The 57,671-nt window shown below is 39.9% G+C and carries 43 protein-coding genes, 8 tRNA genes and 2 pseudogenes; 6 read left to right on the top strand and 47 right to left on the bottom strand.

Going from position 1 to position 57,671, the window contains the following annotated elements; all coding sequences use genetic code 11:
- Positions 1-147 precede the first annotated feature (147 nt).
- Positions 148-798 carry a YczE/YyaS/YitT family protein gene (locus T501_RS08855; RefSeq protein ID WP_050008220.1) on the top strand — a complete coding sequence of 217 codons (651 nt, stop codon included), beginning with the start codon at positions 148-150 and terminating at the stop codon, positions 796-798.
- A 17-nt stretch (positions 799-815) separates the two neighbouring features.
- On the opposite strand, the gene T501_RS08850 is transcribed toward T501_RS08855, so the two are convergent.
- The 14 genes from T501_RS08850 to T501_RS08785 form a co-directional block, all read right to left on the bottom strand.
- Positions 816-2,327, bottom strand: coding sequence for an AAA family ATPase (locus T501_RS08850; protein ID WP_242845510.1), 1,512 nt, complete (start codon positions 2,325-2,327; stop codon positions 816-818).
- A 232-nt stretch (positions 2,328-2,559) separates the two neighbouring features.
- Positions 2,560-4,056 (bottom strand): GH25 family lysozyme, encoded by a 1,497-nt coding sequence (locus T501_RS20160; protein ID WP_050008219.1) that lies wholly within the window; start codon positions 4,054-4,056, stop codon positions 2,560-2,562.
- A gap of 160 nt (positions 4,057-4,216) precedes the next feature.
- A complete protein-coding gene (locus tag T501_RS20155; RefSeq protein WP_050008218.1) occupies positions 4,217-4,918 on the bottom strand; it encodes a class D sortase in 702 nt (233 codons plus the stop codon).
- Positions 4,915-9,291 carry a collagen binding domain-containing protein gene (locus T501_RS08835; protein ID WP_044914365.1) on the bottom strand — a complete coding sequence of 1,459 codons (4,377 nt, stop codon included), beginning with the start codon at positions 9,289-9,291 and terminating at the stop codon, positions 4,915-4,917. The genes T501_RS20155 and T501_RS08835 overlap by 4 nt, the downstream gene beginning before the upstream one ends.
- 1,297 nt (positions 9,292-10,588) lie before the next feature.
- The gene (locus tag T501_RS08830) at positions 10,589-11,608 is read right to left on the bottom strand and encodes a GGGtGRT protein (protein WP_026511197.1); all 1,020 of its coding nucleotides are present in this window, start codon (positions 11,606-11,608) and stop codon (positions 10,589-10,591) included.
- A gap of 22 nt (positions 11,609-11,630) precedes the next feature.
- On the bottom strand, positions 11,631-12,323 hold the full coding sequence (locus T501_RS08825) for an iron-sulfur cluster assembly scaffold protein (RefSeq protein ID WP_026511198.1): 693 nt from the start codon (positions 12,321-12,323) through the stop codon (positions 11,631-11,633).
- A 266-nt stretch (positions 12,324-12,589) separates the two neighbouring features.
- Positions 12,590-13,084: a dihydrofolate reductase gene (locus tag T501_RS08820; RefSeq protein WP_026511199.1), complete on the bottom strand. Its 495-nt coding sequence runs from the start codon at positions 13,082-13,084 to the stop codon at positions 12,590-12,592.
- A gap of 149 nt (positions 13,085-13,233) precedes the next feature.
- Positions 13,234-14,085: a thymidylate synthase gene (gene thyA, locus T501_RS08815; protein ID WP_026511200.1), complete on the bottom strand. Its 852-nt coding sequence runs from the start codon at positions 14,083-14,085 to the stop codon at positions 13,234-13,236.
- A gap of 21 nt (positions 14,086-14,106) precedes the next feature.
- Complete coding sequence (locus T501_RS08810; RefSeq protein WP_044914362.1) at positions 14,107-15,396, bottom strand: leucine-rich repeat protein; 1,290 nt, start codon at positions 15,394-15,396, stop codon at positions 14,107-14,109.
- Positions 15,397-15,758: 362 nt separating this feature from the next.
- Complete coding sequence (locus T501_RS08805; RefSeq protein ID WP_044914360.1) at positions 15,759-17,360, bottom strand: MBL fold metallo-hydrolase RNA specificity domain-containing protein; 1,602 nt, start codon at positions 17,358-17,360, stop codon at positions 15,759-15,761.
- A 250-nt stretch (positions 17,361-17,610) separates the two neighbouring features.
- On the bottom strand, positions 17,611-18,336 hold the full coding sequence (locus T501_RS08800; protein WP_026511203.1) for a spermidine synthase: 726 nt from the start codon (positions 18,334-18,336) through the stop codon (positions 17,611-17,613).
- A gap of 66 nt (positions 18,337-18,402) precedes the next feature.
- The gene (locus T501_RS20150) at positions 18,403-20,256 is read right to left on the bottom strand and encodes a sensor domain-containing diguanylate cyclase (protein WP_081843097.1); all 1,854 of its coding nucleotides are present in this window, start codon (positions 20,254-20,256) and stop codon (positions 18,403-18,405) included.
- A gap of 20 nt (positions 20,257-20,276) precedes the next feature.
- Entirely contained in the window at positions 20,277-21,662 is a 1,386-nt protein-coding gene (locus T501_RS08790; protein ID WP_044914358.1) for an ABC transporter substrate-binding protein, read from the bottom strand.
- Between the two features lie 315 nt (positions 21,663-21,977).
- Positions 21,978-23,243: a hypothetical protein gene (locus T501_RS08785; RefSeq protein WP_044914356.1), complete on the bottom strand. Its 1,266-nt coding sequence runs from the start codon at positions 23,241-23,243 to the stop codon at positions 21,978-21,980.
- Positions 23,244-23,634: 391 nt separating this feature from the next.
- Between T501_RS08785 and T501_RS22870 the strand changes: the two genes are divergently transcribed.
- A complete protein-coding gene (locus T501_RS22870) occupies positions 23,635-23,823 on the top strand; it encodes a tyrosine-type recombinase/integrase (protein WP_044914355.1) in 189 nt (62 codons plus the stop codon).
- 129 nt (positions 23,824-23,952) lie between these two features.
- Here the strand turns inward: T501_RS22870 and T501_RS08775 are convergent.
- From T501_RS08775 to T501_RS08745, 7 genes are all read right to left on the bottom strand, one after another.
- Positions 23,953-24,034: transfer RNA gene (locus T501_RS08775), tRNA-Leu, on the bottom strand.
- Between the two features lie 35 nt (positions 24,035-24,069).
- Entirely contained in the window at positions 24,070-25,617 is a 1,548-nt protein-coding gene (locus T501_RS08770; RefSeq protein WP_044914354.1) for an amidohydrolase, read from the bottom strand.
- Between the two features lie 16 nt (positions 25,618-25,633).
- Positions 25,634-26,410 carry an amino acid ABC transporter ATP-binding protein gene (locus T501_RS08765; RefSeq protein WP_026511210.1) on the bottom strand — a complete coding sequence of 259 codons (777 nt, stop codon included), beginning with the start codon at positions 26,408-26,410 and terminating at the stop codon, positions 25,634-25,636.
- Positions 26,394-27,182, bottom strand: coding sequence for an amino acid ABC transporter permease (locus T501_RS08760; RefSeq protein WP_026511211.1), 789 nt, complete (start codon positions 27,180-27,182; stop codon positions 26,394-26,396). The genes T501_RS08765 and T501_RS08760 overlap by 17 nt, the downstream gene beginning before the upstream one ends.
- Before the next feature lie 174 nt (positions 27,183-27,356).
- Positions 27,357-28,349 (bottom strand): transporter substrate-binding domain-containing protein, encoded by a 993-nt coding sequence (locus T501_RS08755; RefSeq protein ID WP_050008216.1) that lies wholly within the window; start codon positions 28,347-28,349, stop codon positions 27,357-27,359.
- 358 nt (positions 28,350-28,707) lie between these two features.
- Positions 28,708-29,520, bottom strand: a complete 813-nt coding sequence (locus tag T501_RS08750) for a LytR/AlgR family response regulator transcription factor (RefSeq protein WP_026511212.1) — start codon at positions 29,518-29,520, stop codon at positions 28,708-28,710.
- 51 nt (positions 29,521-29,571) lie between these two features.
- Positions 29,572-30,867 (bottom strand): sensor histidine kinase, encoded by a 1,296-nt coding sequence (locus T501_RS08745; RefSeq protein ID WP_044914352.1) that lies wholly within the window; start codon positions 30,865-30,867, stop codon positions 29,572-29,574.
- A gap of 207 nt (positions 30,868-31,074) precedes the next feature.
- Between T501_RS08745 and T501_RS08740 the strand changes: the two genes are divergently transcribed.
- From T501_RS08740 to T501_RS08730, 3 genes are all read left to right on the top strand, one after another.
- Positions 31,075-31,148 (top strand) — tRNA-Pro (locus tag T501_RS08740).
- Positions 31,149-31,172: 24 nt separating this feature from the next.
- Positions 31,173-31,243: transfer RNA gene (locus T501_RS08735), tRNA-Gly, on the top strand.
- 96 nt (positions 31,244-31,339) lie between these two features.
- A tRNA-Gly gene (locus tag T501_RS08730) sits at positions 31,340-31,410 on the top strand.
- A 327-nt stretch (positions 31,411-31,737) separates the two neighbouring features.
- On the opposite strand, the gene T501_RS08725 is transcribed toward T501_RS08730, so the two are convergent.
- The 16 genes and pseudogenes from T501_RS08725 to T501_RS22690 form a co-directional block, all read right to left on the bottom strand.
- Positions 31,738-32,319, bottom strand: coding sequence for a hypothetical protein (locus T501_RS08725; protein WP_242845509.1), 582 nt, complete (start codon positions 32,317-32,319; stop codon positions 31,738-31,740).
- A gap of 12 nt (positions 32,320-32,331) precedes the next feature.
- Positions 32,332-32,592, bottom strand: coding sequence for a hypothetical protein (locus tag T501_RS22110; RefSeq protein WP_242845508.1), 261 nt, complete (start codon positions 32,590-32,592; stop codon positions 32,332-32,334).
- 602 nt (positions 32,593-33,194) lie between these two features.
- Entirely contained in the window at positions 33,195-34,367 is a 1,173-nt protein-coding gene (locus T501_RS08720; protein WP_044914351.1) for a glycoside hydrolase family 130 protein, read from the bottom strand.
- A complete protein-coding gene (locus T501_RS08715; RefSeq protein WP_044914350.1) occupies positions 34,368-35,564 on the bottom strand; it encodes an AGE family epimerase/isomerase in 1,197 nt (398 codons plus the stop codon). It abuts the gene before it with no gap.
- 109 nt (positions 35,565-35,673) lie between these two features.
- Positions 35,674-37,518 carry a cellulase family glycosylhydrolase gene (locus tag T501_RS08710; RefSeq protein ID WP_155994823.1) on the bottom strand — a complete coding sequence of 615 codons (1,845 nt, stop codon included), beginning with the start codon at positions 37,516-37,518 and terminating at the stop codon, positions 35,674-35,676.
- Between the two features lie 30 nt (positions 37,519-37,548).
- Positions 37,549-38,415, bottom strand: a complete 867-nt coding sequence (locus T501_RS08705) for a carbohydrate ABC transporter permease (protein ID WP_155994822.1) — start codon at positions 38,413-38,415, stop codon at positions 37,549-37,551.
- Positions 38,408-39,283, bottom strand: coding sequence for a carbohydrate ABC transporter permease (locus T501_RS08700; RefSeq protein ID WP_026511219.1), 876 nt, complete (start codon positions 39,281-39,283; stop codon positions 38,408-38,410). Before T501_RS08700 ends, T501_RS08705 begins: the two co-directional genes overlap by 8 nt.
- Before the next feature lie 2 nt (positions 39,284-39,285).
- A complete protein-coding gene (locus T501_RS08695; protein WP_050008215.1) occupies positions 39,286-40,632 on the bottom strand; it encodes an ABC transporter substrate-binding protein in 1,347 nt (448 codons plus the stop codon).
- A 182-nt stretch (positions 40,633-40,814) separates the two neighbouring features.
- Positions 40,815-41,192, bottom strand: a complete 378-nt coding sequence (locus tag T501_RS08690) for a helix-turn-helix domain-containing protein (protein WP_026511220.1) — start codon at positions 41,190-41,192, stop codon at positions 40,815-40,817.
- 102 nt (positions 41,193-41,294) lie between these two features.
- The gene (locus tag T501_RS08685; RefSeq protein ID WP_026511221.1) at positions 41,295-42,212 is read right to left on the bottom strand and encodes an AEC family transporter; all 918 of its coding nucleotides are present in this window, start codon (positions 42,210-42,212) and stop codon (positions 41,295-41,297) included.
- A 41-nt stretch (positions 42,213-42,253) separates the two neighbouring features.
- Positions 42,254-42,928: an SGNH/GDSL hydrolase family protein gene (locus tag T501_RS08680; protein ID WP_026511222.1), complete on the bottom strand. Its 675-nt coding sequence runs from the start codon at positions 42,926-42,928 to the stop codon at positions 42,254-42,256.
- Positions 42,929-43,058: 130 nt separating this feature from the next.
- Positions 43,059-44,081, bottom strand: coding sequence for a LacI family DNA-binding transcriptional regulator (locus T501_RS08675; RefSeq protein ID WP_044914347.1), 1,023 nt, complete (start codon positions 44,079-44,081; stop codon positions 43,059-43,061).
- A gap of 427 nt (positions 44,082-44,508) precedes the next feature.
- Complete coding sequence (locus T501_RS20145) at positions 44,509-45,540, bottom strand: GGDEF domain-containing protein (RefSeq protein ID WP_197027941.1); 1,032 nt, start codon at positions 45,538-45,540, stop codon at positions 44,509-44,511.
- A gap of 345 nt (positions 45,541-45,885) precedes the next feature.
- Positions 45,886-47,844 carry a GBS Bsp-like repeat-containing protein gene (locus T501_RS20140; protein ID WP_050008213.1) on the bottom strand — a complete coding sequence of 653 codons (1,959 nt, stop codon included), beginning with the start codon at positions 47,842-47,844 and terminating at the stop codon, positions 45,886-45,888.
- 346 nt (positions 47,845-48,190) lie between these two features.
- Positions 48,191-48,595: pseudogene (locus T501_RS22695) on the bottom strand (flagellin); the annotation flags it as partial.
- 2,316 nt (positions 48,596-50,911) lie between these two features.
- Positions 50,912-51,316 (bottom strand): annotated as a pseudogene (locus tag T501_RS22690) (flagellin N-terminal helical domain-containing protein); the annotation flags it as partial.
- A 203-nt stretch (positions 51,317-51,519) separates the two neighbouring features.
- Here T501_RS22690 and T501_RS22095 point away from each other — a divergent pair.
- Positions 51,520-51,702: a helix-turn-helix domain-containing protein gene (locus tag T501_RS22095; RefSeq protein WP_242845507.1), complete on the top strand. Its 183-nt coding sequence runs from the start codon at positions 51,520-51,522 to the stop codon at positions 51,700-51,702.
- A gap of 373 nt (positions 51,703-52,075) precedes the next feature.
- Here T501_RS22095 and T501_RS08650 read toward each other — a convergent pair whose 3' ends face one another.
- The 10 genes from T501_RS08650 to T501_RS08605 form a co-directional block, all read right to left on the bottom strand.
- Positions 52,076-52,651 (bottom strand): pepsin/retropepsin-like aspartic protease family protein, encoded by a 576-nt coding sequence (locus T501_RS08650; protein ID WP_044914345.1) that lies wholly within the window; start codon positions 52,649-52,651, stop codon positions 52,076-52,078.
- A complete protein-coding gene (locus T501_RS08645; RefSeq protein ID WP_026511227.1) occupies positions 52,644-52,904 on the bottom strand; it encodes a hypothetical protein in 261 nt (86 codons plus the stop codon). Before T501_RS08645 ends, T501_RS08650 begins: the two co-directional genes overlap by 8 nt.
- Before the next feature lie 499 nt (positions 52,905-53,403).
- Positions 53,404-53,476: transfer RNA gene (locus T501_RS08640), tRNA-Lys, on the bottom strand.
- 35 nt (positions 53,477-53,511) lie between these two features.
- A tRNA-Gln gene (locus T501_RS08635) sits at positions 53,512-53,583 on the bottom strand.
- 77 nt (positions 53,584-53,660) lie between these two features.
- Positions 53,661-53,734, bottom strand: a tRNA-His gene (locus T501_RS08630).
- A gap of 39 nt (positions 53,735-53,773) precedes the next feature.
- Positions 53,774-53,847, bottom strand: a tRNA-Arg gene (locus T501_RS08625).
- 137 nt (positions 53,848-53,984) lie between these two features.
- Complete coding sequence (locus tag T501_RS08620; protein WP_026511228.1) at positions 53,985-54,476, bottom strand: metallophosphoesterase; 492 nt, start codon at positions 54,474-54,476, stop codon at positions 53,985-53,987.
- A complete protein-coding gene (gene rdgB, locus T501_RS08615; RefSeq protein ID WP_081675328.1) occupies positions 54,469-55,083 on the bottom strand; it encodes an RdgB/HAM1 family non-canonical purine NTP pyrophosphatase in 615 nt (204 codons plus the stop codon). The genes T501_RS08620 and rdgB overlap by 8 nt, the downstream gene beginning before the upstream one ends.
- A 26-nt stretch (positions 55,084-55,109) precedes the next feature.
- Positions 55,110-56,138 (bottom strand): N-acetylmuramoyl-L-alanine amidase, encoded by a 1,029-nt coding sequence (locus T501_RS08610; RefSeq protein ID WP_044914343.1) that lies wholly within the window; start codon positions 56,136-56,138, stop codon positions 55,110-55,112.
- Entirely contained in the window at positions 56,131-57,288 is a 1,158-nt protein-coding gene (locus T501_RS08605) for a THUMP domain-containing class I SAM-dependent RNA methyltransferase (RefSeq protein ID WP_044914342.1), read from the bottom strand. Before T501_RS08605 ends, T501_RS08610 begins: the two co-directional genes overlap by 8 nt.
- Between the last annotated feature and the right edge of the window lie 383 nt (positions 57,289-57,671).

Raw genomic sequence — 57,671 nt, 5'->3', positions numbered from 1 at the left:
CCATGATTTATCTAAGAACTATAATACAACGAATATAGCGGCAAAAGAGCGTTTTTATGTTTTTTTAAGAGTAACTACAGTATTACTTTACAAACTTAATAAAATAAATCAAAATAGGAAGGATTGCGAAAAAAGGAGGATTATGAAATGAATTTAGGAGATAAGATACGCAGGTATTTTAGTCGCCCCGGATTTGCAAAAAAGTTTTGGATCATGGCTATTGGAGTTTTCTTTATGGGATTTTTCCTCTCATTTCTGATTGAGGTTGATCTCGGAACCGATCCGTGTACCTTTATGAATATTACAATTTCAAGGCGCCTTAACATACTCTTTGGAACCTGGCAGCTGATAATGAACACTTTCCTGTTCATTATAGTAATACTGTTCGACAGGCATCAGATAGGCCCCGGTACTATAGCCAACATGGTCTGCATCGGATACACCGCGGATCTTTGCAGATGGATATGGAAAAGGACCATCCCTGAATATCTGTTCAAAGAATGGCCCTATAGAGCTGTTATATTTGTCGCAGCACTTATTCTGTTTGTTATCGCCGCATCCCTCTACATGAATGCGGACATGGGAGTTTCTCCCTATGATGCAATTCCGAATATCCTTAGCAACAGACTTTTTAAGAATATCTCTTTCAAGTTCGTAAGAATCGCTTTCGATGGAGCTGTCTTACTGATTGGCTTCCTTCTTGGCGGACGAGTTGAAATCTGCACAATTCTTATGGTCTTTCTGCTTGGTCCCACCATTACTGCAGTGGGCAAATTCTTAAACAAGTTTGAGTTTTAATCATAATAATTAAACTATCAGACTGCATCTTCAGTCGGCGTTTCTTCTTCAGAATCGCCGGCTGTATTTATTTGTTCTAAAGATTCAACTGCTGATTCATCTGTATCTTTATCCGCTTCTTCAACTGTCTCTTTATCTGCTTCTGAAAAGACATTAGCTTCGCTCTCGTCATTAAGCGAAGTATCAAAATTTTCGCTCTCTTCTGCCAGAGAGTTTTCAGCTTTTTCCTCATCTTTTGTCAGCGATGTTTCAGTCTTTTTATCATCTTCTACAGGAGATGTTTCTGCCTTTTTCTCATCTTTTGCCGAAGCTGTCTCAGCCTTTTTCTCATCTTCCAAGGATTTGTCCAAGAGATCCTCAGAAGTTATGATTCTGATCTGTTCAGCAGTGGGATTTTCAAGCTGGGCAATTCTTCTTGCCTGGTTGGTAACTATCTCCTCGAAGAGATTTCGTATTTCTCTTGCATTGGCAAAGTTCTCAAGTCTTGACAGCTTCCTCTGGCTTATCATTTCCCTTACGTGCTTTTTAGCATCTTCCTCAAGCTCGTACTCATATTTATTAAGATTCATATTGAAAATCTCTTCGAGCTCATCAACAGAATAATCCGGGAATTCAATGTACTTGTTGAAACGGGACTTAAGTCCAGGATTGGAGTTGATGAATTTCTCCATAGGTTTTGTATAACCCGCAACGATTACCACAAGATCATCTCTGTGATCCTCCATCGCTTTAAGGATAGTATCTATAGCTTCCTGGCCAAAGGCATCATTTTCCTGAGAAAGAGCATAGGCTTCGTCTATGAAAAGCACTCCGCCAAGGGCCTGGTTTATCTTTTCCTGAGTCTTAAGCGCTGTCTGTCCCACATATCCTGCAACAAGTCCGGATCTGTCCACCTCTATGAGCTGACCTGATGAAAGCACCCCAATCTGCTTATAAATTCTTGAAATGATTCTCGCCACAGTGGTTTTACCGGTTCCGGGATTACCTGTAAACACAAGGTGAAGAGATACCGGCACAGATTTCATGCCCTCATCCTTACGCATCTTCTGAACCTTGGCAAAATCCGTAAGTTCTTTTACATCATGCTTTATTGAAGAAAGACCGATGAGACCATTAAGATCCTCCATGGGATCTGTCTCCGGTTCCTTCTCCTTTGGCTGCTCCTGCTTTACAGGGTCTGATGTGGTTGTAGCTGTGGGCATGGGAGGCACAGGCTTATCTGCATTATTAAAAAGTGCTCTTGCTTCATTTAATGCTTCATCTGCACTTGTGATTGCTTTGTTATTCTTTTTATCGTCTTTGTTTTTATCCTGTGCTGAAGACTGGATTTTTCCTAAAATTCCTTTGTCCTCAGACTTTCTTACCCCAATGATATCCTTACCGTCTTTTACTCTTTCAAAGTCTTCACTTACCTGTTTTGTTATCTCCGCTTCCTTTTTAGGATCATCAAACTTCGGAGGCTTTCCATCCCCTCCTGATCCAGGTCCAAAGAAATCGTTATACATATTCCCCAAATAGCTGTTTGACATTTTATTAGCTCCTCATCTATAAACATATATTTTTATCTGATACAAACCGGTCTGTTACTATCGTAAGCGCCAGATAACTCTGCTGCTTACGGTAATACCGTTGCTCTGTAATGCTTCGCTATCACGGATGGTATCAGACTATATATTACTATAATTTATTCAATATCACTACTGCCTCAGGCAGCATAGCCACCTGAGGCAGATTATTTTTTAACAAATATCTCTTAACAATTTAGTTATACCAGTTGGATACATCGCATCTGTTAGCCACACCGTAACCTGTTGCACTTGATGTGTACTGCCATGCGAATTTACTGCCTGTGTAACCGCAGTATCCTCTATAATCTGCAGCCCATACTGAGTACGGAATCTGTCCCATATCCAGGTTATTGTATAACCAGCTTGTGGATGCATAAACTCCTGAAGGTATTCCCTTTGCTGCAAGCTGTGCACATGCAGCCTTAACTGCTGCTGTTCTCTGTGCCTTGGAAAGTCTGTCTGATCTTCCGCTTCCGCCACTGCTCTCTGAATCAATGAATACAGGCATTGATATGCTCATTCCTGCAAGCTCATTAGCAATCCAGTTGGCTTCTTCAACCCCCTCTGCTTCGTTAACGGCAGTTGTAAAGAAGTATACAGAGAAAGGAATTCCATGCTGCTGACAATTGTAAACATTACTTCTGAACTTGATATCCTCCTGTAATGTTCCACCTGAATATCCACGATATCCTACACGGATTATCACTCCGTCACAGCTGTTCTTAAGCTGCTGCCAGTTGCTTACCGTATTGTGGCTTGAAATATCAACCAGTTTTCCTGTTCTGTAAGTCAGCTGATTATATCCGGTATTACCACCGCCCGCATTCTCATTTGCGTTGGGATCTTTTACCTTAACACTGCACTTTGCAACCTTATTATTTGAACCTGCCTTGCAGTATATCTCACAATCACCAAAGCCCTTTATGGTTACGAGTCCTCTGTTGTCGACTGTCGCAACACTGTCATCTGTTGATCCCCACAGTACCGGTATCTCAGCATATTTCGCAGGCTTAACTGTTGCCGTTAACTGGAATGTACCCTTATCCTTTTTGAATTCCTTAGAGGTCTCATTGAGCTTTATGTTCTTAACCTTTACTGTCTTTGCAACGGTCAGGTGCAGCAGATAAACATTGCCGTCCTTCTTATCGGTGATCGTAATATCACATTTACCCGCCTTTACCGTTGTAACTACGCCCTTCGCTGAAACCTTGGCAATCTTTTTATTTGATGATCTGAATTTATATGCAGATTTGTTTTTCGTTGTCTTTACAAGTGTTCCGTATCTTGTCACGCCGATCACGAATTTCATGCCGGTCATGACTCTGACATTCTCTTCCTGGGAAGCCATGACTACGCCCGGCTGAGCTGCCGGTGAAAAAGGTGTTGCGCCCTGAGTGTTAACCGTTGCTGCCTCAGTGCCGGATCCTGTGTCTGTACTCTGACCTGCTGCAGCACTATTGTTCGTATCTATAACAGCATTATCTGTGGTCGCCAGAGCCTGTATTATCGTAGCTGAATCATTCCCGCCTGTACTTGCTGCTGAAGCAGGCGCAGCTTCCTCTATATCAATTTCCTTGGTGTAGGTACCTGCATACTTAAGCTTTGCAGCACTTACATTCACAGCAGGAAACGATGTGAATAAAACAGATGCAGCTATCACACCTGCCAATATTTGATTTTTTAGTCTCATGAAAATACCCCCGAAATTTACAAAACTTTTATGTCAGCATAATTGTATCACAAATAAATTAAAAAAACTCCCCATTTCAGAAGAAAAAGGGAGCTTTTTATCTCAATATCGTACAAAATATAAATCTATTTCGTATTTTCAGTCTTAAGGAATGTGCTTTTCACACTCTTTTTGCTATGATCACAAGTCTGTGGGTAGCTATATAAATCGGGGTGCAGGTATATAAAGTAAGTATTTCCTCTTCAGTATTATCCAGCACGCTAAGATCAGTTGGTTCCACCACTTTTATCTCCTTCACAGAGTACTCATAGGTTTCGCCAAATGTATCCACATAGATCGTATCGCCTATTTCAAGTTCACCGAGCCTGTTAAAATACTTTCCAAAAGTATAATTTCTATGACCTGCTATCACGCAGTTCCCGCTTTCTCCGGGAGAAGCCGTTTCTATCTCATGTCCAAGAGAAGCCACAAGAGCATTTCTGTCTGTTCCTTCCTTAACAGGTTCTATGCAGTCAATCTTAGGAATTCTGACAAGATATTTCGTAGCACAGGCTGCCACATTTTTTGAATTAGTGGAAGAGTCCGAGCTATCTGAAACAGCTTCATCCAGAGTTCCTCCATCCATAGAGGATTCACCATTTGGGGTTGCAGCCACTCCCTGCTCTGTATCTTTCTTAGCATTAGCCTTTTTACTTTGTTCTTCAAGACTCATCGCCAGCAATCTTTTCTCTTCTTCGAATTGACTGACTGCCTTATTTTTGTTCAGGTTCTGGGCTACATTCACAGCAATAGAAGCGAGAAGAATCAACGCTCCTACTGCCATAAGCCCTATACCGAATACAAACTTTATTCTATCTTTCACTTTTCTTTTCTCTTTTTAAATACGATAACAGCACCACCTATTATCAATAAAAGTCCTGTAAGATATCCAAAGACAGTTCCAAAGAAACCACCTGTCTTGGCAAGTGTTCCCCTTGATTCCTGCTTATCTTTTTCTGATGCAGCATCATTAGCCGGGTTCTCATTTTTGTCAGCAGTGCGGTCTAAAGCTGCAACATCCGCAGAACTTCCATCTGACGAATCGTTAGTTACATTGTCAGTTGACGCAGCATTTGGATCGTTACCTGCATTATCCGTTGACACAGCATTTGTTTCGCTATCATTACCAATTGAAGCATCTTGTGAACTGCTGCTTCCTTTTTTACCTGACTTCTTTTTATCCTTGTCAGCTTTTACAGAATTATCAGGTTCTACATTCTCCGTTAAAGGTTGCTGCTTTGAGGGATCAATAGGCTCTAAGGCATTATTGGAAGAATCATCTTTTGAAGAATCCGCTGACTTATCAGCACCTTTCAAAGCACCATCCTTTATGGGTTCTCTACTCTTATCCTGTCCATTTGAGATACCAACATTTGAAGGTTCGTTCACCTTTCCCGTTCCATTTGGAACAACGTCATTTGAGGGTTCACCAACCTTTTCCGGGCCATTTTGAAGACCATCCTTTGAAGGTTCACTTACTTTTTCAGGTCCATTTGGAAGACCGTCCTTTGAAGGTTCACTTACTTTTTCAGGTCCATTTGAAAGACCGTCCTTTGAAGGTTCAATTCCCTTACCAAACCCTTCTGCAGGATTCCTGCCTGCGTTTTCTTCTTTGCGGTCATTTTCTTCTGCAGGTTTTTCAACGGGGGATGTATTATCAGGTTCTACAGCCGGAATGCCAGGCTTTGGCAGACCTACAGAATTATTTTCATTTGAAGGATTGTGTGTAGAATCCGGAGTTTGTCCCTTTGGAGTTGTTGGTACTTCATTGCTGGGTGGTGTATTTTCTGCCTCATTTGGAGATGGTCCATTTCCAGGCTGTATTCCAAAGCCAGGTGTCTGATTTGTATCTTGTGCATTCTCAGATTCTGTTTCGGTTTTAGGCTTCGTCACAGGCTCACTTACTACCATGTCCGCTTTTTTTGTCAACTGCAAATTAAGCTCAAATGTTGTCCCATTACTCACTACATAGTGTCTTGTTTCTAAATCGAGCCAATAACCATCAGGAGCAGATTCCTGCAACAGGTAATATTTTTTATTCAAATCAAGTTTATTAAAAAGTTTGGAAAGACCATTATTTCCAGTCTTTACCGTATAAAGTTTCTCAGAAACCTCATCTCCTTTATCCTCATATACACCATATGTTACATCAGGTATCTTTTCATTTGTTTTTGCATCGGATACAGTCAGTACAAAGCGATTTACACCAGTACTTTTTGCTCCACTGAAAACATCTACCATCCCGGTATAATTGACACCTATCATATCATCACCAGAGCTGCTCACAAGTTTAACATTATTGACATAATCTTTGCGCTCAGGATATTCAGGGCTTGCTGTATACTCCAAAATATATGCATCTGATGTATCCTTATTAAATTTCACATTCAATACAGGATTATCTCCTGCAGTTTCCGACGTAATTATTACATCTTTGTACTCTGCGCCCTTAGTTAGTTCACCTGTACCTTTATTGACAGTGGCGGTGTAAATATGAACAGAATCCTCTACAAGTTCAAAACTCTTACCCATTACATCCTTGATAGCGGTTCCTGCTTTTAGTGGCAGCTTTCCGCCATTTACTTTAACTGTAAACCGGGCTAGTCCATCTATTTTTTCTCCAGATTTTGTAAGTATAATATTATTGACTTTATTAGTTGCAGATACTGTAACTCCGTCCGTAGCATTATCTTCTGTCTTAACATTGACACTATTTTCTATATCTCTACTCTTGCCATTTTCAATTTTTCTGATTTTTTCATCTGTCACTTTTGCAGTAAATTTCATTGTCTTATCACTATCATCATCTACAAAATCAAGGCCCTTAACAGTTAACATACCATTTTCATAAGTGTATTCAGTATCAGTATCTCCTTCTACAGTTAGTTTGTGATTTGCATCTTCAACGTACTCAAGCCCTTTCTCATCAAGCTTATCTGTTAATACCACATTCTTAATACCAATTTTTCCTGACTTGAGTTTTATCTCATAATCAATGTAATGCGTATCATAGTTATATGGAGTTGATTTCATCGTAACAAATGTATAAGGTCTCTCGTTAGTCGCAACATCAGAAGCAATTGGATTTTCATCAGAAGCAATTGGATTTTCTGATGCACTATCGTTATTTCTACCGGCAAATAGTTTGACTGTATTCGTAAATTTTCTAGGTGTTTTGTCAGGTATATTTGATGACCAGAGGCTTTTGTCTGTAATTTCTGTTACAACATAGAATGTTACAGTTTTCCCATTCAGATTATCACCAAAATCAATAGTATACTCTGTTTCCTGATTGCTAAAGTTCTGTTCGAGATCAGTTAAATATGTTAAAACATCTGATGAGTCCTCTACTTTTATCTCATTTATAGAGACAAGTTTTTGTCCTTCACCTACTGTGTCCTCAATCTTTGCATTCGTAAGAGTTTTTTTATTCTTATTTGCAACTACCTCCCAGGTAATCCGGTGTAAATCCTTATCGTATCTAACAGCACGCTTATCTATACCGGCTTTAGGTTTAACCGTAAGACCGCGTATATCAACTTCTGGTGTTGATGCACTTGTAATACCTTCACCTGAACCGGTTTTATAGCTAAGCCATGCTTTATTTGAAGGAATTTCATGGTTTTCTGATTGGAAATTCTCGTAGTCGTTGATTATTGTATTATAGGTGACTACTATCGTACTAATCTCCGAACTAATATCTCCTAGATTGATCAAAAAATCACAGCTACTATCCTTTGAAGGATTATCTATTTCTATTGTTTCTGCATTTTCACTATTACCTGGTGTAACTGCTGACTTGCCATGAATCTTTTTTACTACAACACTGCCATCAAGACTCATCGTGGTTCTACTGTCAGTATTAAACTTGTCATATAAAGTCAGTGCATTAAAAGAATATCCGTTAGTATTTATCGTGACTTCCCAAGCGGCTTTTCCATTTTCATCAATCTCTCCATTACCTTTAGTTATCCATGTGCCAAAATCCTTAGTAATATTAACTTTGGCATCAGCCTCCTTAACTTTAACTTCTCCCTCCACTATTTCAGCTTTAATAGAAAGCTCTTTTTTATAGTTCTTATAATCGCCTCCGTTATTATTCTTAAAAGATTCCTTCTGTAAATCTAAATAGACATTATCCGATGGCTTTGTTTTGAATGTGATTTTATTATTTTGCTCAGTTTGTTCCTTGCTAAGATTAAGTAGAATATTACCTTCTTCAGGTATATTTACCGTGCTAACTTCGCCATTAATGGACATTGTATTTTCCACAAATATCTGGTCCTCAGGAATAACAATGTTCACATTATAACCTTTTTCATAGTTCTTGGGATTAGGATCATTTGTAATATCCACAGTCCAATCAATGACTTCATCCAAATTGTTATAAAATCCATTAGCTTTCATAGTTGGAGGATTCTTCTTGTTATCTTTAAGAATTATTGAATACTTAACTCCGCAAACATTTAATTCATACTTTTCCTTATTCTGTAAATTGTCACTATCTTTACTAAAGCTTACTTCATAGCCAAAATTCGCATTTTCAATTATGTGAGGTTGCGGGTTATCATCAACAATTTCGATCAAAACACTATCCTCATACATTGAAACTTTAGCGAATGTATAAGTTTTTCCATCAACTTCATAACCATATGTTATAGCCGGGATTTCTATATTTCCAATATTCGTAAATACTGTATTGTCTATAGCTAGCGTAAACTTCTGACCATTTGTAACGAAGGGCTTCTCATTCAGGTCAACATTTCCTTTGGCTTCATCTTCTGGAAAGTTTACACCGATTAGATCTGTAAAGTGATACGTGAACTTGATTTTGTCATCAAATCCTATCTCTGAATTATTCTCCAAAGAGTTTCCATTTACTGTAGCTTCTACACGATCAATGATAGAATTCCCCCTGGTATATAGAGTTGATTCTGCATTATCTCCAGTTTGTTGATTATCGTTCACATTAGTTTCAGTTTGTTGATTATCGGTTACATTAGTTTGATCATTAGTTTCAATTTGTTGATTATCGGTCACATTAGTTTGATCATTAGTTTGTTGATTATCGGTCACAGCTATTCTATTGTCTGTTACAGCTGAAACTGAATTTATATATGCAGGTTCGCCTGCACTAACTAAAGCTACACTAAGCGCAATTGACAATGCTAAACTTTTTACTTTATTAAATCTCATATTTGCTAATTCCTCTTTAAATTGTATGCAACTATTTTTAAGCGCATAAATTTAAATATACTATAATTTATTGTATTTTCCAAATCATATTTTTAATGTGTGTATCAATCTTAAATGTACATATGATTCTAGCACATTAATTACTGAAAAATTCATATTTGAGCAAATATGTATTAGTTTCTTGTGGATATTATCTGCTTAACCCACAAGAATTCATAGATTCCTGTTTTTCCTCAGAAAAACGGGAATCGTATTGGACCAGGTCCTCGCGAAGCGAGGAGCGTGTCCTGCCGAAGGCAGGATTTTTGCGGGAGATTTCCGCTTTTGCCCACAAAAAGTCATAGTCAATAATCTCAACCATGCTTGATAACACATCGCTGAGTTAATTTGCATGGCTTGCACTAAGCTCGTGAAGAAACTCGCTAGTGTTTTGTCTGGGTGACTTTTGATTTAATTACGAAGTATCATTCTCAATAGGCTAGGAATCTGAATGAGTCGTAGCGGTGGCTACGGCGATTGAAGATGACGAAGCGTATTGAGAATTAGACAAGTAATTTATCAAATTGTCATTCAGACAAGACACTAGCTTTGGCAGGATTTTGTGGCAACGGCGATTTATTCAGATTCAAATAATTTGATTAAAGATGAGCAAGACAGCACACTGGTACTCTGATCAAAAAGAGCAATTTATCAATTATATAATAGATATAAATGCACGTATTATTGTTTATATGCTCAGTCACAAACAAGACTTAATATATACTGACTGTCAGATATTCGAAATACAGATATGTTTAGCGCAAAATCAAGGAGTCAAATTGTGTATTATACAGAAATTGACTCCTTATTTTGGACTTTGAGCTTGTAATACGCCATTTTTTTGCAAAAAATATCAGTCTATCAGTGAAAAAAGGCACAAGAGACTGATGATATACGAAATAACGATATCTTTTTAGTGAAACCTCTATACATATTGATCAATAACATCAAAAAGGGCAGGGATTCTTTAGTTAATTAGAAGATGGTGGCGCTGACCTCAAAATTCAGTAAAATCCAGTAAAAATCCAGCAAATCCAACAAAATTCAGTAAAATCAAACAAGATCCAGTAAGATTCAGGAAAAATCAGCATAATAAAAATGGGGCCTCACTCTGGATGAATCATCATCCGGAGTGATAGCCCCATTAAACTTTATACATACTTCGCTATGTGATTAACATATAGAAGTTCGACTTCGACAAGCTCAGTCAAACAGCCTTAATCACTAAGCTCAATAAAACTTCGCCATGCGATTAAGATTAGAACTTACCAGCCTTAGCAGCTTCTTCGATTGAAACGGCTGTAGAAACAGTCATACCAACCATCGGGTTGTTACCAGCGCCGATAAGACCCATCATCTCAACGTGTGCAGGAACTGATGAAGAACCAGCAAACTGAGCATCTGAGTGCATACGACCCATAGTATCTGTCATACCATAGGAAGCAGGACCTGCTGCCATGTTATCAGGATGAAGTGTACGTCCTGTACCACCGCCTGAAGCAACTGAGAAGTACTTCTTACCAGACTCAGTACGCTCCTTCTTGTAAGTACCTGCAACGGGATGCTGGAATCTTGTAGGATTGGTTGAGTTACCTGTGATAGATACGTCAACGTTCTCCTTCCACATGATAGCAACACCTTCCTGTACATCGTTAGCGCCGTAGCAGTTAACCTTTGCACGAGGTGAATTTGCATCCTTTGAGTAGCACTTTCTGAATACTTCCTCTACCTCACCTGTGAAGTAGTTGTACTTTGTCTCTACATATGTAAAGCCGTTGATACGGGAAATAATCTGTGCAGCGTCTTTTCCAAGACCGTTAAGGATAACACGAAGAGGCTTTGTACGAACCTTGTTAGCCTTCTCTGCGATACCGATAGCACCCTCAGCTGCTGCGAATGACTCGTGACCAGCAAGGAATGCAAAGCACTCTGTATCCTCTTCAAGAAGCATCTTACCAAGGTTACCATGTCCAAGACCAACCTTACGACGGTCTGCAACAGAACCGGGGATGCAGAAAGCCTGAAGGCCGATACCGATAGCTGCAGCAGCCTCAGAAGCCTTACGGCAGTTCTTCTTGATTGCGATAGCAGCACCTACTGTGTATGCCCACTTAGCGTTTTCAAAGCAGATAGGCTGAATGCCTTCGATGAGGCTGTATACATCAATGCCTGCTGCCATTGTAATATCTTTACATTCTTCAATAGAAGAGATTCCATATTCCTTAAGGCAAGCCAGGATCTGGGGCTCTCTTCTTTCATATGATTCAAATAAAGCCATTATATTTTCCTCCTTACCTTTATCACTGTTTTCTGGGATCGATGAATCTTGCAGCATCAGCTACACGGCCATACTGACCCTTAGCCTTATCAAGAGCTGTGTTAGCGTCGTCGCCAGCCTTGATGAAGTCCATCATCTTTCCGAAGTTAACATACTTATATCCGATGATCTCGTCATTCTCATCAAGAGCGAGGTCTGTGATGTAACCATCTGTAAGCTCAAGATAACGAGGTCCCTTATCAAGTGTTCCGTATGTAGTACCAACCATTGAACGTGATCCCTTACCAAGATCCTCAAGACCAGCACCAATCTGAAGTCCATCCTCTGAGAATGCAGACTGTGTTCTACCATAAACAATCTGAAGGAACAGCTCTCTCATAGCTGTGTTGATAGCGTCACATACAAGGTCTGTATTGAGCGCTTCAAGAACAGTAAGACCCGGAAGAATTTCAGCTGCCATAGCTGCTGAGTGAGTCATACCTGAGCATCCGATAGTCTCTACAAGTGCCTCCTGTATAATGCCTTCCTTAACGTTAAGGGAAAGCTTACAGCAACCCTGCTGAGGAGCACACCAGCCAATACCATGTGTATAACCGGAAATGTCCTTAATCTCTTTGGACTGAACCCACTTAGCCTCTTCAGGAATGGGAGCAGCACCATGATGTACCCCTTGTGTTACGGGACACATATTTTTTACCTCTGTTGAGTAAATCATAAGTACCTCCTTAGAATTTAAGATATAGTGATTTTATAGTGATGATCTTACAATCTATCTGCAAAGAAACGATTACGTCCATAGTATATATGCCAAAAGGGCGCACTCTTCCCTGCTTACTAAACACTACAATTGAGATACTACCAAAAATACCTTGTTTTATCAAGATTTATCTAGACTTTTCCTTTATAAAATATTGATAAACAAAATCCCTACTGCCATATTTCGGCAACAGGGATTCTATAATCATTTCGATATGCAATTAATTATTCAGATACTCTCTTATAGGTTCTGAAGGTATAGGTTGTATCAAAATATGCCTGTTCTTCACTCTCCTCATAAAGTACCCAGTCAGGATCCTCGTCCAGATTAGTAAAGAATCTGTCTGCCTCAAAGGTTCTGTCAATCTTTGTTACAATGCAGGTATCGCACATAGGAAGAAGCTGCTCATAAACGCTGGCACCGCCTATGCAATATACGATATCAGTATCATACTCTTTAATAGCTTCTTTGAGTTCATCAATATCATGAACAACAGTGGCATTTTTTACCTCATAATCTGAATTGGTTGAAAGTATTATGTTCTTTCTTCCTTCAAGAGGCTGCTGTCCGGGAAAAGTCTCAAGTGTTTTTCTTCCATAGACAAGAACCTTCCCCATGGTCTCTGCTCTGAAATTCTTCATATCATTGGGAATTCTTATAAGGAGCTGTCCCTTATTTCCTATTGCCCAATGTTCGTCTGCTGATAAGATAATCTTCATTTTATTCCTCCTGTATAAACAATAGTCTATATCTGACTAAACCGTAAACATCCAAAAAACGTACTCTAATGGTACTCACACAACTTCTACTTTTTTATCATAAAAACCCCTGATATGTAAATAAATATCACATATCAGGGGATTAAATATTATATTGCTATCGGTATATTCTGTATCTGCTCTCCTGCTACTTCATAGTTTTCAAGAGATACATCGTTTCTTGTAAACTGATAAAAATCATGGATATCAGGGTTTAAGCTGAATTTCGGTGCCGGCTTTGGCTCTCTCTTAATCAGCTCCTTGATGATATCTACATGTCTGTCATAAATATGTGCATCAGCAATTACATGTACCAGCTCACCCACATTCATATCACATACCTGAGCCAGCATGTGAACAAGAACAGAATACTGAACAACATTCCAGTTATTTGCTGCAAGTACATCCTGTGAGCGCTGATTAAGGATTGCATTAAGTGTCAGCTTATCTTCACCTTTTTTCTGTGTAACATTGAAGGTCATGCTATAGGCACAGGGGTAAAGGTTCATCTCAGACAGATCCTGGTGTACATAAATGTTAGTCATTATCCTTCTGCTGAAGGGATTGTTCTTAAGGTCGTAAATCACTCTATCTACCTGATCGAACATCCCCTCTTTATACTTGTGCTTGACGCCCATCTGATAGCCATAGGCTTTTCCTATAGATCCGTTCTCATCTGCCCATTCATCCCACACATGGCTGTGAAGATCATTGATATTATTGGACTTCTGCTGCCATATCCAGAGCATCTCATCTGTAGCACTCTTAAGTGCGGTCTTTCTAAGTGTCATAATCGGGAACTCTTTTGAAAGATCGTAACGATTGACTACTCCAAATTTCTTGATAGTGTACGCCGGAGTCCCGTCCTCCCAGTGAGGGCGAACTTTTTCACCCTCTGTACTGGTTCCGTTTTCCAGGATATCCTTACACATATTTATAAAAATCTCATCAGCTTTACTCACTGTACTTCCTCCGAGTTATTATTAAAGCTTATATTTTGCTCCTGCAGTGATTTTCTTCTTCAGAAGCTTTTTGTATGCTGTCTTATGAGCTCTGTCAGGGCAATATACAAATGCTTTCTTCTGAACATTTTTGAATGCGTCTTTTCCTACTATGTTAAGAGACAGGGTCTTGAATCTGATGTTCTTAAGATTCTTGCAATCACAGAAAGCAGCCTTCCTGATTCTGGTGATGTTTGAACCGATCTCAAGGTTCTTAATCTTTGCGTTGCCCTTAAATGCATTCTTCTCAATCTCAGTTACAAGATAAGGGATACCACCGATTGTTACCTTATCCGGAATCTTAAGTGTCTTGGGTACGCTGTTCTTATTAGTAAGACCTGTAACAGTAACAGTACCTGTTCCGTCACCCTTTACATTGGTGATCTTGTATGTAAAGCCATCTGACTTTGCCTGAGCATTCTTAGGAACAACTATTGTGTAATATTCAGTAGGTGAATATACACAGTTGGAAACCTCTATTGTGCTCTCAAGTGCTGATCTGTAGTTCTGGATTGAACCAAGTCTGATGCGAATCTTATTTGCAGGATAACCAAGTGCAAGAAGATCAGGATCGTTAGCCTTTAAGGTATATGTCTTTACTCCGCCGTTTCCAATATACTTTGTCCTTGTGCTGTCTCCATACTTAAGCTCAAGCTGGAATCCATCATATGAACAAAGGCTGTTATAGGTATTGGCCTTCTGCTCATTGTTCCAGGTAAAGGTCATAGATCCATCAGGATTGGCAACTGCCTTGAAATCACCTGCAGGAACAAACGGAACAAACTTAACGCAAAGCTTGTTTACAACGTCGATATGTCTTGAAGTGCTGTCACCATCAAAGGTTGACATGTGAATATAGTAAAACTTTTCCTTCTCAAGACCGCTGACAGGCATAACAATGTCAATTATTCTGGTGCCGCCATCCTCTCTGTAGGAAACGCCATCACCGCCTGTAGCTTCCTTTATAACAGTGCCGTACTGATCCTTGATCTGTACAGTTGTCTTACCGTTTGTCTTCTTATCTCCACACTTGATCTTGGTTGCAAAGCTAAGGAGATATACTCCTTCATCTTTCCCTGTCTTGAATTTGTAGAAATATGAAGCATTATCAGTTACAGCCTCTTCATAATAATGTGTGTTGTAGCTAAGCTCTGTAGCCTGCTGTTGGGTAGAATACCCATGGATAAGATCCCCTTCTTCTGCGTGTACACTCATAGGAAGTGCTGCTGCCAGCATCAAACATGCAAACGCAGTTACTATTCTTTTTTTCATACCATTTCCCTCGCTATTAAAAAATACAAAACTTCCGGCATATTCGTAAAACTAAACAAATAATGTGTTTTACAAACATACCACATACAACATATAGTCTACCACAAAGAATTCTTAGAAACAATTAGCCGCAAAAAAACTTCCCGCACCTCCTGTCAGAGTACCTGGGAGGCGGTGTGGGAAGTCGTTTTTTACAGAATATTTAATTCATTGATATAGGTTTCAAGCGATACTTTTTACACCTACATAATTTACTATATTTTGACTTATTGATTACTTAATTTTGAAAATTTACTCCTTACCGGTTATGACTTTTCGAACGATAAAAAGGATAAACCGTTCGGAATCCTGTTTATAAATACTCAGTTCTCCCACTTATCACAAAGGGCAAGAATCTGATCAGCAAATTTTGCCTTATCCTTATTGGTCATGCCCTCGCTCCTTGCAATGATCGCAGTAAGTCTTGCACCTGCAGCCTTAAGTCTTGTGAATACGTCAGATACCAGCTTGCCGGCTTTCTTAACTGCTGCCTTGGGAACGCCCTCTTTAATTATCTGTCCCGAGATAAGGTCAACCTCTGTTCCGCTGTAGGGTGCATAGGTTTCGTATCCGTACTCATCCCTTAGACAATTGGCAAAAGAGGTACAGGTTCCGTCTTCCCCATGGACGATAAATACTCTCTTTGGTCTCTCCTTAAATCCCTGAAGCCAGTTTATGAGTCCTCCCTTGTCGGCATGTCCCGAAAGTCCGGAAAGTCTGCATATTTCAGCCTGAACATCAATGGTTTCACCGAAAAGCCTCACTTCATCAGCGCCATCAATTATGCTCCTGCCGGTAGTGCCTATAGACTGATATCCCACAAACAGTATCGTTGATTCAGGTCTCCAGAGATTGTGCTTCAAGTGATGCCTTATTCTTCCTGCCTCGCACATACCTGAAGCCGAGATAATTACCTTTGGAGTCTCCTCTTCATTTATGGCTCTTGATTCCTCAGTTGTAATTGCAAGGTTAAGCCCCGGAAACGATATCGGATTGATATGCTTTTTAACAAGGTCCATAGCCTCATCGTCATAACATTCCATGGCGTGATCCGTGAACACTTCAGTTGCTTCAACCGCCATGGGGGAATCCACATAAACAGGGAAATCATCCACCGCTGTCACGAGATGTTCTTTTTTAATAGTCCTGAGGAAATACAGCATTTCCTGTGTTCTTCCAACCGCAAAGGAAGGAATTACTACATTTCCGCCCCTTGCAAAGGTTCTGTTCAATATCTCAGTGAGCTCTGCAACATAATCAGGTCTTTCCTCGGCGTGATATCTGTCACCATAGGTGGATTCCATGACCACATAATCTGCCGTGGAAGTATAGGCAGGGTCCTTAATTAATGGCTGGTCCTTATTCCCTATGTCACCTGAAAATACAATTTTCTTTTCGGCGCCCTTTTCCGTAAGCCAGACCTCTATGCTGGCAGATCCTAAGAGATGTCCGATATCAGTGAACCTTATTACCACACCGTCACATACTTCTATTTTCCTGTTATAGTCACAGGGAACTATGTGTCTTAAGGTGTTATCTGCATCTTCCATGGTATAAAGCGGCTCTATCTGCTTTATATCCTTGTTACGCTTTCCCTTGCGGCTTCTCCACTCTGCCTCCTGCATCTGTATATGCGCACAGTCGCGAAGCATTATGCTGCACAGATCCGCAGTGGGTCTTGTCATAAAAATTTTACCGCGAAATCCTCTTGCATATAACAATGGTAAATTGCCGGAATGATCCACGTGGGCATGCGTAAGAAATACATAATCTATCTCAGCGGCACTGACCGGGAGCTCCACATGTTCAAATGAAATGCGCCCCTGCTCCATGCCATAGTCAACAAGAATGTGCTTATCACCAATCTCCAGGTAATGGCAGCTGCCTGTAACTTCATGATCCGCACCAATGAAACCAAGCTTCATAGGCACCTCCTTTTTGCAAAATCCATTGCAGTCTATATATTAATTTTAAGTCTAATAAATCGAGCTTGCAAATTAAGAAACTATAAACCGAAGCAGTATTATAGTTACTGTTCAGACAGCTCTGCGCACTTGCTGCGCTGAGCGTGAGAATGTTCTACGTCTTGAATATAGGATTTGCCCCTTTGCCGAAGGCAACTGGAATGGGCAAATCCAGTTGCTGTGAGCACCGTAAGGTGTGAGCAGTAACGTATTATATTTTTCTGTCTGAAGCCATAAGAATACAATTCCCTCCGCCGGGACAGGGAACAATTCTTGTATATCTGAAAATGGTTTTCAAAATGGAATTCGTCATATGAGTCTGCATGGAAATGACATCCGGAGCCTCGTTTATCATATTGAGGGCATATATTCCTCCGGGATTCATCATGGAATATACACTTTTTAATGCGTATTCGGAAAGAATAGTTTTAGACACTTCACTTCCGGTATAAGCATCGAAGATAACCAGATCATATTTACTTACAGAAAGGGAATTACCTGAAAAATTAAAGTCCCTGATGAACTCGTAGCCATCCTGAATTTTAACCGTGATTCTCTTATCACTAAGATCGAGGTCAAAGAACTTTTTGGCAAGTTCAACATAGCCTGCATCAACCTCCACCACGGTGATGCGTCTTTCCGGATGGTCCTTAAGATAGAGCTTTGGAATCACAAAACCGCCGCCACCGAAAAGCAGGCAGTTATTAAGTCCTTTATGATGTGCTACCATAAGCTTTAGTGTTTTCATATAGTTAAAAAGAGGGTCTCTGTCCCCATATTTATCAAGGTACATGCCCGACTCTCTCACGTTATCACACAGAAGGAGCCTGACCGCTCTGCCGTTTTCAATGGTATCTCTTATCTCGATGTGTTTGTCTGCCGATTTAAACCTGGTCCTTGGAAACAGATATAGTGAAAGCTGCTCAAGCAGATTCATGGAAACGTCCTCCCAAAAGTTTTCTTACCTGGGATTTTATCATATTTGATATGGAGAGTTTAATTATTACTCATCCTCACAGAAAGTAAACTTATTACCCTCTACCTTTTTGCTTAAGTAAGTTCCCTTATCTGCAAGCTCATACAGCTTTTCGAAGGTCTGCTTTTTTTCTGCATCATAGAATGCAACTCCCATGCTGATGGATATTTTCTTACCATTCATCTCAGGAATTTCTATCTGATCTATTTTATTAAAAAATCGCTGCAGGATCCTTGAACCAAGCTCAGTATCTTTTACTTCCACAACGAATGCTGCGAATTCATCGCCTCCAAGTCTGAACACAACATCGGAATCACGGAAGGAGTCTTTAAGGGCTTTTGCAATGGCTATCAGAACCTTGTCTCCAACTGCGTGACCAAAGGTGTCATTGACAAGTTTAAACTTATCTGCATCCATCAGGCAGAACATTCCACAGGATACGGTAGGGAGCGTTTCGCGAATGCGCTGCTCTCCGCTTCCTCTGTTCATGATTCCTGTCAGGCGATCGGTCTCAGACAGCATTCGGAGTTTTTCCTGCTTCTTTTTATCATCATCAATTGACTCAACTGCAAGAAGCACCTGCGCTATCCTGCCATCATCATGTCTTTTCATTGAAATGTAGCGCATGCGCAGCCAGTGTTCATTTGCATCCACAAACTCGCAGGTTATTGTATTGACGCTTTCCATTCTTTCATCAAGTGTCGACAGATCAAGAAAGCTCCCCAACATCCCAACGAAACGCTCTGCACATATCATCTTCACGAATTCACTTATCCTGGAGCTGTAATTCTGATAATTTCCGCCAAGGACAACATCTGTATCTTCATTTTTCCGGATTACAGATATCATATCCGTCTCTATATCTATAGCAATCATTGCCATATAAATATCCGCAACCGCCAGCACTTCATTGCCCAGATGCTCTACTTCATTCTGTTTATAGCCTATATAATTAAAGGTCACAAAAGTCGCTGCCATGACTAAAAAAAGCACTACAGCAGCTGCAAAATAAATTGTCCTTAAGGAGCTGAAAGCATCCTTCTCATTGATAATAACCGCGATGTACCAGTCTTTACTGCACCTGTCAAAAAAGGTTGCATATTTCTTCCCGTTGTTTTCCAGGATAGTGCTGCCATCATAGCTTTTTATAAGGGAATCCACCAGCGCTTTGCCGAATTCGCCCCTGTCTTTACTGTAATCTTTCCCGACCTCCAGATAATCGGAATGAGCTATGACCATTCCGTTTTTATCCAAAATAATAGCTTCCTCGGCGTTATTCTGAACAATTATTCGCTGCAGAAGATCCTGGAATTCAACCATAAAAAGGTCAACAGCAATAACACTCTCCCCGTCACTTAAAAGTTTGCTGGCAGAGATCATCATTATATGTGTCTGTTCATTAAGGAATGGATTGGAAATAACCGTGCGTCCTTTATTGGATATGGCATCGGTGTACCATGGACGCTCCTTCGGATCATAGGAATCGTTCGGAACCCAGCCGCTTCCATCCAGATATTCTCCTCTTATATAGCCATATAGACCTGTATTGATCCCTTCGATAAGACCAGAATACACCTCGGTCTCACCTTTCAGATATTCACGTATCTCATCACTTGATGAGCCCTTATTTATCATTTCATCTATTGTGATCGAAGAGAAATTTACAGCATCGATAGGTGCTTTCAGATAGTAATCAACCGAATTTGCAGCCTCTGTTACATTATTTTTCCACGCACTGACAAGACTATCCTTGGCTGATATGTATAAGCCATAGAATAATCCACTCATTAAAAGCCCGGTAATGATCATTACCACAAAAGCCATAAATAATAACTTCGCATTTAATTTGAATTTTCTATTAAACAGTCGGATTTTCATCATGGATCCTCATAATGCGAATGTCATTCTTTGGTCAGCGCGGTCCGCATCTCCTTCTCGCACGATTTTAAGACATCATCAACACTTGCATTCCTGTCGAATACAATTTTATCCATGTTGTTTCCAAAAATTATATTAAGATCAGTAAAGTGTTCAGAGGTTTCATCCGCAGCCATCTTGGGATCAAGCGTGGTTGCTATCTCCTTGAACAGCTCCATCTCTTGCTTGTGATTTGCATAAGTAAGCTCGGTTTCCAAAAGACTCTTGCGCACAGGGATAAAGTCGCCTATTTCACAGAAAGTCTTCATCTGTTCCTTGCTTGTTATATACTCTGCCACTATAGCTGCTGCTTTAGGATATTTTGTATCTTTATAGCAAAATAGTGCATTTCCGCCCATATCAGTGCCTGTCTTGCCATTCTTTTGAGGCATGTAGGTCACACCCCAGTTGTCTGGCATGTTTTTCTGCATAAATGAGCAGTGCCAGCTTCCGGCAAAGTCAAATGCAACTTCCTCAGAGACGAAAAGGTTATTGGCTTCCTGGGGACCTGTGAAACCGGACTCAGAAAACAGATTTTCATCTCTCATGTCCTTATAAAACTGAATAGCCTCGCGAAACTCCTTGGAATCAACTGTTATTTTGGTCTGATCCTCACTAAGAAGTGCTCCACCGTTCATATAAACAAATGGAAGAAATCTGTAGCCCAAATTGTTTTGCCATATTCCCGTACCTGCATAATAAAGTCTGTTGTCTTCCTTTACTTTACGGGCAATTTCCTTTAATTCATCCCAGGAATACGCATCAGCCATGCTCTTGGGGATTCTGATGCCGGACTTCTCAAACATGCGCTTGTTATAAAACAAGGCGATGACATCAGTGTGATGCGGCAATGCAACCACCTTTCCATTATGAATGCCACCCATCATGAAACCTTCATTGATATCCTCAAGGCTTTCTCTTGACAGATAAGGTGTAAGATCAAGCATGCTGTCCTGTAACTTGAACTGTCCCAGGTACTGATACTGATATCTCATGACATCAGGCCAGTCTCCCCGGCTGATTCTTGAATTTATAACATCTCTGTACTCTGTTGAGGGGTATCTTTGTCTGATGATTGTTATCTCAGGATGGTCATTCTCGAGCTGGTTTAAGACAGTATCCCATGCCTCCATATCCGTAGGAGATCCGTCCCAGAAGGTAAATTCTATGGTTGCCCCTTCTTCTGCAACAAGATTCTCAGGATTGCCGGCATTATTTAAAACCTCCTCAATAACTGCCTGCGCGGAGGGTGTTGCTTCGACAACTGCAGTATCAGCAGTGCCATTACCGCATCCCAAAGAAAAAACTGTTGAAACCAACAACCAAGATGAAATGATTTTTTGAAGTTTGTTATTCCATTTAAATTCCATCGCAAAATCCCCTCAAATTCATTTAATAGTAAACAGTTTAATTTGTTTCCATTATACTTTAAGACTGTGGCTAAAAACTGACTTTATAAAGATTTAACAGACTATGAGGTCATCGACATATGACAACATTTTTGACAACATTGGAACTGTTTTAGGGGGCTTTTGGGAAGATTATCCACGATACCTGATAAACAAAATGTTTGCTCACAAACTCAGATAAAATCAAATAAAAATGGTTGTTCAGAACTAATCATGAACAACCATATGATCAACGTAATATTCTTCGCTTTGCTCCTCTGTATGTTTCCATAATAGCTACACGCTCCAGGGAAGTCTTACATTGGGAATAGCCAGTTTTTCCGTATATTTATGCTCAAATCTGATTCCGTTGCTACTAAGTTCTTTTAAAAAAGCATCAAAATACACAGGATCCGAAAAGTTCTGTATAAACTCAATAGTTACCTCATGATTTACTGCAGATACCTCAAGCAAAATGCTTTCATTCAGAGGATGTGCCCATGTATGAAATTCTTTAATATATTTTTCAGCCTCACCAAAATTAGCCTTACCAATATAACTGACCGTGGCTGAAAGAACAGCTTTAAGAGACTGACTGTTTTCTTTGGCGGCTTCAAACCGCTCTTCATCTGTTTGAAGTGCCAGAAGCTTTCGCGTAAAACTGTTTATTGAGGCTTGCGTAGATAGCACACTCTCATCCCGCGTCTGAGCAAATACCATTCCCCGGAAGCACATAGCCTGTTTATCAATTGGCCATGTCCACATTTTTTCTTTGTACTCGAGCCATGCTCCACCAACAAGACTTTGGTGTGCAAGCGGAGCATTCAGTGCTTTTCGCTGGTTAACGCACATGCTGATCCTTATAGGACTGACCTTATCAGGATGAACATCAGCTATAGCTCTGCTTAGAAATAGAGCAGTCATCGTTCCGGGGCTTCCATCATTAGCAGAAGAAAAGCGCATTAACTCTGATTCATCTATAGAAATTCCAAATACAGTCCTGACATCGCCTTCTCTTTTCTTCTCTATCTCAGGATTTAGAGAAGGTAGAATTTCTCCGCTGCCACCCGAGGGTGGATCAGGAATGCTGATCGTGGGGTCATCCCACTCCTGTGGCGGAATAATATCTCCCTTAAGACGAATCTTATCTCTGCTGAGCTTAACATTATAAAATTCAGAGCAATAATAATACAGTAAAGTTCTTAAGAGTTCATAAGCCCCCGTTCCATCTGTAAGAGCATGACAGATATTCAGTACGATAATGTCGTCATGCCAGGAAAAAGCCAACATATGGAAGTTAGATTCTTTGCTGTTTAGCTCAATGTCTTTTTCAGTATTTACTACTGCGACAGGTTGCTCATTCGATTCAAAAACATACCGGTCATCCATTTTTGTCAGCTTTACAGCAAAATAAGGATAACGCTCCATAGTAGTATCAACTGCATGTCGAAGTATATTTCCATCGATAGTGTCCTGCATCCTCATTATGAAGTGAATGACATTGGGACTTTCTTTACTTGATGCGTATAAAGAATTGATTTCAGAAAAAAGGAATCTTGTCATCTTTCTTCTCCCTGGTCATATGCGATAAATCACAAATTTATTTTTGCATATAATGGCAATACGCTCGCCCTTCACAACAGTCAGGTCGATTCCCTTGATTGTTTTCCAGGAATCTCCTTTACTTAGAATCTTGTATTGCCGTTTAGCGCTTATAATTGTAGCATTTTTTCGTATATATAATTGTATGCCAATTCTTACTTAAATATTAAATAAATATAAAGTACTCCTAGAGCCCTAGGCGCCGCATGTTTACAACTGTTGTCTTCCTACTTGACTCCATCTCAGATCAAATGAATAAAAGCATATCATATATCATTATGTCCATACGGAAAGCTGTCCACATTCAAATATTATTGGACTTATAGGATGAATAATCCCTCTTACAATCCTCTTGGCTATTGAAACCGGTATGCGTGCCGGTGAGCTCCCTTCCCTTAAGTGGTCTGACATTAAGAGCAACCATTTTCATATCCACTCTCAGCAGCTTTCCAACAGAAAAAAGGTGGTAAAGAGTACTACTATGCAGATTGGACAAAGAATGAGAAGGGGATATCGCAGGGCGGTAGAAAATATCCGTTAACCAAGGATATACGTAATCTGCTATCAGAATTGAAGGAGCTCCAGGAGAAAAAGGGCATCGTATCTGAATTAAACAAAAAGAAAGCTCAGAACACTTGATTTCTCAAGCTTTCTGAGCCTTCAACTCTCGTGCAGAAGATGGGACTTGAACCCACACGCCTCGCGGCACAGGAACCTAAATCCTGCATGTCTGCCAATTCCATCACTTCTGCTAACTGTTCTAATATACATCGTGAATCTCATTACGTCAAGTAACTGCCTCGGCTTTTGCGTCCTTGGGGATAGGGCATATATATCCGCCTGTAGTGCGCTTTTTGAACTCCTCTTTTGCTTCTGTAAGAAGTTCCTGATTCTCAAAAAGGTCAATTGCGGCTGCACATATTACTTTTCCTGCGTGCACTGCTGCCTTGTGGCCTATCTCAGTTCTTGCTGATGAGACGTTCTGCCAGCTGTGTCCGGGGCAGCCGTTTGGCCAGGCTGCAACGTGTATCTGGGCTGTAGGGCAGCACCAGCTAACATCTCCAACATCGGTTGAGCCGGGTTCAAAAGCCTCTCCTTCAAAATGAGGCAGAAGGAATCCGTTCATTCCTCCGACTCTTTTATCAGAAGCCTTTGCACCGGCAACTGTTTTGATATTATTATCTTCCGGTTCCTCATTATCCCCAAGGCTCTCATATGCTTCCCGGCATTGTTTAGCATATTCAGCCCTTAAACCTTTGACATTTTCAGCATACATAATATCAAAAGCTGAGCCAAGACCCGGAGTATGATCACTGTCTTCATAAGTCATGGAAAGCTTTTTTGCATAAAGAAGCTCTTCCTTTGTATATTCCGGAACTCCAAGCTCCTCGAAGTTTTTATATAGTACTCTCTCCAGTACTCTGTTTGTAACTGTGTCGGAGAGGCCATCAACAAATTTTCGCTCGTAGGTGGTCTCTGTCATCAAAACTGCGCCTTCCGCGATCTTGTCCACACGCTTCTGCAGTTCAACCGCTTCAGACACATGATTAGAACGAACCATATAAAGAACCTGCGCCTTGGCCTGAACAACATTGGGGCTGACACCGCCTGCATCAGTTATTGCATAATGAACCCTTGCTCTGTCGCTCATATGCTCTCTTAAGAACTGAACGCCTATATTCATCAGCTCAACTGCATCGAGAGCACTCCTTCCCTTATCAGGAGTTGCCGATGCGTGAGAAGCAATTCCATGAAAGGTGTACTGAACCTGAATACATGAATTGGATGAACCTGTGACAACTTCATTACAGTCCTCAGGATGCCAGGTAAGAGCTGCATCAATATCATCCCACTCTCCGTCCCTTGCCATGAAAGCCTTGGAAGCACAGCCTTCCTCGCCGGGACATCCGTACAGGATTACCGTTCCCTTATTTTCACCTGCGCTCTCCAGATACTTTTTTATTCCGAAAGCAGCAGCAAATGCCCCTGCCCCAAGTAAATTGTGGCCGCATCCGTGACCGCCGCCTCCCTGTATCACAGGAGAATGTTCCAATGCTCCGCCTTCCTGTGAAAGCCCTGAAAGAGCATCATATTCAGCAAGGATTCCGATCACCGGTTTTCCATTTCCAAAGGATGCCTTAAAAGCTGTCGGAATATCACAGATTCCTTTTTCAACAAGAAATCCTTCTTTTGTAAGCGTATCGCAATACAGGTCACAGGATTTATACTCCTGAAGTGAAAGCTCTGCATACTCCCAGATTTTGTCTGCAACCTCAGCTATAAGTTCATGTTTGTCTTCAATTTCACTAATCGCAATTGTCTTCTGTTCGTTCATATGTTCCGATACTACCTCAAAGTACCTTACTTAAAAATTCCTGAAGTCTGGGGTGCTTGGGATGTTCGAAGATCTCCTCAGGAGTTCCATGTTCAAGAAGCTTACCGTCAGCCATGAAAAGAACTCTGTTTCCAACTTCCCTTGCAAATCCCATCTCGTGAGTAACAACCACCATGGTCATGCCTTCTTTTGCCAACTGTTTCATAACATCCAGAACTTCACCTACCATCTCAGGGTCAAGTGCAGATGTAGGCTCATCAAAAAGCATAACCTCAGGCTCCATCATAAGCGCACGCACAATTGCTATACGCTGTTTTTGTCCGCCTGAAAGCTGAATAGGATAAGCATCAGCTCTGTCCTCAAGTCCTACTCTAGCAAGAAGCTCTAAAGCTTTTTTCTTTGCTTCTTCCTCAGGGACTTTTTTCACCTTAACAGGTGCAAGGATCATGTTCTGCATAATCGTCTTGTGAGGGAAAAGGTTAAAATGCTGGAAAACCATTCCCATCTTTTGTCTGTGAAGGTCTATGTCCACCTTGACCCACTTACCGTTTTCATCTTTGTATTTCTTCTTGGTGATATCGATATCATCAAAAATTATCGCTCCACCTGTAGGCTCCTCCAGAAGATTGAGTGAGCGAAGAAATGTTGATTTTCCGCTTCCTGACGGTCCTATAACCACCATCACATCTCCTCTGTCGATATCGATGGTCACACCGTCCAAAGCCTTAATTGCTCCAAAATTGTAATGTTTTTCCAGGTCTGTAACCCTGATGAGTTTATCTCTTGTCGCCACGGCTCATCCTCCTCTCAAAATATGCAATCAGTTTACTTGTAGGGAAGCACAGGCAGAAATAAATCGCCGTAGCAACTAAAAGCGGCTCTATGATAATAAATGTCGCGCCTCTTACTGCGTTAACTGCTGACATGATATCCTGAACGCCGATTGTATATGTAATAGCTGATTCCTTGATAATTACAACGAACTCATTTGCAATCGCAGGCAAAATGTTCTTAATAGCCTGCGGAAGAATTATGTATTTAAGGTTCTGAAACTGGCTCATTCCCAGTGATCTTGCTGCTTCAGTCTGTCCTCCGTCGATTGACTGGATTCCTGATCTCATGATCTCGCAAAGATATGCTCCTGAGTTCATTCCAAGAGCAACCACGCCGGGGAAGAAACGCTCAAATTTTATAAATCCCAGGAAGGTAAAACTTGGCAGCTCTATAAGCGCACCGAAAACGCCATAGTAAATTATGGCAACCTGAACGATAACAGGTGTTGATCTCAAAATCTCAACATAAGCTGTTGCAAGAAAACTTAAAGGGTTAAATTTTCCTATCACTACGCCTATTCCCTTTTCCTTCTGATGACCCTCAGAATCAAGTCCAAGGAAAGCCAGCGGATAGAATCTTGACATTCTCATGGTAGAGAGAATCAGTGCCAGCACGAAGCCGATGGCAACAGTAAAAAGAGATAACATGATTGTAACCACTACGCCCTGCCAGAACAGGCTTGCATATGGCGAGATTTTTGAGAAATTCTCAATTTTGATAAAGCTGTCCATAGTGTTCCTCATTTCAAATTTGTTGGTTGTTTTATCCCGTATCAAATTTACGAAAATCCGATACTTTTATTCATTATAACAGAAAACAAGACTCGGAAACACTTTCATTCCCGAGTCCTGACAGAATTCGTATTGTCTGCGGATTTTATCTTGAAAACCTATCCTTCAGGCAGATTACTGCTGGTCAAGAAGTCCCTCGATAATATCACCACTTGCCTGCTCATTTGCAGTAGCAACAAACTCATCCATCTTTCCTTCTTCGATTGCCTTGGCAATAGCTTCGTTAACACCTGCCTTAAGAGCTTCGTTACCCTTGCTGATGCCGATTGCAGAACCTTCTGCTCCGTCATAGGGAACATCAAGTACTACGCAAAGCTCAGGATAATTCTTGGCATAGCTCTCAGCAACTGCAGTCTCGATGTAAGCGCCGTCAAGCTTTCCTGCAAGAAGCTCAGCAATGATGTCTGTAACCTTAGTAAGCTGAATGATCTCTGCATCAGGGCTGTTGGTCTGAGCAAGGTCAACCTGGATTGAACCTGTCTGTGCACCTACTTCGATATCAGAATTGTTTGTATCTTCAAGGCTTGTGAACTTGTCCTTGTTCTCCTGTGTGCATACGAATGACTGTCCGCCTTCGTAATAGATATCAGAGAAATCCATAATGGATTCACGCTTCGGATCAGGAGAAAGTCCTGCAACACCAAGATCAACTGCCTTAGTCTGAAGCTCCATGAGCACACCATCAAAATCAACAGGTACTACTTCAAGCTCAAGTCCAAGGTAATCAGCGATGTACTCAGCAAGAGCAATATCAAAACCTGCGAGCTTAGGTGTTCCTGACTCATCAACTGCATAAAACTCATAGGGAGCAAAGTCAGGTGAAGTAGCTACCGTAAGCTTACCTGCCGTTACGGTTGAGATGTCAGCAGAAGCGCTCTCTGTGTTATCTTCAGCAGTTTCTGTCTCTGCGCTGTCATCAGCAGCCTCTGTATTCTCCTCAGCGGTTTCTGTGCTCTCTTCAGCAGCTGCGCTCTCAGCCTCTGTTGAAGCCTCAGCAGTGCTCTCAGCCTCTGTAGCAACGCCTGTGTCCTTGGCAGATCCACCGCAGGCTGTCATACTTAATGTCATAGCACCTACTAACATAGCAGCAATAAATTTCTTCTTCATAATAAATCCTCCTTCAATATCCGCATTTACTTACTGAATACGAATTGTGATCAATAATGCATTATTAAATGCATAAATATTCATTTCCGTGTTCGTTTTATACATAATAATACAATTGATGTATTTTATCAACCCCTTAAATTAAAAAACATCAATAATTATTGCTATAAAAGGGCATGAAAAAAGCGCCTGAATAAACAAGCGCTTCTCTCATCCTTAATTATTATAGAGGGAACTATATAATAGAGGAAATCATTTGGGACTTTATTATCTCATATATAGTGTCACAAAAGTGTCACATCCACTAAATACAGTAGTGGTGCGGTTTTGCGCCTCATAGTTATGAATAAATTAAATTTTATAAAACATTATCAGACAGTTGAAAAAGTTTTCCAAGGGTGGATTCTGCCCAGCTATATTGATTCATATACTCACCCACGAAACCGGTCTCATTTCTATTTCCGGCCAGGAAATCAAAATAGTCACAATCAAAATATTCCTTGTTTATTCCTGCCTCTCCTCTTCTTCTGATCAAAGCCTCTGCGCAGCCATGCTCAGCAAATATGTTGCTCATATCCGCAAACAGGTTCCTCATATAGGATCTGTGGCTTCCCGCATCATCTTCATCCTGCCATATTTTTTCCATGATCTGATTCAAAGTCTGCATTGCTCCGTTCGCGTCTATAAGCACCGCCAGAAGCTCCCTTGTCTTACTGTAAACAAAATCCAGAGGTACGCCGTTTGAGGTGAAAACCTCAAATTCTCCAAATGTATGTACCTTCAATTTGTTACTCTTTGAATCATCCTCTTTTTCCACCGGAAATCGTAAATGTTCCAGCTCTGCCTTAACCTTGGCAGCGGTAACAGGCTTCATGATATACCCACTTGCATAAATCTCAAAAGCCTGCTGCATATAATCTGAATATCCTGTGACAAAAATGATATTTATTTTAGGATTTTTCTCCTGAAGCTTTTTTGCCACATCAATTCCATTATCCGTTCTCATTTCAACGTCGAGAAAAGCCACCTCCGGAGCGATCTCGTCCGCTTTTTGAATAGCTTTTTTCCCACTTGTAAAGCCGTTAATTGATGCTGATGGTTCAACCTTCTTTATAGCATTTATACATCCCTCAAGTGCCAGTTCCTCATCGTCAACTGCTATAATTCTCATTTTCCCATTATCCCCTCTATAAACAATAATCTATTTTTATGCATATATTATTCAATTATAACCCACTTTTGGAATTTTGATAGTTGATTTTGTGCCGACGCCCTTCGTACTTTCTATTATCAAAAGGCCTTTACACATGGTAAGCAGACGCTCCCTTAAATTATCCAGTCCGATATGAAGTCCGTCGCTGTTCTTAATCTCCTCTGAATCAAATCCGACTCCGTTATCCTCAACAACTACATAATAGTAATCTTCATCTGAAAAACTTTCAACACGAACAATTCCACCTTCTTCTTTTTTATGTATTCCATGCTTAACCGCATTTTCCACAAGAAGCTGCACAGACAGTGCCGGGAGCAAAAATCTCTCATCTTTGATGTCATATTTTATTGTAAGTTTCTCTCTGAATCTCATTTTTTCAAGACTAAGGTAATTGGTCACATGGTCCATTTCCTTTTGAAGGGTTATGCACTCCGCTTTTTCAAGACTGTCAAGATTGCCCCTGAGATAATCAGCAAAACGTCCAATGGCTTCCTGGGCCTTTTCAGGATCTTTTTCACACAGTACATAGATGGAATTAAGCACATTATATAAAAAATGCGGTCTTATCTGGCTAAGCAGGATCTTAATCCTGTCTCTGGAAATCTTATCTTCCTGCTCAAGGATAAGCCTCTCCTGCTCATACTGGAATGTATTATCCATAAAAATCAGTGACAGGCAAAAGGAATACGGCAATACCTCAAGGTCAGGAACAAACGACCGTATGATGACACCGATAAGCGGAAAAAATACAATTGACAGAAGTCTTAGGATATTATTTAATTTCAGGTACTGACGATAGACCACCATATATATGAAGGTAAGGAAAAGAAGCGAATACCCGCCAACCTGTCCAATAAAGTAAAGAGGACCTTTTTCAAAGTTATTCCCGTCAAATGATATGACTCCGCCCCTAAAAAGATAAAATACCAGCATCACCAGATAACTGATCACAAGAAACAGTATAAACACTCTAATCTTGAGCTTCTTACCGCTCATTCTTGAAATATAGTAGGTAACGTAAACCGAATAAAATCCAAGCAGCATATAAAACCCCACAAAATAAACTGCATAGGCCACTGTGGACAAAAAAATCAGAAGCATATCGTTTTTAATAGTGCAGACAAAAATTTTGCCCAGGATAACAGCCAGAAGCATAATGGAATTCGCAACAAGCATCTTAGTGAACTGTAAACGTTCTTTATTGGACGCCTTCCTCAGATGAATATCTCCGAATAATTTGATGCACATTATCGCCAAAAGGAAGGCTGCTATTCCCAAATTGACATAATCAATAGTATGATCCATAAAAAATTACTCTCCCGCTAAAAAATTTTAAAACCTGTTGTATCCGAAAAGGCAGATATTTACTGCATTCTCGGCATCGTCTTTCATAATATAACAAGTTTTTCAAAAAATTTCAAAAAAACTTTGAAAATGTGTTGACATCTAAATCACTAGATGATAATATCTTACTTGCGTTGCGGGACAGGCAATGATCGAAACGCTTCCAAACGGGGTGTGGCTTAGCTTGGTAGAGCGCCTGGTTTGGGACCAGGAGGTCGCAGGTTCGAATCCTGTCACCCCGATTTAAAAATCCAATATTCGTATTTGCGGGTGTAGTTCAATGGTAGAACACCAGCCTTCCAAGCTGGATACGTGGGTTCGATTCCCATCACCCGCTTAAGTAATAACCTAGATTTTGTCCTAGGTTATTTTCATGAAAAGGTCGCAGGTATGAATCCTGTTACCCTGATTCAAAAGTCTAATATTTGTATTTGCGGGTGTAGTTCAATGGTAGAACACCAGCCTTCCAAGCTGGATACGTGGGTTCGATTCCCATCACCCGCTTTTTTGTTTGCCCAGAATCCATGCGGATTTGAGGGCATTTTTTATGCGTTGACCATAGTGCATAGTAGCTGAACCTTGCTTATAATCTTCCATTATCGCAGTTGTATAATCTCACATCAATTGGAATCATTTTGTTTTATAGGTTAAAAAACATCAAAAAAGAGTTCTATTCACCGCTCAAATTATCAGATGTGTATAAAAATAATCCCATGGGTTGCGCCCATGGGATTATTATACTTACTAATCATTATCATTCCTCGCTTGGATTCTGGTGGAGGTTCACCAATCAAGACCAATATAATTATATAGTTCGCCCTAATGCAAATACTAGACAAGCTCTATATTTGCAAGTTTTTCCACTTCTTTAAGTGTCAAGCCTGCGCATTCAGCTATTTCCTCAAGTGACATTTTTCCATTAGCTATCAGCTTTTTTGCTATGCTCTCTGCTTTATCTTTTTCAACGCTCAAATCATGTCTTCTTGAAATTTCTTCTTCGTCAAATAATGCAGTCATGATATCCATAACCTCCACCTCTCTTTCTCTCAGGTACTCCGTAAGGACATTCTCATCCTTGCAGATTCGGATGGTTTCTTCTATAGCCTTCTTTGTTCTGCCGTATTTTTTGATTTGATCATTAGCAACTTTTGTGAACCTGACATATTGATTTATAATGTCTCCGGGCTGCCCGTCATAGATTACTTTTACTTTCGCATCTATCGTAATATCCTGGTCAGGAAAAAACTCGTCCTTAAAGGAGATAAATTCTGGGCGATTTTTTCTTTCACCTATATACAGGACATACAGCTCAGGTCTTGGAAGTTTAGCCTTCTTACTATGATACAGGTCAATACCGTTTGTTGTGCAGTACTCGTTGTAGGTCTGCATCAAATACATAAGTTCGCGAATCACGATATTTACCGATCATGTGGATTGCTGCTCCAGGAGCAACAGCACTGTATCCCCAATTCTGAAGGCTAAATCATTATAAGGAGCATCCGTTAGGATATTCTTTATAGTCACATCTGTTATATCATTTTCTTCGGTTATTTTATCCTCGGGATGAAGAGCTCTATACAATTTTATAAGGTATTTGGGAATACCAAACAGGTCTGTAAATACACTGTCCTTGATGGTACGTTTCATAACTGGCTCAGTTGCTGACACAATATCTTTATTTTCCACGCTTTTACCTCTATACTTATTTCTAATATAGTTTTACCATATTGAAATCATTTATGAACTGATAATATGCTCCAGATATAAAAAATCATTGACTTGCTTGATATCAGATTGTTTATTCAAAAAAGGATGGAGCCAATCTGACCACATCCTTCATAAACCTAAATTATCATAGGATTTCCTTATTTACAGAAAAATTTTCAAAGCCTTGTTCCAGCAATCTTTGATGTTTTTTGTATCATCCTCAAACAATCCATATTTCTTAATTGTATAATACTCCGAATCATGTGATACTCTCCGGAGGTACTTATATCACATTATAAGTCGGAAAAGCCTGTATTTATAGTACACTCAAGGCTTTTGTGGCTTCACATGTTTGCTTAAAAGAGTCGTTCAGTAAAAAAAAGGGGCTGTCGCACTAATTTAGTGTGACAGCCCCTATTTTTTAAGCGAGCGGAGCCCTCGAACCCATGGTTCGAGTCTCCGTTTCACGTCTCCGTTCCACTTCGGTCGTTGCTAAACGGATGTCCCCCGGACATCCAGCAACGGTCGGCGCTGAACGCTTGTCCCCCGGACGAGCAGCGCCCCATCACCCGCTTTTCCCGTTAATTTTCTTTCAGTAGTTCAAGATTTCTGTTTATAAGTTCATCTCTCTGCTTTACGCACAGCACCGATCTTCCGGGATCCTGCGGTGTTTCGAAGCAGAAATCAAGGAGTTTGTCGATGGTGGTTGTAGCTACATGCATTCTGGTATCTGATGATGCATAGTAGATGAACACTTCGTTTTTTTCATTCACGATAGCCCCGTTGGTGAATACTACATTGGAGACATCCCCTACTCTCTCCTCACCTCTTGGTCCTATCAAAAGTCCTGAGGGCTCGGCAATCACCTTTGAAGGGTCATTTAAGTCTGTCACAAAACAATACAGAACATATCTAAGACCCGCGGCTGTATTTCTAACCCCGTGCGCAATATGAATCCATCCTCTGTCTGTCTTTATAGGCACAGCGCCGGCTCCGTTCTTAGCCTCAGTAATGGTGTGGTATTTGCGAAGGCTAGTCATCTTTTCCTCATCGATAACCGCCTTTGTTATATCTTCACACAGACCAAAGCCAATTCCGCTGCCACTTCCTGTTTCGATAAAATCATCCATCGGTCTTGTGTAGAAGGCATACTTTCCATCAACAAATTCCGGATGAAGCACCACATTCCTCTGCTGAGGACTGCGAAGTGTAACAAGGTTAGGGAGTCTTTCCCAGTTTTTCAAATCCCTTGTTCTTACTATACCGGCTGCTGCCACAGCTGCAGACAGATCATTTACTGAGGTATCCTTACTCTCAGAGCAGAAAACGCCATAGATATAGCCATCTTCATGCTGAGTAAGTCTCATGTCATATACATTCGTTTCTTCTTTGCAAGTGTCCTCCAAAAGAACAGGATGATCCCAGAATCTGAAATTATCTATTCCATTGTCACTCTCAGCAACCCCAAAGAAGGACTTCCTATCATTCCCCTCGATCCGGGCAACAAGATAATATTTTCCGTTTAAATAAATTGCTCCCGAATTCATGACCGCATTCACACCAAGTCTCTCCATAAAATAAGGATTGGTGTCCTTGTTAAGATCATATCTCCAGGTAAGCGGAATATGCTCTCTTGTGAGAACAGGGTATTTATATCTATCGTACAGTCCGTTATAAAAGGGTGCCGGTTCATTCTTTCTATTAAGGAGTTTTTCCTGTTTTTCAAACTCCTCATAATACTTTTCGTGAATCATTTATTGTTCCTCTCCTTTTCGCAATCTTTTCGTTATCTCAAAGCACATCCTTCCGTTGTGATAGGGACACTTCCAGGGCTCTACAATAGGCCTTTGTCCGGGATTTGCATATTCATCAACCTGCCAGAACCACTCGGAGCCCGGTCTTTTGTCGATCATATGATTTTTCGTATATTCCCAGATGCTTTTCGCAGCCTGAAGATATTTAGTCTCTCCGCTTCTTTGATATCCGTTCACGAATCCCACCATAGCTTCTGACTGTACCCACCAGATTCTTGTTTTATCCACTTTTCCTTCTTCACACTCGTTGACAAAGGAGCCGTCAATAAAGGCTTTGTTGTAGGTATTCTCCACCATTTCAAGATTCATACTTCTTATTTCATCTGCATCATTTTTATCAAGATGCTTTCCATCCAGGGTATCAAGAGCCAAATCAATAAGCCAGGAAGCCTCTATATCATGTCCATAGCTGTGAAGATCAAGAAGGCTATTATAGTTCATGTCAAAAAAGACTTCCTGCCTGCGCTTTTCCTTGTTGTAAATCCTGTCCTTCACAATATGTAAAAGCTCAGCAAGCCTGTCTCCCACAGCTCCTTTTTGCCCGGAGTCCTCTGTCACTTCATACAAAAGCGTGTAGGCTTCAAGCACATGAAGAGCTGTATTCATTGTTCTGTCAGCCATAACTCCGTTCTCTGAAAGTTTGTCATTTGGAAGGAGGTTAAAATCTTCATCAAAAGCTTCCAGATATCCGTCATTATCCCTGCACTTTTCCTCAATCACTGTAAAGAGTTCATGAGCCATCAAAAGAGCCTCACGCTCCCCGGATGCTCTGTAAAACTCAGAGAGGGCATATATAGCAAAGGCCTGATTGTATGTGTGCCTTGTACCATCAAGCACTTTTCCGTCATAGGTAACAGACCAGCATATTCCGTTTGTTCCGTCGCCGATCATTTTTTCTTTCATAAATCTGTAGGCATGCTCCGCCTCTTCAAGAAGAGACTTGTCTTTTAACTCATTAAACGCCCTTGAAAAGAACCAGAGTATACGGCTGTTAAGTATGGCACCCTTTTCCGCCTTTTTATCAAGCTTAAGGTCATAGTCCAAATATCCGTAATAACCGCCATATTCATTGTCTTTAAGCCCTTTCCAGAAGGGAATGATGTGTTCATTTAATTCCTTTTGTATTTCATCTATCATTTGGTATCCTCAAAAATATTACTAATGAATTCCTGTTGGCAAAAAGCAGATAGTTTACAAGGGCTTATCACCTGTTATCCCTACTCTATCTGAAATAATGCCGGCATCATCATAAGCCGCTATTTTCATATAAGAATGTCACCGAATCCACCGTCTCGTTGCTACCCGGTGCAAGGAAAAGTCTGAAGTTGTAGTACATTTTCTTATCACTTACATTTAAGACATCTTTGATTTCTTCATAGTTCGTTCCATCCTCTGATGCGCATAGCCTGATTTTATCGGGATTCCCGTGTAATTCCACATTTACGCTTTTGATAGGAATACGTGAGCTATATTCGATAAAGCCTTCCTCAGAGTCAGAACAATTGAATATTTTTCCATCCTCGCACTTGATGCAAAGGCTGTGAAAACTACTGTAGGTGCGACGGATTTCGGTAGGATTTGGATCATCGATAGATACGGAAATAAGATCAAGTGGATCCACCAGCTTATGGCAGACCTTTTTCACAGTGACTATGTTTGACCACAGACCTTTTCCGCTTTCATTGCAGGCTCTTAGCCTATAGGAATAGGTTCGTCCGTCTATCGCGGTCTCATCATTAAAGCCCGCTATGCAGTCTCTGTCATCCTCCCAGTTTCTTCCGCTGTCATATACTTTTTCATTTTCCGAAGCTATTGTCACCCAGCTGCTCTCATCTGTGTTCTCATCTGCTACGACTTCCATTCTCTGGATTTCGTAGTAGGCTCCGCCCACAACACCACGCCATTTAATGTCTGAAACACTTGAGCCTTTAAAGCTCTCTTCGTATAGCAAAGGTGCCTCATCCGTCTCAGGCGCAGGAATAGGAATATTTTTCGCCTCATCATAATTTGATGCATTATTATTCACTATCTGTGCATAGGCATAAACACTTCGCAAAATCTCACGCTCACCGTAATAGCTTCCTGCAGGGAATCCAGGCCAGTGATAGGATGCCCAGTATCCATCCTCATCATGAAAATAGAAACCATATCCATCCTTGTGAGCTCTGAGACTCCACATCATTGTGCCGTTTGCATTATGTTTTACAGCTTCCTCAAACACACGGTTGCAGGGCTCAGCTGATACATAGGTTCCAAACTCCCCTAGAATGTAAGGCTTTTGCGCCTCGCAGTGGACTATATCAGTCTCTTCCGCACATCTTTGGGCAAAATCACCTTCATAATAATGAGCTCCCAGAATATCTGAGGGGTTATCACTTTTTCTGCTGCTCGTTGTTGTTGACATTCTTCCGTCCAGGACCAGATGGTTTTCATCCAGACTCTTAACAAATCCTGCAATATCTCTGGTCCACTCAGTCAGCTCTGCATCATGATCCTCCTGAGCCTTGGGATTGCCCCCAAGTTCATTTCCCGTCTCCCAGCAAAGGATTGCTTTATCATCCTTGTATTTCACCCCGGTGACAGTGTTCTTTCTATCAAGAAGGTGTTCTATCATCTGCTTGAAATAATGCCTTGGTTTTTCTTCCGAATAGAATTTCCATGCCCAATCGTAGAAGGTTCCTCTCCTTGGGGTATCGCCCTCTGAAAGTCCTGCGAGCCACACATAGCTCTCCATTCCTCCTACCCAGTGCCAGTGATCCACGAAAGGAATGATCACTCTGATTCCATGCTTATTACAGACCGCCAGAAGATTATCCAGAGCATTTAAGGCGTCCTCGTTAAAAATCAGGTTGTCATCAGCATCAACTCCCGTGACATATGCCCATTTTTCATTCTGACTGTTATAAACAGGCATAACATAGGTTCTTGTCACTTTACCACCCATTGCCTTGATGGTCTTTATAGCATTTTCCTGTTCCCAGGGATTGTCGCTTGTTGCCTGGGGATAATTGAGGGATATGAATCTCAGCTCCTTATCGCCATCCATGAGCCTTGTTCCCTCACAGGTTATAAAATTCTTAAAACTACTCACTTAAAACTACTCCTCATTTATAAACAAGTTTTACTTAACAGCTCCATCCGTAACACCGCTAATGATGTATTTTTGCAGGAAAATATAAATAACGATGGTGGGCACGGCTACAAGAATTATTGCTGCCGACATTAGCGGCCATTCAGCCAGCTTGTCTCCCGAAAAGGAATACAGTCCTGTCGCCGCAGTTTTGATCTTGGGCATGTACATGTAGGGGGTAAAAAAGTCGTTATAAATACCCAGAAGCTTTAATATTACAGTTGTTGCAATAGCAGGCTTTAGCTGTGGCAGAATTATCTTGTAATAAATCTGAAGTCTTGTGGCTCCGTCGATTCTCGCACTTTCATCCAGCGCCTTTGGAACCTGATTTATAAACTGCATGAAAATATAAATTTGCATTATATCGGTTCCGATGTAGAGAATGATTCCCGCTAAGATTGAGTTATAAAGTCCCAGAGTTTTTATAATCTGGAAAGTCGCTATTGTTACAGTCATTCCGGGGATAAATGTTGGAATCAGAAATGCCATATAGACCAGCATTTTGCATTTGAAATTGAATCTTGAAAGGGTGTATGCGACCATGGTTCCAAAAAGTATCGCAAGAGGTACACTTATAAGTACCAGAATTGCAGTGTTCATGAAGCCTGTCACAAATTTTCCTTCATTAAAAGCTCTTATGTAATTTGAAAAATTCACTATATTTTCAGGGATGGAGTAAACGCCCTTCATCATGTACTCATCATTGGTCTTAAGTGACACGTTCAGTATTATGAAAAGCGGTGCAAACACACCTATTACTCCAATCACCAGTAGAAAATATATGCAAAATCTTCCGATTTTATTGTTAATAACAAATGGAGAGGAAGGCATATCCTTCACTTTCTTAATTTTACTCATCTGCTTTTTCCTCTCTTAATAGTACTCTTTGAACCAGCACAAGGAGAATGATCATAACAAGAAGTATGACACCCATTGCTGCTGCTTTTCCGTATTTCCTATAGTTGTAAGCAAGTTCTAAAGATTTGCTGATAAAGGTTGCAGTTCTTCCGTTCGGACCGCCCTTTGTGATAAGGAAGGGCTCGAAGTAAACCTGCAGCGCACCATTTAAGCTAAGCAGCAGTGATACCTTCAGCATGCTCTTTATATTAGGGAACGTAATGTATGCTATCGTTCCGAAGAATCCGGCTCCGTCAATTCTGGCTGCTTCGTACACTTCACTTGGAATTGACTGTAGGGCAGCCAGGTAAATTACCATGGTGTACCCTACATATTTCCAAAAACTGATAAAGGACAAAGCAAAATTAGTCATATAGGAGGAACTGATAAAGTGTACCGAGCTGACTCCAAGTGCATTCAGAATGAGGTTAATTGGAGAATTACTGTAGTCATACATGTAGTTGAACATGAATGCTACTGCTACACCGTTAATGATGTAAGGCATGAACAAGATTGCCCTGAAAGTGGTTTTCATTCTGATATTGCTGTTAAGGAGCACAGCCAGGAAAAGTCCCGCAAACTGCTGCAGGATTGCTGTCAGCACATATGCCATGTTATTGGCAAATGTACTGAACAGTTCCTTCTGACTGAGTATATCCTTATAGTTCCTGACACCTATATAGTTAAGCTTCGGGCTCATACCGTTCCAGTCCGTAAAGCTCAGCTGTATGAGCTTTGCCAGTGGATAGTATGAAAACAGCCCCAAAAGGATCATCGGTATAAATAAAAATCCAATGATTAAAATTCTATCTTTTGCTTTTGAACTCATTCTTAATTTCCTTCTACCCAGTTCGGGCGCTCTGCTGCCCATTTTGCATTCCATTCATCCACAAGCTCTTTAGCTTTAGCATCATCCTGCTCCATTACATATGTAAGGAAGAACTGCTGGCCATCAAGCTCGATTGCATTTCTGATATTACTGAACTCTGCAGTACCAACGATTGGTGAAAGAGGCTCAACGCCATAGCTAAGAAGTTCAGCTACGAAAGGATCATCAACCTGAAGGTTCTGGTTGGAAGGTATATCTGCATCTGAAATAGGATTCTCAAGCATGTAGCTCAAAAATGCCTTTGCAAGTTCAGGACTTTCAGTGTCCTTGGAAACGCCCCACTGTTTTCCTGAACCTGCTTTAATATTTTTTGCACCCGGGAAGGGGAACATACCTATATCATCAGGGTTTGCACCAAGCTCAACAAACTGAGTGGGAAGCCAGGTCTCTGAATAGTGCATTGCAACTTTACCCTGTGCAAGGTCAAGCTTAAACTGATCCCAGTTTGCTGACATAATGTCATCTTCAAGCTCGCCCTTTTTATTAAGTTCTCTAACGATATTCATTGAGTTAAGCATTACGTCATCATAGATTTCGTCCTGCTGTGCGTATTTGTTTTCTCCACGCTCATCTCCGGCTGTCAAGTTAACTTCGCCCCATCCGCACCATGCGAAGATCGGCCATACATCCTTGAAAGCTGTTCCTACAGGTGTAATTCCTGCCTCTTTAAGCTTGTCGCAGTCAGCATAGAATTCATCAACTGTCTTGGGTACTTCTTCGATTCCTGCTGTCTTGAATGCCTGCTTGTTGTAGATCATTCCGCAGTAGGAAACAGTAAGCGGAAGGACGTAAAGATTGCCGTCTGAGCCACGTCCATTCTCATAGAAAAGAATGTCATCTGCTGTATATTTAAGGTCATCTATAGGAAGGAAATAATCTGCATAGGAATCCTGGTTAATAGGATCTACTACATAGAACAGATCAGGTGCTTCGCCGCCTGCGATTCTGGTAGCTACTACGTCGTCGTATTCCTTAATTGTTTCAAATTCTACAGTTGTTCCGGGATTTTCTTCCATAAACTTTGCTGCATAAGCATTGAGGTCATCCTCAAGGTCTGTTCTGTTACTTGCTACAACGATCTTACCTGAAAGATTTGCAGTTTCCCCTGTTTCAGCGTTTTCTTCACTCCCTGTAGTTTCAGCGCCTTCTTCACTCTCCGTTGTTTCAGCGCCTTTAGCATTATCGCTACCCGCCTCAGCTTTAATGCTTTCTGTATCCTGTGATCCGCATGCTGCAAGTGATGATGCGGTCATAATCATAGTCAGTCCAAGTGCTAATTTTCTCTTCATAATTGTCCTCCAATACTTTTAATATGAGTTTTTAGCTAATATAAGTTGCAACTTGTATGATTATATTACTTTAATTTACCTTATTTTTAAATTACATATTTTTGTTTTTATATACATATTTTTAGATTAATTTACCTAAAAACAGTCATATATTCCACTTAAACAAAAAAATCCTGCATCCATTACTGAATGCAGGAAATCACTTGTTCACGGTATTGTCCGGGGGACATTTTAAACTTTTTTCTGAAGGCTCTGCCGAAGCTTACCACATCCTCATATCCTACCAGGATGCCTATTTCATAGATCTTGGTTCTGGGATCACACAAAAGCTCAATCGCGTGATTCATTCGAACATCTAGAAGATAGTCGGTAAATTTTTTCCCGGTTTTTAACTTAAAGAAATTGCTGAAATACGATGTATTTAAATCCACAGCTTCTGCCACCTCTTTGAGGGGCAGCTGCCTTGCATAATTATCATTTATGTATTCCTTTGCCATACCTATTCTGCTGAGAGGTTTTCGCCCGGAAATACCGGTTCCATCCACATATAACATATCCATATTAAAACTCCTAAAACACAGCAGAAATACCGTTTTCAATAACAGACTCAACTAAGCTCGTGAAATGCCCCGTTAAGCGCTCTGCTCAAAACAATAATTAAGTCATGCGAACAGGCCGAAGATATATATCACAAAAGGTATCGTAATAATCGAAAGCAATGTGGATATCACGACCGTCTCAGCGGCATAACTTTTATCTGCATTATAAAGATGTGCATATACCGCAACATTTGAACCTACCGGGCATGCAGTTGCAATAAAGATTGCCATTTTCATAGCTTCGCTTGCAAAGCGCTCCGGAATCAATATCAGAATCAACATAATCACAAGAGGAATGATAACAAGCCTTGTTGCCGAAACAATATACAGTACCGGCTTTTTAAGCATCTTCAAAAGATCCGTCTGAGCCAGGTAAATTCCCGTTGTAAACATCGCAAGAGGTGTATTCAGTTCAGCGATGTGATTGATACTTTTCAAAACAAATGACGGAAGCGTAATTCCTGACAAATAGAAAAACAATCCTATTATTATAGCTATAAAAAACGGCGCCGTCACAATCTGCTTGAGGGTAATCTTCTCAATCTTATTGCCACCCTTTAAAAGGGAAACTCCATAAGTCCACTGAAACATATTTAAAAATCCAATGAACGGAGCTACAAAAAATACCGCATCTGCACCAAGAGAAGCTGTGATGATCGGAACTCCAAAAAATCCCGGATTACTATAAGCTCCTGCAAAAACAGCTACTTTATCCTTTCTGAAAATCAACCTTGATACGATAGTTGAAATGCAAAGTGCCAAAAAGGACAGGGCAGCCGCCACGATCAGTAGCGTAAGCTCACCCTCTGTTCTTTCCCTGAAAAAGCTCCTCATAATAACGCAGGGGAGGGATAAGTAAATAAGTATGTTACCTATTGTTTTACTGCCTTCGTCGGTGATTTTTCCTGCCTTGTATAAGCAGTAGCCGCATAAAGCCAGCAAAAACATTGTGCAGATCTGAAAGAATATTGTTTGTACCATCTAAAATCTCCATTTCTTCTAGTTTAGTCCGTAGGCAGATTTCAGTGCAGCTCTTTCAGCATCGGGAGCATGTTTTCCAGGATAACCTTGTAGCCGTTGGCAAAAAAGTGCATTCCATCTATTGCGAACTCTTCCTTCAGATACCCTTTATCATCCATGAGGCCATCGTTAACATAAACCCAGGGTAAGCCTCTTTTTTCGGCAAACTCTTTTACGTCCTCATTAGCCTCCTTTATCCTCTCATTTGATCTGTAAGACAAAACCTCTTTCATGTAAGGAAGCTTTTCACCAAATTCAGGATTAGTCGGATAATAACTAAGTAAAGTAACCTTGGTATCAGGAAGTCTGTCCTTAATTATATCAAGTATTTTTCCATAATTGGCAAGCAGTTCCTCTTTATTATATGTAGGACCGCTTATGTCGTTTGTTCCGATGTTTATGAAAATATACTTAGGCTCCAGTTCCAGTATGCATGCATCAATATTGTCAAGAAGCTCTGTAGTAACATAGCCGCCGATTCCTCTGTTATAGATTTCAAGCGGTATGTCTATCTGTCTTTGCATCTCATCTATAGGGAACTGTTCCATGAGGCTTGAGCCCACAAAAAGAATCTGTCCTTTCTTTGCAAACTTGTTTAATCTTCTGTACCTTTCAACCTTCAGAGCTTTTTCCTTAAGCCCCTGCTCTTCCATAAATTTTCTGATCTCGTCTTCCATTTTTCCTCCTTCTTCGACCTAAAGGGTATCGCTTACGGTAATCCTACATGAGGATGCCCCCATTTATGGCAGGAGCCCTTATGTCATCTATTCCTTAGGTCAGTCCAATGTTCTCATATTTGATTTGACACTATCTTAGCGCTCTTACGCTGCTTTTCTCAACCAGGTGTCCGGTTATTATATGTGTCTTTGAAGAGAAATCTTCGTTCCTCATAAGTTTATTAAGTACTTCAACGGTCTTCTTAACCATGACAGGCATGTCTACCTCATAGGTTGTGATCTCAACATCACAGGTTCCCGGGAAAATGAAGTTATCATATCCAACCACAGAAAAGTCCTTGGGAACTTTGTAGCCATCCTTTTCAAGCTTCTTTATAAGCACCCCTGCAGTCAGGTCGCAGTTACAAACAAAAGCTGTAGGAAGTTCATCCGGGAGCTGCAGGATTTCTGGAGAAAAGATTATTCCTGTCTTCTCATCTCTGTCCTCAATGACCCATTTATCTTTTACCGGCACTCCATGCTCCATCATTGACTTCAAATAGCCAAGGTATCTGTCCGTGATGGAGGAGGTCTTAAGAACCGATCCCACAAAAGCTATATCCGTGTGCCCTTTATCAAACAGATAATTCGTAAGGTAATATCCGCCATAGAAACTATCCGATACTATGGAGTTAATCTCCTCACTATTATCATTAAAGTCAAGATACTGGATAGGGACTGACAACTTGGATCTCAAAAATGTACAATATTCCTTAGAGAACTCTCCAAGAAGAACTACCGCGCTGACATTCCCCTCATTTACAAGATTCGGAAGAATTAAATCCTTCTCAAAATCATATCTCACAAGCTCAAGCAGATTAAAATAGCCTGCTGCCGAAAGCTCTACAGACAACATCTGATACATCTGCAGATAAAAAGAGTTGTACTTGCTAAAATGCTTCTCATGGATCAGTATTCCAATACTCTGCCCTTTATTTAAATTAACCTTTTCAACTGCAGAGGGAAGTCTGTATCCCAGCTCATCCGCAAGTGCTATGATTTTCTCCCTGAGTTCCTCTCCAACTCCCTTTTGTCCGGAAAGTGCCTTGGAAACCGTAACAACGCTCACCCCAAGCCTGTCTGCAATATCCGCCAACTTCACTGTCTTTGCCATTTTTATCTCCGATCAATTAATTTAATTATTTGATAAGTTAAATTTAGCTAATCAAAGTATAATAAATTAAGCTAAATAAATCAATAGACATATTTTGATGATTTAGTGCATTAATGCAATATTGCCTGATAGTTGCTGCTCGCACCTTACGGTGAGCAGAGCTGTGTGAACAGTATCTTCTGATAAACTATAGGCAATATGTGCTGTAGAATTTAGACTTTCTGATATGCGCAGCTCTTTTTAGATAATATGGACTGCGAAATAACGACTTTCCGATATGCGCAGCTCTTTTTCTGTAATATGGGCTGCGAAATAAAGACTTTCCGATATGCGCAGCTCTTTTTCTGTAATATGGGCTGCGAAATAAAGACTTTCCGATATTCGCAGCTCTTTTTAGATAATTTGAGCTGCGAAATACACAATTCAATTATTTTGGAATATGAGTAACAATTCGATTTTTGCCGTTGTTTTTTCCGTAATACAGGTTCTGATCTGCTTCGTTGATAACCTGCTCATACTTAAGCGGATCATCACATGATGCCAACCCTATAGTTGCTGTAAAAGTGACCGTTTTGTCTTCAAACTTCACCTCACAGACACGTATTTTCTCTAGCATATGCTCAAGGCGACCTCCTGCTTCCTTCTCATCAATTCCGGGCATGAACAGAATAAATTCCTCTCCGCCCCATCTGACAGCTATATCATTCTCATCAAGGGATTCAGTAAAAATCTCCGAAAGTGCCTTTAGCACCTCATCTCCGCATTCATGACCATAGGTATCATTTATTCTCTTAAAGTTATCCAGATCCACCATGGCAAGTGAAAACAATCTGGTGGACTTTCTTATGGTTTCAATAGCTGTGTAAAAAAACCTTCTGTTATACAGTCCTGTCAGCTGATCATGATTGATATTGTATTCAAGCAGGGCCTTATTTTTTTCCTGCTCAGCCATATACAAAAATGACACATAAACCATGGTACTGACTGTTACAACAAGATTAGAAGCCACAATAAAAGCCTGAAACTCACTAAGGTCGTTAGCAATACTTTTAATCGGAATAAAGCCTGTGATATTTACACCATAAATAACGAATGTGCCGATGATGGCAAGAAGTTGCAGTAAAGCTCTCTTAGCTTTGGTAGTAGATACAAGATGAAATATAACTGCAACCATACCGAGAGGATAAAAGATGAACCCGTAAGTACCTACGGTCAGCATCTCACATGTAACAGAGAAAAAGATGATCTCGATAAATGCAATCATAATATTCCTGTCACTACCTGCTTTGTCAGTAATAAGAAGAATCACATACATCATGCTACTGATTGCATTCGTGATTGCCAGGTAAGGAGCGTCATAATAGGCATAAAAAAGGAGTGATGTCACATGGACATAAAGGCATGTAACCAGGAATACCTTATTTTTCTTATTTACCAGAAACTCCAATAATTTACCCATTTTATAACTCCCAAGGATCAAGGAAATTGTGACAAAAATAATATCTCCAGTAAATATATTGTATGGTTCTAACATTTTTTCTTCAAGCTCAATTCAATTGAATAGCATATATTTAAGAACTTTTTAATATATATTTAATATTATAAGGATTTCGCTTGCGAAATCCTCGTGCCAAGCGCAATTGCTTCAGCAACTATATTCCTTTCGAGCGAGTCATTTAGGTTTGTAAGGAAAATTAATCCTAAAAGGGTCTGGCAATACGTCAGACCCTAAAAAAGTTTGATTATACGTTTTTCATTGAATAAATCGTGTCGTCCTACACACTTACATTTTATTATCTATTTCTCAAAACATAGATACATATTTTGTGTTCTTAGATATTCCGGATTTCTTAAGGAGTTTTCTATACGCCTTTTTATTGGAACGCAACAGTGTTACCTTCGCTTTTGCACTTGTTTTTCCAAATGCATTTTTACCTACACTCTTAAGTACTGACGATTCAATTTTAATGTTCTTCAGTTTAGTGCAACCATAAAACGCCTTCTTGCCAATGCTAACCACATTACTTCCAATAGTAATACTTTTAATACTTTTATTGTTCTTGAAAGCATTCTTTGCTATTGATGTAACCCTGTAAGTTACCCCGTTCACTTCAATTGTTGAAGGAATAACACCTTCTTTTTCTTCTATTCCACTATTGCAAAAGCTTACTTCATTTTCATTTGTTACTACATAATTATCATCAATATACTGTAATTCTGTTCCAATGACAGCACTTACAGGATTCGACGCTGTTTCTACACTTGCAGCTTTCGTCTGCTCCGTTTTTTGACTTTGCTTAGCTGAATTATCATTTTTATTTGCTGTCTGTGAGCTACGATTATTTTGAACCGGAGCTTTGACCGTTATCAAGCATGATGCTGATACTGAAGGGTTTGAAACAGATTTTACAGTAATGGTAGCTTTTCCTGCCTTCAAAGCAGTAACCTTCCCATTTATCACAGTCGCAATTGTTTTATCACTGGTAGTCCATGTCACATTTTTGTTTGTAGCATTTCCAGGTGCTATTGTAGCTTTTAAGTCTAAAGTTTTCTGGACTTCTAAAGTTGCTATGTTTGCATTCAAACTTATCGATGCAACACTTATTGTCGGCACAGGAACATCAATCGTCATAAACTGACTTGAAGAGGATAAATCATTTGTATCCCAAGCCCAAATTTGAGTCATATAAGTACCGGTTTCACCATTATGATTAGCCCTTTTAACATCATAATACCATCTTCCATCTGATCCTTGTGTTCCTTCATGCCATATTAAATCATCCCCACCATTCTTTTTTGTATAAGTAGGAAACGCAACTCTTTTTATTGCTACATTATCAGTAGCCTTGCAGGACACTCTATATCCATCAGAGGTTAAATTCTCAATTTTAATATCACTTATAACCGGCCGTGTCTCATCCTTTTGAGGAACTTCTACAGAAACACCGGAGACACCATATCTACCATCTGTCGCCCAGGCATAAAGATGCGTAAAATATGTTCCAAATTCATTTTTATGATCTGAGACAGAAACATGATAGTGCCATCTTCCATCCTGCCCTTTACTAGCATCATGCCAGATTAGATCATCCTGATCATTATAGGCTGTCCAGGTAGGAAACTGCACTTTTGTCAGATATGCTTCATTTGTAATCAGGCATGAAACATCATATCCATCCCATCTTACATTTTCAACTCGTACATCATAGATTTCAGGAGTAGGAACACATGTAATATCACGGTTTATTTCAACATTTTTAGGAATAGCCCACCCCATATATCGGTAGCCCCAGCTTCCCCATAATGAGATACTTTCATTCTTAATCTTACCATTCCCATGAATACTTGAAACATAGCCATCTCCAACATAGATTCCTACATGCCCATAATAATGACCACATCTTGAGCACCTACCTTGCTTCGAAACACCATCAAAAAAGATCAGTGCACCTATCGGAATATTGTCCGAGGTAGAAAGATTCATCTTTGTTGCGGCATAATGCGCGCAGCAGCTAGATGTTCCCACAGCAGCATTGGTCGCACCAAGATTTTTGTATTGCTGGAATGTCCACTTTAAGCATAGACCACCATAGTTTGATTCAGTTTTTCCATTTTTACCATTAAGATAGTTTCTTATAGATGATTCACTTAATGTTGTCGCTGCTCTTGCATTGATTGATAAAAACGAAAGATTAAAAAGAATTACAACTACGCAAAAGATAGTCAGACTCTGCCTGACTTTAAGAAATATACTTTTCTTCATACCCATTCCCCCATATATGAAGCATAACTAATGTGACAGATCTATAATATTATATTTATCATTAATTTAAAAGTAGTTTTTCGACCAAAACAAGCATTCTCCGAGACCATATATATCCTGTCATAGCAAGTAATTGATGCCCTTTTACAATGCCACATAAAATAATGGATTCTCTCCCTTGTCTCTTTAAATATTCATTTTCATTGGCAAAAATCCAATTCTCCTGGCTGGCAATCACCTTTCCAAAAAGAAAAAGCTCTGAAACATAGATAAAATCTATATTTCAGAGCCATATTTATAATGAGACACGTGGGAATCGAACCCAGTTAATCTTATAAATTTATTATTACCCTTGCAGCAAGCTCATAACCCCATTTACTGACTGATTAGCCTGCGCTAGCATTGATTGCCCAGCTTGCGCTAAAATATTTTGTTTGGAAAGATTAACCATTTCTTCTGCCATATCAGTATCGCGAATCCTGGATTCTGCAGCTGTTGTGTTCTCGACTACATTATCCAAATTCTTAATAGTATGCTCAAATCTATTCTGTACAGCGCCAAGTTCTGACCTTTGCTCAGATACCTGCTTAATAGCATCTTCAATAGCATCAATTGCATAAGTTGCAGCTATTCCGCAATCATCCACAACATTGAGATTCTGTAACCCCAAGCACGCTGTTGTCATTGCATCAATATCTACCTGAATTTTGTTTGTCATATCAGCATCTGCGCCTGCATGAATATTAAAATTCATACTATTAGCAATAGCCACCTGACCAAGTTTTATATTAAATTTGTAGTCTGTCAAAACTGCTCCGTCATAATTTGCATCTGAGTCAGAATCCTCTTCATTTTGCGGTTCATCTGTATCATTCTCAAAATCCTGTATTCCTATCATATCGGGATATATAACAACACGATGGCCATTTCCATCACTTTCACCAGTAGTATTTTTCAGTACCCCATCTATATAAACCTTTATATTAGGGGTTTCTATATTCATGTTACCGATAGCCTGTGTGTTTTCAGTAGAAATAGCAACGACTGTTCCCCCTGTAATTGAAATATCTCCGTTGTTAGCATAGCGATTAAAAAATGATCCACCAATAGGAGCGGATTCGCTTGTTCCTTGATTACTACCAAGATTATATGTATGTTCTGTAGTAGCATAAACATAGCCACCACTAATTTTAATAGCAGGCACAATATCCTTTGCTCCAATGCCAGTACCAGCAAGATATCTACCATTTGCATATATTATTCCATCAGTTATTTCTATATTTCCTCCACAGTCAAAGCCTATTGCAGCTGAATTATAAGACAATGCATTAATAATACCACCATTTATTTTTATTTCTCCGTTACAATCACGCCTAACGCCTCTATATACACTTTGTGCTCCTATGCACCCATGTGCACCACCTACCGCTTCTATATCTCCACCATTTATAATTATAGAAGCACCATATCCTCCTCCGATTGCGCCTCCATTTCCCTTCCCAATCTGACTAGAATAAGCTTCAATATGTCCACCATTTATAGTAATACTCCCTCCATTTTCCAAATAATTACTACCTATAGCCCAAGAATATGTTGACCATACACTATTGTTATTATTCGTAAATCTTGGCGTAACATTCCTTGTTGTAACCAACCCATATGCCTTTATGTTAGAAGAATCTGTTCCATTAATTTGCAATTCCTCATTAGCACCAACATTTATTGCAGCAGTAGCAGTATGACATATTTCTCCATAACTATTTACTGAGTCATAATAATCGTTATAACCTCCATAAAAAGAATTCTCCCCATATGTATTAAGTACATTCCCAGTTCCGTTAAAATCTATCGGAGAACCAATTCCCTGAAAAGTACTTGATTCTTCATAGTTATTGATATTCAAATTCTTTATAGATAATGTTGTTCCTGCCGCACATGAGATAGATACATTCTCAAGATTGGAATTTTCAATAGCAGTATTACCTGAAACATCAAATACAACGCCTGTAATATCATCTGCTATATCATATATTCCCGGATTTAAAACATAATGTGTTCGTCCAATATCATCGGTATATGAAGAATAACTGCTTAGCGAAGCTGTTGTTACATTGTTAGCTACACCCGTAGGGTAACTACTATCAGTTATAGAAGCTATCGTTGGTGTTATAGTTGGACTGGGAATAGATATAACACTGCTTCCACCACCTATAGTATTTCCACTTAATTGTGATGAAGAAGCTCCCAAACCACTCGCCTGTATATTTGTTCTATACACCTCTTCTCTTTCAATCGCACTAATACCAGTTACTCTTGCCTGTCTGTCAGTATCTGCCCCTATATTGTTTGCCTGCTCTAGTGCTGACTTAATCAGTTGTAAAGCATCACTAACCGTAATATTATTTGGGAGGCTATAATCTCGTATAACATGAGCACTAGCAGTAGCTAAGGAATTTGCTTCCGCTGTTATAGGTACTCTATAGAAGCTTTGAACTCTACTATTTGTGCTTGAATTAGGAATGGCTGAAGTCTTTGTGATTGGCGTTGCATTTATTGAAAGGCGCACAGTATCCCCATCAGAAATTTTCGACTTAATTTGATCTATTGAATACTCATTTCCATTATTATCTTCAAATACATCCTCATAAAAAGTGTCACTGCTTCCTGTGCGAGGTCTGTTTTTTATAAGCTCATACGATGTTCCATTTATCTCAACTCTGTCTCCGGTTCTGGTATTCACCCAAGCAGCAGAAATATCATTTTCTTCATTTCTCGTACCGGAAATAGATGACCTTCCTCTTATAAGCTCATCTATGTTATGTCTTACAACTTCAATTGAATCTAACGGTCCTGTTATTACTGCATTTCCATTCAATCTAAGAGCTTTTGTCTCTTCTTCCTTTGTTCCTTCCAGAATATTGTAATTCACGCCCGCTATCATTTTGGTTTGCCCACCTTTAAGACTGGTGGTAAACGTTGCCATATTTCCAACATGCGCAAGAGTACCATCAAGACCTGCGTCATGTGCATTAAGGGTCTTATATCTAGTTGCAGTGCCGCCCTTTAACATATACAATTCGTTAAACTTTGTTGTCTCCGCAACTCGGTCTATTTCAGTAAGTAACTGACCTATCTCTTTCTGTATAGCTTCACGGTCTGAAAAGGAATCCGTTCCATTTGCAGCCTGAACGGCCAGTTCATTTAATCTCTGAAGCATATCATGCACTTCATTTAATGCACCTTCCGCAGTCTGAACAGCTGAAATACCATCATCTGAATTTACAGATCCTCTATCCAATCCCCTTATTTGTTTTCTCATTTTTTCACTTATTGAAAGCCCCGCAGCGTCATCTGCTGCACGGTTTATTTTATATCCTGACGAAAGCTTTTCTGATGATTTCTGCTTCAAAGTATTAATTATTCCTAATTGTCTTTGAGAGTTCATGGCAGAAATATTATGAGTAATAACCATAGTTTATGCTCCTTACAAGCTTGTCATAATCAAATCTCACTTACTCTTTCGACATTTCTTATATATATCTTTATGCTTATAGCTATATATTTTATAGTTTTGGATTATTATTCTATAGCTATAAAAACTTTACTATATTAGTGAATTGACAACTATTTACATTTTTAATGATTTTCTCAATCTTGAATCCATTGGGGGTTCATATGAAAGGCCTAGATTTTGCTCAGATTGGTAAAAGAATTAAAGAGACAAGAAATCTCAGAAATATGTCACAGGAAAGTCTCGCTAATGCAGTAAATGTTAATGTTTCCCACATAAGCAATATAGAAACAAACAAAGTAAAAAAACTCTCTGACTCTCCTGGTAAATATTTGCAACGAGCTTGATGTAACAGTGGATTATATGCTACAGAATGAATATCCTTCTCCCCAAATAGCTATCGTAGGAGAGATCGTTTCCACGCTTGAAAATATGTCTCCAGAAAAATTGCAACAACTCTTACGTATCGCTAATGTATTATAAGTTATTCAATTATCACGATCCAGCCCTTTATATTTCGATAATAAGAAAAATAGGTACTATAAACTAGTGCATAGAAAAAGCATCCCAATGAAAAAAACGCTTAACTGTAGTAGTTAAGCGCTTCTAATGAGACACGTGGGAATCGAACCCAGTTAATCTTTTTTAAGAAATCCAGTAAAGAAGGAGGTTTCCACACATCGGCCGTGTCTCTGGTAATCAATTTGGTAATCAATAAAACTATTTTGTAATCAATCCAAAATGTCTCTCTAATGCCAAAAGATAGTCATTACTTATAGCTTCTTCAGGACACGCGAGCAATGTCGTTTCTCCTGTAATCCTGCTGGTTCCAATATGACTATCCATCGTTTTTATCACATCCATTCCAAGTAGGATATTACCTGTTGTATAAGGTGTTACTCTAACCGGAATATCAGTAAATTTCAATCCACCTACTTCTATCTTATCAGCAAGAACACTAATAGCCATTCCTTTGTAAGATTTTATAAAACTATCCGTTTCGCTCCTCAGTTGATTATTGGAAATAGTGTTAATGCTTTCTACGCCATTTATAACTGATAAACTCTCTCTATGATACTTAACAGCATCATCAACCAGTTGTTGTATTTCCGCATCAGCCCAACATAGAGTCCTCAACGGAATCAAAACACCATGTGCACCGGTGTCTACTTTTATTCCAGACTGTCTAATCCCCGGGAAATATATAGATTCTCCATGAATACCATATATATCAGACTTGAAATCACATCTAAATTCCAAACTTTTTGTAAGCTTTAACTCTAAAAAATCAGTCATAAATTGCAGCATCCTCATCTTCATAGAATTTGGGCTGATATATCACAGTAGTCTTCCCGAATCGATTTCGTATCTTCTCAATCTCTGTATCATCTTTTGTATTCTCATCACAAAAATATACTATATCAAAACCATCCTCCCTTACAGTCTCCGGATTTATGAATACCCACACTCCATATAAGTCCGACAGCTGTTCTGGCTCAACATGCATTCCAACTCTAAGATCTTCCATTGTTAGTTTAGCTTTAACCATAGCATTACCTCTCTTTCAAAACTTCTCAAGAAAGCATTCTCTTGGCACTTTTAATGTTACACTCTTAACGTGAAAAAGCAATTAATTTTGTCAAAAATATTTCGTTGAAAAATTATGATAAATATGGTAACACACATACCCTACTGACAGAATCATATCAAGATTATAAATCTTAGGTTTTCTTCCGCCGGTACTTTTATCGGAAAAACCGATAGAAGTCCCATCGAGTTCTCAGGTATCAATGATATTATTTATATGCTCACTTAGAGTAGATCGCTTAACACCAAACAGTTCTCCCATGATCTTCGGTAACAGCCCTCAAACTATCAATCAGAACTACTTCACTACTTCAAATATGAGGACTGCTCGTGAGACACTAAACAAGAGAAAACCCGGGCAGAAAAATGGTAATCATAACAAGCGTTTGGTAATCAATATTTTTGATAATAAAAAAATCTGAGACGCAGATATTATCTACATCTCAGACCTATTAAACCAATGAGACACGTGGGAATCGAACCCACGACAACTTGATTAAAAGTCAAGTGCTCTACCAACTGAGCTAGTATCTCATATATATAAACTGCAAAGCAGTGATATATCAAAACTGGGCTAGCGGGATTCGAACCCACGAATGCAGCAGTCAAAGTGCTGTGCCTTACCGCTTGGCGATAGCCCATCATACACAGCAGATGTGCTTACTTAATGATAACTCTGAACAAACTAAATGTCTAAGTTAACGCCCTTAAAAATCAGGGTGGATAGTGGGACTCGAACCCACGGTCTCCAGAACCACAATCTGGCGCGCTAACCAACTGCGCCATACCCACCATACACTCAGATCAACAAATATCTTATTCATCTGAAAATGTGCCCGAAGGGATTCGAACCCCCGACCCACGGCTTAGAAGGCCGTTGCTCTATCCAGCTGAGCTACGGACACATATCGTCGCTCTCTATCGCAGCGACATTTATAGATTATAAAGTAGGGTTACTATGTTGTCAATAGAATTTATAACTTTTTTTATTTTTTTTCAAAAAAATTATAGATTTTGTTTTTCTGATAAAAAACGGAATCTGTCAAAGCAGGTCCAGATACTTTATTTCATAGGATAATTCGCCCTCATCATCCACAGTAAGGATCAGATAGGAAGGTTTTCTTCCCTCCTGTCTGGGGTAAGAAAGACTCCCCGGATTAAACACATACATTCCGTCAATCTCAGCAGCAACAGGTTTGTGTGTATGACCATAAATTACAACGTCTGCGCCTCTGCTAAAAGCCTCTCTTCTGATCTCATCGCTCCCCATGTTCACCAGATATCTGTGCCCGTGTGTCACAAAAAAGGTATGGGGCCAGACTTCAAAAATCTGTTCATCCGGCAGTCCGCAGAAGAAGTCATTATTCCCCCTGACAATGCGCATAGGAGCCCCTGCAAGCTGTTGCATTTGGGTCTCGCTGCCTTCTGTATCTCCACAATGGATTATGAGGCTTAAAGGGCTTTCTTTCTCAATTACCTTATAAAAATTTTCATCTTTTCTATGAGTGTCGCTAACTACTAATATCTTAAGCATCTAATAATCCCCTAAGCTTCTCTTCCATCATTCTGAGTGCTTTTCCTCTATGGCTTATGGCATTCTTTTCCTCAGGGGATATCTCAGCCGAAGTCTTGCCATATTCAGGCAAAAAGAATATTGGATCATATCCAAATCCGTTTTCTCCGGCTATTTCATGACCAATTATTCCTTCCATTGTTGCTCTTACAACCGATTCTCTTCCATCAGCTAAAACTGCACTAATTGCACATACGAATCTTGCGGTACGCTTTTCATCAGGCACTCCGTCAAGCTTCTCAAGTATCTGCTTATTTTTCTCAGAATAGGGCGTATCATGTCCTAAAAATCTCGCTGAATATATCCCCGGTGCCTTATCAAGATAATCAATCTCGAGTCCGGAATCATCTGCCATTATACAAAAATCCGTCATTCCCCTATCCTTACAGTAAGCAGCTACGGCTCTTGCCTTTATCATGGAGTTTTCCTCAAAGGTGCTTCCATCCTCAACTATATCAAGATCAATCCCCTCGTCCTTCATTGAATTGATTTCAGATGTAAGATTTCCCAGTATTTCTCTGATTTCCTTCATTTTATTGTTATTTCCGGTTGCAAAAATTATCTTCATTCGTATCATATCTCCATTTATGATTATTATTTACCATCGCTTTCAGGTTCGTCTACTATAGGGCTATTAATGCTAAATGATGTCCTTATTCCTTCAGCAAGGCCTTCTGCACATTTTTCTATATAGCTATCTTTTCCAAGCCTTTCAAGGTCCACTCTGTTATTGATATTACCTATTGTCGCAAAAGCTGACGGTACCACTGAATATGAAAGCTTCTGATTACTCTCATCAGCTGCAGCAAGTCCAAGTGCATTACACTCTGCAGCCTTTGCCAGATTCATTTCCAGTTTATCAGCAAGCTGGACATTCCCGAAGCCCCTGATAAAAAATCTGTCATTATAGTACGTTCTGATTCCCGAATCGCTCTCCCTGGTGTCATCAACTCCAAGCTGTATGTAAAAATCCGCCTGGGAATCTTTTATAAGTCCCATAACTTCTTCATCTCCGGCAAGGTGGTCGTCAAGAGTTGTGAAATAAAGGATGATATCATCATTTCCCAAAGCTGTTTTTATATAAGGTATCATCTGAACACCGATCTCATCCACCGGATCAATGACAACCACATTTTCACTTTCATAATCAGTTTTATTGAAGCTGACAGTTATTTCTCCGTCGCCAAGAGAAGTCTCGTTTTGATATAAGCCATCGAGCTCAAAAGTAAGACACACCATTCCCTTATCATTTAGAGGGGCATATGTGCCGGATTCAATGCATTCCAAATCCGAAATCACGCTGTTATTACTGTAAAAATCAGGTGTTTTTCCATTTATATAAAGTACAAACTGGTGTCTTACATGTTTTTCCACAAACTGGATATTATCTGAAGTAACTCCGCTTTCAAGAGGGATTACAAGTACGCCTTCTTCGCTGTCTTTATCAGGTTTATCAAATCTCAGATCATATTGCCTGATATCACCGACGTTTGTCTTATAGGCATCTCCCGCTTCTGCAATCATTACACTTTTTGTGGCAGCCCTATAAAACATAATGCTCAGGGATAAAGCAACGAATATCCCTGTAAATATGGCTGTTTTCTTTAATTTATCCTCAATCATTATCCAAAATCCTTCTGGGCGGTTTAGGTCCCATGTACTGATAAAAATATGTCTTAATCATTCCGTTATAAATTTTGCGGTTTTTATCAGCCTTTTTACCGATGTCCCTCTCAGCCTTGTCGTAGGCTGTGATGAGATACATGGACCAGGAATCCAGGTTTTTGAATCTCTCACCCAGGGTCTTATATAATGCAGGAAGTTCCTTCTGTTCGCCGATTCGCTCTCCATAAGGAGGATTTGTAACTATAAATCCATACTTTTTCCTATGACTAAGCTCAGCAACCGGTCTTGCCTGAAAATGAATCATTTTCTCAACTCCGGCTTTTTTTGCATTAATTCTGGCTATCTCTATGACCTCAGGATCTATGTCATAGCCCTGAATGTCAGTTTCTACTCCATAGTCTATTTCATCCATGTATTCTTCCCTGACATCCTTCCAATTCTGAGGTGTGATGATATGAGTCCACTTTTCAGCAGTAAAATGTCTGTTCATTCCGGGTGCAACATTAGCCGCAATCATGGCTGCCTCGATAGGAAATGTTCCACTTCCGCAAAAAGGATCCACCAGGATTCTGTCAGGTCTCCAGGGTGTAAGCATCAAAAGTGCAGCAGCAAGATTTTCAGCTATAGGTGCCTTAGCCTCTAATTTCCTGTAACCTCTCTTGTGAAGTGAATCACCTGTAGTATCAAGGGCTACGGTAACTTCATCCTTCATCAGAAAGACTCTGACAGGAAAGCTCTCGCCATCCTCTTCAAAGCGTCGAATTCCATAGATATCGCTAAGTCTGTCCACCATGGCTTTTTTCATAATAGACTGTATATCTGATGGGCTAAACAGCTTACTCTTGACACTGCTGGCCTTTTTTACCCAGAATTTCCCGTTCTTGGGAATATACTGCTCCCACGGAAGAGACTTGGTGCCCTGATATAATTCTTCAAAAGTTATGGCCTTGAAAGAACCTATCTTGATAAGGACTCTTTCTGCCGATCTAAGACCAATATTAGCCCGCACAACGGCATCTGCATCTCCGGCAAATGTCACTCTGCCGTCTGCTACCTCCCTTATCTCATATCCGAGGTTTATTATTTCTTTTTTTAATACTGCCTCAAGCCCAAAATGGCATGGAGCAATCAAATCAAATCTTTGCATACTTATTCCTTTTCTCAGTTTACAATCCGTTATATTCTATCACAGTTTGAAAAAAATAAAAAAAGTTAATTTTGGGTATAAAGTTTTAAAAAGACTTGTCGATATACTTATTGCAGAACAAAAAGGACAATCTCCTTTTCTTAATGACCGGTATGGCGTCCCCACCCATGCCGGTCTCCTCCCATTAATTAGGGAAAATAGTGATGGTGACTTGTAATAGTTAATTCCACTTTGTAAGAGTAAATTCCACCTTGTAGGAGTAAATTCCACGGGGTGGAGTTTTCTTTTTACAAAAATGATGGATTTTATCCACATTTACGGCTATAATAGCACAAAAGTCGGAAAAATGCGTATGACAATCAGAAGTCGAGTTCACGTTGTCC

The sequence above is a fragment of the Butyrivibrio sp. WCE2006 genome, from assembly GCF_000701985.1.
Taxonomy (GTDB): domain Bacteria; phylum Bacillota; class Clostridia; order Lachnospirales; family Lachnospiraceae; genus Butyrivibrio.
The sequence above is the reverse complement of the archived record's forward strand: the minus strand, read 5'-3'. Positions and strand labels throughout refer to the sequence as shown.

Excerpts from the sequence above, each read along its gene's own strand:
- T501_RS08610 (WP_044914343.1), bottom strand. The coding sequence starts at position 56,138 with ATGATTGAGGATAAATTAAAGAAAACAGCCATATTTACAGGGATATTC.
- T501_RS08715 (WP_044914350.1), bottom strand. The coding sequence starts at position 35,564 with ATGATAGATGAAATACAAAAGGAATTAAATGAACACATCATTCCCTTC.
- T501_RS08745 (WP_044914352.1), bottom strand. The coding sequence starts at position 30,867 with ATGGATCATACTATTGATTATGTCAATTTGGGAATAGCAGCCTTCCTT.
- T501_RS08700 (WP_026511219.1), bottom strand. The coding sequence starts at position 39,283 with ATGAGTTCAAAAGCAAAAGATAGAATTTTAATCATTGGATTTTTATTT.
- T501_RS08790 (WP_044914358.1), bottom strand. The coding sequence starts at position 21,662 with ATGGAATTTAAATGGAATAACAAACTTCAAAAAATCATTTCATCTTGG.
- T501_RS08695 (WP_050008215.1), bottom strand. The coding sequence starts at position 40,632 with ATGAAGAGAAAATTAGCACTTGGACTGACTATGATTATGACCGCATCA.
- T501_RS08755 (WP_050008216.1), bottom strand. The coding sequence starts at position 28,349 with ATGAAGAAGAAATTTATTGCTGCTATGTTAGTAGGTGCTATGACATTA.
- T501_RS08760 (WP_026511211.1), bottom strand. The coding sequence starts at position 27,182 with ATGGACAGCTTTATCAAAATTGAGAATTTCTCAAAAATCTCGCCATAT.
- T501_RS08855 (WP_050008220.1), top strand. The coding sequence starts at position 148 with ATGAATTTAGGAGATAAGATACGCAGGTATTTTAGTCGCCCCGGATTT.
- T501_RS08800 (WP_026511203.1), bottom strand. The coding sequence starts at position 18,336 with ATGAATCTGCTTGAGCAGCTTTCACTATATCTGTTTCCAAGGACCAGG.
- T501_RS08650 (WP_044914345.1), bottom strand. The coding sequence starts at position 52,651 with ATGACTGATTTTTTAGAGTTAAAGCTTACAAAAAGTTTGGAATTTAGA.
- T501_RS08675 (WP_044914347.1), bottom strand. The coding sequence starts at position 44,081 with ATGGCAAAGACAGTGAAGTTGGCGGATATTGCAGACAGGCTTGGGGTG.
- T501_RS08810 (WP_044914362.1), bottom strand. The coding sequence starts at position 15,396 with ATGAAAAAAAGAATAGTAACTGCGTTTGCATGTTTGATGCTGGCAGCA.
- T501_RS08705 (WP_155994822.1), bottom strand. The coding sequence starts at position 38,415 with ATGAGTAAAATTAAGAAAGTGAAGGATATGCCTTCCTCTCCATTTGTT.
- T501_RS08680 (WP_026511222.1), bottom strand. The coding sequence starts at position 42,928 with ATGGAAGACGAGATCAGAAAATTTATGGAAGAGCAGGGGCTTAAGGAA.
- T501_RS22095 (WP_242845507.1), top strand. The coding sequence starts at position 51,520 with ATGAAAGGCCTAGATTTTGCTCAGATTGGTAAAAGAATTAAAGAGACA.
- rdgB (WP_081675328.1), bottom strand. The coding sequence starts at position 55,083 with ATGAAGATAATTTTTGCAACCGGAAATAACAATAAAATGAAGGAAATC.
- T501_RS08830 (WP_026511197.1), bottom strand. The coding sequence starts at position 11,608 with ATGGCTTTATTTGAATCATATGAAAGAAGAGAGCCCCAGATCCTGGCT.
- T501_RS20140 (WP_050008213.1), bottom strand. The coding sequence starts at position 47,844 with ATGAAGAAAAGTATATTTCTTAAAGTCAGGCAGAGTCTGACTATCTTT.
- T501_RS08820 (WP_026511199.1), bottom strand. The coding sequence starts at position 13,084 with ATGAAGATTATCTTATCAGCAGACGAACATTGGGCAATAGGAAATAAG.
- T501_RS08850 (WP_242845510.1), bottom strand. The coding sequence starts at position 2,327 with ATGTCAAACAGCTATTTGGGGAATATGTATAACGATTTCTTTGGACCT.
- T501_RS08750 (WP_026511212.1), bottom strand. The coding sequence starts at position 29,520 with ATGAGAATTATAGCAGTTGACGATGAGGAACTGGCACTTGAGGGATGT.
- T501_RS08720 (WP_044914351.1), bottom strand. The coding sequence starts at position 34,367 with ATGATTCACGAAAAGTATTATGAGGAGTTTGAAAAACAGGAAAAACTC.
- T501_RS08825 (WP_026511198.1), bottom strand. The coding sequence starts at position 12,323 with ATGATTTACTCAACAGAGGTAAAAAATATGTGTCCCGTAACACAAGGG.
- T501_RS08805 (WP_044914360.1), bottom strand. The coding sequence starts at position 17,360 with ATGAAGCTTGGTTTCATTGGTGCGGATCATGAAGTTACAGGCAGCTGC.
- T501_RS20160 (WP_050008219.1), bottom strand. The coding sequence starts at position 4,056 with ATGAGACTAAAAAATCAAATATTGGCAGGTGTGATAGCTGCATCTGTT.
- T501_RS08690 (WP_026511220.1), bottom strand. The coding sequence starts at position 41,192 with ATGGATATGTTATATGTGGATGGAACCGGTATTTCCGGGCGAAAACCT.
- T501_RS20145 (WP_197027941.1), bottom strand. The coding sequence starts at position 45,540 with ATGGGTAAATTATTGGAGTTTCTGGTAAATAAGAAAAATAAGGTATTC.
- T501_RS08685 (WP_026511221.1), bottom strand. The coding sequence starts at position 42,212 with ATGGTACAAACAATATTCTTTCAGATCTGCACAATGTTTTTGCTGGCT.
- T501_RS08835 (WP_044914365.1), bottom strand. The coding sequence starts at position 9,291 with ATGAGATTTAATAAAGTAAAAAGTTTAGCATTGTCAATTGCGCTTAGT.
- T501_RS08770 (WP_044914354.1), bottom strand. The coding sequence starts at position 25,617 with ATGAACGAACAGAAGACAATTGCGATTAGTGAAATTGAAGACAAACAT.
- T501_RS08645 (WP_026511227.1), bottom strand. The coding sequence starts at position 52,904 with ATGGTTAAAGCTAAACTAACAATGGAAGATCTTAGAGTTGGAATGCAT.
- T501_RS08605 (WP_044914342.1), bottom strand. The coding sequence starts at position 57,288 with ATGCAAAGATTTGATTTGATTGCTCCATGCCATTTTGGGCTTGAGGCA.
- T501_RS08785 (WP_044914356.1), bottom strand. The coding sequence starts at position 23,243 with ATGACAAGATTCCTTTTTTCTGAAATCAATTCTTTATACGCATCAAGT.
- T501_RS20150 (WP_081843097.1), bottom strand. The coding sequence starts at position 20,256 with ATGATGAAAATCCGACTGTTTAATAGAAAATTCAAATTAAATGCGAAG.
- T501_RS08620 (WP_026511228.1), bottom strand. The coding sequence starts at position 54,476 with ATGCTTAAGATATTAGTAGTTAGCGACACTCATAGAAAAGATGAAAAT.